Here is a 55103-nt window from a genome sequence, read left to right on the forward strand (position 1 = left end):
CTGTAGGAGCGAGGCTTGCCCGCGATAACGATCCCAGCTGCACCCCAGGCTTAAAGCCCCGCCGCCGCCAACTGCGGCGCCACCCATTCGCTGACCTTGAACGGCTTGCGAATCAGCCGCTGCTGCGCGGCCAGGTCCACCGCGTCCTGCAGTTTGCCGAGGAACACCGGGTCCAGGGTCGAGGGGAAGATTTCGCTGAAGCGCTGATCCTTGAGGTCCTGCTGCAGCACCGCCGGCGGGTAGCTGGCCAGCCCCGACACCAGCTCGATATAGGCGTCCTTGTTGCTGTCCTGGGTCAGCCACTGCACGGCCTGCTGCTGGGCCTTGAGCAGCTTCTCCACCACCTCGGGATGGGCGTCGACGAACGCGCCGCTGCCCACCAGCACCGCCTGCACGCTACCCGCGCCGCCCAGGTCCTTGGTGTTCAGCGGCACCTCGGCCAGGCCCTTGGCCTGCAAGGCATTCAGGTTGGAGCCGCCCCAGGTAGCATCGATTTGCTTCGCCGCCAGCGCCGCGACCGCCGCGTTGAAATCCAGGTTGATGATCTTCAGGTCCTTCTCGCTCAGCCCCTGGCTGGCCAGCGCGGCATCCAGCGACAGCTGCGTGGCGGTGCCGCGGAACACTGCGACCCGCTTGCCCTTGAGGTCCTGCAAGGTCTTGATCCCCGATCCCGGCACCACTCCCAGGTACTGCTTGACCCCACGGGCCGTGGCGCTGAGCAGGCGGGTGTCCAGGCCGTTGGACTTGCCGATGATTGCCGCCAGGTCCCCCAGGTAAGCCAGGTCCACCTGACCGTTGGCGAAGGCCTCGTTGATCACCGGGCCCGCGCCCTTGAAGTAGTTCCACTGGATGCTGATGCCCTGGTCGGCGAAGGCCTTTTCGAAGATCTGCTGCTGGCGCAGCACGTCTGTCACCCCGCCGCCGCTGTGCTGGGTGCCGGCGCTGAGGTCCGGCACGGCGATGCGGATCTGCTTGAGTTCATCGGCCTGGGCCAGCAGCGGCAGGCAGCCCAGAAGCCCCGCCAGGGCCGGCGCGGCGAACAGGCTGAGGACGCGTTTGAAGGGAAGGTTCATAAGGTGTGGCTCCTGGCTACGACGGGCATTGAGGAGCAGAAGGTAGGCCCAAGGCGGTCCAAGCTTTAAATACTATAAGTTCACATTTTAATAACCCGTTCGAATAAACCAGCCAGGACGCGGCTCTGCGCGGCGTATGCATGGACAGCATCGAAAATATTCTCCAAATGCATTGGATGCAGCGTGCCTGGAGGCCTTAAATGGCCTCTCTTATCTCCCAATAGCATCGATATAACTTTTTATATAACCAAAATAAGATTCTGTAGGAGCGAGGCTTGCCCGCGATAGGCCGCAGGCCGGTGGTGGCCCTGTTGCGACCTTGAGGTCGCCATCGCGGGCAAGCCTCGCTCCTACAGAAGAAGAAAGAACAGAAGAAAAAAGATGCAGCACAACCCGACAACGGAGATCGTCCATGGCCCGTGTTTCCCTTCTCAGCTTGCCGTTGGCCGCGCCCGCCGATAAGCCGCTGTCCTGGCCGCGCATCCACCGGCGGCTGTTGCCCTGGTTGCTGCCCCTGGGCCTGTTCGTCCTGTGGTGGCTGGCCAGCCGCAATGCCTGGATGAGCGAGCAGATCCTGCCGGCACCCGCGCTGGTCTGGAGCAGCGCGCTCGAGCTGGCCGGCGGCGAGTTGTGGAGCCATCTGGCGATCAGCCTGCAACGGCTGGCCTGGGGCCTGCTGGCAGGTATCGGCGCCGGCGCCGTGCTGGGCGCGGCACTGGGCTCCAGCCGGCGCCTGGAGCGCCTGGTGTTCCCGACCTTCGCCGCCCTGGCCCAGGTCCCGACCCTGGCCTGGATCCCGCTGTTCATGGTGTTTTTCGGCATCGGCGAACTGCTCAAGCTGGTGGTCCTGGTCAAGGCCATCGTGGTGCCCGTGACCCTGCATACCCTGGTCGGCGTGCGCGACGCCCAGCCCAGATTGCGCGAAGCCGCCGCCGTGCTGCGCCTGCCGCCGCACCTGCTGATCCGTCGGCTGATACTGCCCGCCGCCCTGCCCGCCTTCATGGCCGGCGTGCGCCTGGCCCTGGCCGCCGGCTGGACCTCGTTGCTGGCGGTGGAGCTGCTGGCCTCCAGCGAAGGCATCGGCTACCTGATGGTCTGGGCGCGCCAGCTGTTCATGCTGGATATCGTCTTCGTCTGCATCGTGGTGATCGGGGTGATTGGCGTGGCCATGGACCGCGGCATCGGCCTGCTGGACAAGGCCCTGGTGCACTGGCCGCACCCGGCCATCGCGCAGATCCGCCGCGGCCCGCGCTACCAGGGCTGGCAACGCCTGCAACCCTGGTTGCTACCGCTGTTCCTGCTGGCGCTGTGGCAAGTGGCGAACCAACTGGAATGGGTCGACGCCAACATTCTGGTGAGCCCGCTGGCGGTGCTGCAAACCACCTGGAACGGCCTGCTCGACGGCAGCCTGTCCGGCGGCCTGGGCCTGAGCCTGCGGCGCACCCTCGGCGGCCTGTTGCTGGGCGGCGGCCTGGGTTTTGCCCTGGGCCTGCTGCTGGGCTTGTCGCATCTGAGCGAACGGATTCTGGGCCCTACCCTGGCGGCGCTCCGGCAGATCGCCATTTTCGCCTGGGTGCCGCTGCTCACCGCCTGGTTCGGCCTCGGCGAGCTGGCGAAATGGGTATTTGTCGCCCTGGCTGCGTTCTTCCCGCTGTTTATCGCCACCCAGCGCAGCGTCGCCAACCTGTCGCCGCAACTGACCGAGGCGGCGCAAGTGCTGCGCCTGAACCTCTGGCAACGCCTGCGCCGCCTGGTGCTGCCGGGCGCCGCGCCGGGGATCTTCGCCGGGCTGCGCCTGAGCCTGATCTACGCCTGGCTGGGGACCATCGGCGCGGAATATTTCATGCCGTCCAACGGCGGCATCGGCAGCCAGATGATCGGCGCCCAACAGCTGCTGCGCATGGACCTGATCCTCGCCGGCATGCTCCTGGTGGGCCTCACCGGCGCCCTGCTCAACCTCATTGGCCAACAGCTCGAAACCCGCGCCACACGCTGGAGACACGCATGAACGCACTCGTACCTTCCCCTATCGTCAGCTTCAACCAGGTGGGCAAGACCTTCGAGGTCGCCGGCGGCGAACTGGAGGCGATCCGCGAATTCAACCTGGAAATCGCCGAGGGCGAATTCGTCGCCATCGTCGGCTCCAGCGGCTGCGGCAAATCCACCCTGCTGCGCCTGCTGATCGGCCTGGACACACAGTTTCGCGGCGAGATCCGCGTCGACGGCAAGGCCGTCAACGGCATCGGCGGCGAACGCGGCATCGTGTTCCAGGAACACCGCCTGTTCCCCTGGCTGACGGTCGAGGAAAACATCGACCTGGGCCTGGTCAACGAAGCCCTGAGCGCCAGCGAACGGCAAACCCGCATCGCCGATTTCATCGAACTGGTGGGCCTCACCGATTTCACCCGCGCCTACCCGCACCAGCTCTCCGGCGGCATGGCGCAACGGGTGGCCATCGCTCGCGGCCTGGTGGCCAGCCCGCGCATCCTGCTGCTGGACGAACCCTTCGGCGCCCTCGATGCGCTGACCCGCCAGCAGATGCAGGACGAACTGCTGGCGATCCGCGAGCGGGCCAGGATCACCACGGTGCTGGTCACCCATGACGTCGAGGAAGCGATCTTCCTCGCCGACCGCGTGGTGGTGATGGAACCGCGCCCCGGCCGGATCAAGCGGGTGGTGGACATCGCCCTGCCCCATCCGCGCCAGCGCAGCAGTTTCGACTTCCACCAGCTGCGCGAAGAACTGCTCCACGAACTGACCAGCGACGATCACTACCAGGTGCCTTTGCCCGCCCAGATCCGTGACCTGCCACTGGCCTTTATTGCTTGCTGATAAGGAGTGAATAGATGCCGCAACGTCCCAACTTCCTGGTGATCCTGGCCGACGACCTGGGCTTTTCCGATCTCGGTGCCTTCGGCGGTGAAATCGCCACGCCGAACCTCGATGCCCTGGCTTTCAACGGCCTGCGCCTGACCGACTTCCACACCGCGCCGACCTGCTCGCCGACCCGCTCCATGCTGCTCACCGGCACCGACCACCATATCGCCGGCATCGGCACCATGGCCGAGGCCCTGACCCCGGAACTGATCGGCAAGCCGGGCTACGAGGGCCACCTCAACGACCGCGTGGTGGCCCTGCCCGAGCTGCTGCGCGACGCTGGCTACCAGACCCTGATGAGCGGCAAATGGCACCTGGGCCTGACCGCCGAACTGGCGCCCCACGCCCGTGGTTTCGAGCGTTCGTTCTCGCTGCTGCCCGGCGCCGCCAACCACTACGGTTTCGAGCCGACCTACGACGAAAACACCCCGGGCCTGCTCAAATCCACCCCGGCGCTGTACATCGAGGACGACCGCTTCATCGACGAGTTGCCCAAGGATTTCTATTCCTCCGACGCCTTCGGCGACAAGCTACTGCAGTACCTCAAGGAGCGCGACCAGACCCGGCCGTTCTTCGCCTACCTGCCGTTTTCCGCGCCGCACTGGCCGCTGCAGGCCCCCGAGGAAGTGGTGGCCAAGTACCGTGGCCGTTATGACGCCGGCCCCGAGGTGCTGCGCCTGGAGCGCCTGGAAAAGCTCAAGCAACTGGGGCTGATCGAGGCCGATGTGGAACCGCATCCGCTGCTGGGCCTGAGCGCCGAATGGGCGGCCCTGAGCGAGCAGCAACGGCAGGTTTCCGCGCGGGCCATGGAGGTCTACGCGGCGATGGTCGAGCGCATGGACTGGAACATCGGCCGGGTGGTGGACTACCTGCGCAAGCAGGGCCAGCTGGACAACACCTTTATCCTGTTCATGTCCGACAACGGCGCCGAAGGCGCGCTGCTGGAGGCCTTCCCCAAGTTCGGCCCGCAGCTTTTGACCTACCTCAACCAGCACTACGACAACAGCCTGGACAACATCGGCCGCGCCAACTCCTACGTCTGGTACGGCCCGGCCTGGGCGCAGGTCGCCACCGCCCCGTCGCGCCTGTTCAAGGCCTTCACCACCGAAGGCGGGATCCGCGTGCCGGCGCTGGTGCATTACCCGCAGCTGTCGCTCAAGGGCCGGATCAGCCATGGCTTCGGCACGGTGATGGACATCACCCCGACCATTCTCGACCTGGCCGGGGTGCGCCATCCGGGCAAGCGCTGGCGCGGCAAGGAGGTGGCGCCGTTGCGGGGCAAGTCGTGGCTGGGCTTCCTGTCCGGCGAGACCGCGCAGGTGCACGACGAACACACGGTCACCGGCTGGGAGCTGTTCGGCCGCCGGGCGATTCGCCAGGGCCAGTGGAAAGCGGTGTACATCCCCGGCCCCGTGGGCCCGGCGACCTGGCAGCTGTACGACCTGAGCCAGGACCCGGGGGAGATCCACGACCTGGCACAGAGCAATCCGGACAAGCTCAGTGCGCTGATAGGCCATTGGCAGCAATACGTGGACGAAACCGGGGTGATCCTCAGCGCCTCGCCGTTCCAGCCGGATTGATCCCGTAGCCGCTGCCGAAGGCTGCGATAGGTCCGCAGGACCTCCTAGGACCTTGAGATCGCTGCGGCCGTACCGGCCGATCGCAGCCTGCGGCAGCGGCTAAAGGGTTGTGCAAGGCGCCGGGGATTGCGGCGTCCGGGTAATCGTTATCGCGGGCAAGCCTCGCTCCTACGGATGGGCGTCGTTCATAAATGTCGCGAACGACACAGCTCTGTAGGAGCGAGGCTTGCCCGCGATTGGCCCTCAACGCCGATCCATCACGCCCTGACGCCCCGCACCACCTGCGCCGCCGCCTGTTCCTTGCGGGTAAAGCGATTGGCCCGGCCGAAGGTGCCGAAATCGTTGAAGCGCACGCCCATCTCGGCCATCACCTTGTGCGCTACCGGCGCGGTCAGCTGGCGGATATAGAAGGGTTCCTTGACCACGAAATGGTGGATGCCGTGGGTGCTGCCGAAGTTGAAGCAGAACGCCTGTAACGGCCACAGCCACCAGGGGTTGAGCACCTGGGTCTGCTGGATCACGTTGCCCGCTTCGATGTCGCCGTAGTAGTGCATGTTCGAGCTGACGAAATGCAGGCAGAAGGTGCGCAGCACATTGGGGCCGATGATCACCACCACGGCAATATCGATCACCTGCATCACCGCCAGGGTGTCGGCCGACCAATCGATGGGCGCACCCAGCAGCGCGGCGACGCCATTGGCGGCGTGGAAGCCGAGAAACACATACCAGGCCCCCCAATGCAGTAACGCCAGCGGTGCGTACACCTTCAGGGTGCGCTTGAGGATATTGCGCTTGTGCGCCCAGGTCCTGGCCCGCAGGGTGCGGATCAACGACGACATGAGGTTGTCGCCAACCATCAGCAGCCGGGCGAAACCCCAGGGCTCGCCGTTGGTGATGGCGCGCTCCTCCATGTCGGCCTCGGTGCCGGACACCTTGTGGTGATTGAGGTGCAAATGACGGCGGATCCAGGGATTGATGGTGCTCGGCCGCGCCAGCCAGACCAGCGCCAGCATCAGGTTGTGGGGGATGCGCTGCTTGCGGAAATACATGCTGTGGATCAGGTCGTGTTCCAGCTCGTGGGTCAAGGAGGCGAAAAATGCGTTGAGCAGCAGGCAGGCCCACCAGGCCATGTACCCGCCGATATAGAGCGCCGCCGTGCCGATCATCCCGGCCAGGGCCAAGGCCAGGATGCCCGCGCCCAACGCGTCCTGATGCTTGAGCAGCGGGTAGCGCTCGCGCAACTCGACGCCCCTGGCCAGCACCACCTCACGAATATGCGCCGATCGTTGCTGAGCATTCAGCCGGTCGGGACTTGCAGAAGTACCGTGCATGCTTCCATCCTCTGGTTATTGATGTTCGCATCCTGCCCTGCGCCCGCGCGCCGGGCGCTAGCCGCGGACGCCAACCTGTTGACCGGACGCGCCAACCGCCATGACCGAACCCACTTCCCTCGCCAGCTGGACCCGCGCCCTGCGCAAGCAGCTCGATGCCCTGGGCCTCGACAGTACCGCCCTGTGCCACCAGGCCGGGCTCGACCCGCAACTGATGGACGACCCCAACGCCCGCTACCCGCTGTCGGGCACTACCCGCCTGTGGCAGCTGGCGGTGCAGGCCAGCGGCGACCCGGCCATCGGCCTGCGGGTCTCGCGCTTCGTCAGCCCGACCACCTTCCATGCCCTGGGTTATGCGCTGGTGGCCAGCGGCAGCCTGCGGGAAGTGTTCGAGCGCATCGTGCGTTATCACCAGGTGGTCAGCGATGCCCTGGAGCTGGAGCTGACCCGCACCGAGGACCGTTATCGCTTTCGCCTGAAGGTCCCCGAGGGCAACCCGGAACCGGCGTTCGAGGCCATCGACGCCTTTGTCGCGATCTACGTGCGCACCTGCCGCAACCGCCTGGGCCGCGACTATGCGCCGCTGGCGGTGTACCTGCGGCGCCCCGAACCGGTGGACCCCAAGCAATGGCACACAGTGTTTCGCGCGCCGGTGTTTTTCAGCGCCGACGAGGACCGCCTGGAGTTCGGCCTGCACGACTTCGACAGCCACCTGGACGACGCCAACCCGGAACTGGCCGAACACAACGAGGCCGTGCTCAAGCGCACCCTGATGCAACTGCAACCCTTGACCTGGGAGCGCAAGGTGCGCGGGGTCATTGAGTCCCAGTTGCCGGAAGGCGAACCCTCGGCCGAACGGGTCGCCCAGGCCCTGCACCTGAGCCTGCGCAGCCTGCAACGCCACCTGGCGGACGAGGGGTGTCGCTTCGACACTCTGCTCAACGAATGCCGGGAGAACCTGGCCCTGCTGCACCTGCGCGACCCGCAGTGTTCCCTGAGCGAGATCAGTTACCTGCTGGGGTTCGCCGATGCCAGCAGCTTCAGCCGCGCGTTCAAGCGCTGGACCGGGATGACGCCGGGGCAGTTTCGCGATGGGTTGCGTTAACTGGGAGACTGGCGGTGCTAGTGCCGGCCTCATCGCGAGCAAGCTCGCTCCTACATGAACAACGCAGGCCCCTGTAGGAGCGAGCTTGCTCGCGATAGCGATCTGACGGTCAAACCCCGGCCAATATCCGCAACCGGTCTTCGTCGAGGATCTCGATCTCGCCATACCCCAGCTTGAGAATCCCCTGCCCCTGCAAATCCTTGAGGATCTGGTTGGTGGTCTGGCGCGACAGCGATAGCAGCAGCGCCAGTTGCTCCTGGGGCAGGTGCAGGACCCGGCGCAGGGTGTCGGTCTCGCCGTAGCCGCGGGCGATCATCAACAGGCGGTTGGCCACCCGCGCCGGGGCCGGCATCAGGCTCAGCTGTTCGAGGTTGATAAAGGTCAGGCGCAGCTTATGGCTCATCAACAGCGCCAGCTGCCGCCAGTATTGCGGGTGCTCGTCCAACAGTTCGAGCAGCGCCGCCTGGGGCACATTGAGCAGGCTGCACGGGCCCACGGCATAGGCGTCATGGGTGCGCGGCTGGCCGTCGAACAGGCAGATCTCGCCGAACCAGTGCGGCGCCTCCACCAGGCTCAGCAGCGCCTCCTTGCCTTGCTCGCTGACCGCGCCGACGCGCACCGTGCCTTCCAGCACCGCGTACAGGCCGCAGGGCGGATCGCCGCGCTGGAACAGGCGCTGGCCCGGCGCCAGCGAGCGCAAACGGGCATTGGCCAGCAGACTATTCTGTAATTCAACGGGCAAGCGGCTGAACCACTGGCCGCTCATCAGGCGCTCACGCCAGACCTGCATCTTCATCGATAGCGTTATCCACACGGGCAGCGAGCCGATTGTCGCCTAGCTGACAGAGCCGGCAACCGGCGCAGGGCATGATTCGATCACCCTACAGGAGGAACAACAATGAAAAGCCTCGTCGACCATCTCAGTCAATACGCCGCCTACCACCGTGATCCGCGCAACATCGCCAGCCACTTTATCGGCATTCCGCTGATTGTGCTGGCCGTCGCGGTCCTGCTGTCGCGCCCCGCCTGGCCGGTCGCCGGGCTGTGGTTGTCGCCGGCGCTGTTGCTGGCGCTGGCGTCATGCGGGTTCTACCTGCGCCTGGAGTTGCGCCTGGGCCTGCTGATGACGCTGCTGATGGGGCTGTCGGTGTGGGCCGGCCATGCACTGGCGCAACAAAGCACCCTGGTCTGGCTGGCCAGCGGGGTGGGCATGTTCGTGATCGGCTGGGTGATCCAGTTCGTCGGCCATTACTACGAAGGGCGCAAGCCGGCCTTTGTCGACGATGTCTCGGGGCTGATCGTCGGGCCGTTGTTCGTGGTGGCGGAGCTGGCGTTTCTGCTGGGGCTGCGCCAGGCGCTCAAGCATGAGATCGAGGCGCGGGCGGGAGGGGTGCGGGTCAATCCGAAGCGCGCGGCGGTGTAGATCGCAATCGCGGGCAAGTCGGATCGCCGCCCGCTCGCTCCTACAGATCGGCGTCGTTCGTAAATGTCGCGAACGACACGAACCTGTAGGAGCGGAGCTTGCTCGCGATGCTTTTGACGTTTAGATATTGGCGACTTTCTGCCAGACCTTGGGCTTGAAGAACAGCGTCTCGCCCTTGGCCAGCCCGACCAGGCTGTCATGGTCTTTTACCACTTCGGCCTCGATCAGTTCGCTCTGCCCTTCGACCTTCAAGGTCACCCGGGTGGTGGCGCCCAACGGACGGATATCGCGCACTTCGGCGGCATGGTGATCGGCCAGTTCGGAGCGCGACAACGACACTTCGTGCGGGCGGAACAGCACATGGTGGTCCTCGCCCAGGTGCAGGCGGTTGGAGTCGCCGAGGAAGTGGTAGACGAAGTCGCTGGCCGGGTTCTCGTACACCTCGCCCGGCGAGCCGATCTGTTCGATCACGCCCTTGTTCATCACCACGATGCGGTCCGCCACTTCCATGGCTTCTTCCTGGTCGTGGGTAACGAATACCGAGGTCAGGTTGATGTCTTCGTGCAGGCGCGCCAGCCAGCGGCGCAGCTCCTTGCGCACCTTGGCGTCCAGGGCGCCGAAGGGTTCGTCCAGCAGCAGCACTTTCGGCTCCACCGCCAGGGCGCGAGCCAGGGCGATCCGCTGGCGCTGGCCGCCGGACAACTGCTCCGGATAGCGGTCGGCGAGCCAGTCCAGCTGCACCATGTTCAACAGCTCATGGACCTTCTCGGCGATCCTGCTTTCGCTCGGGCGCTGGTTCTTCGGCTTCATGCGCAGGCCGAAGGCGACGTTGTCGAACACGCTCATGTGGCGAAACAGCGCGTAGTGCTGGAACACGAAACCGACGTTGCGATCGCGCACGTCGTGGCCGGAGACGTCCTCGCCGTGGAACACGATACTGCCGGCGTCCGGGGTTTCCAGGCCGGCGATGATCCGCAGCAGGGTGGTCTTGCCGCAGCCGGACGGGCCCAGCAGCGCCACCAGCTCGCCGCTCTGGATGTCCAGGTTGATGCTGTTCAGGGCCTTGAAGGCGTTGAAGTTCTTGCTGACGTTACGGACTTCGATCGACATGATTCATTCCTCCGCGGCGCTGGCGCGCAGGCGGTTGATTCGGTTTTCGCTCCACTGCTTGAGCAGCAGGATGAAGAGCGCCAGGATCAGCAACAGGCTCGCGACGGCGAACGCGGCGACGTGGTTGTATTCGTTGTAGAGGATCTCGACGTGCAGCGGCAGGGTGTTGGTCACCCCGCGAATGTGCCCGGAAACCACCGACACCGCACCGAACTCACCCATGGCCCGCGCGGTACAGAGCACCACGCCGTAGATCAGGCCCCACTTGATGTTCGGCACGGTCACATGCCAGAACATCTGCCAGCCGTTGGCCCCCAGCAGCCGCGCGGCTTCCTCTTCCTGGGTGCCCTGCTCCTGCATCAGCGGGATCAGTTCGCGGGCGACAAAGGGCACGGTGACGAAGATGGTCGCCAGGACGATGCCCGGCAGGGCGAACACGATCTGGATATCGTGATCCTGCAGCCACGGCCCGAACAGACCCTGGGCGCCGAACATCAGCACATAGACCAGGCCGGCGATCACCGGCGACACCGAGAACGGCAGGTCGATCAGGGTCACCAGGATGCTCTTGCCGCGGAAGGTGTATTTGCTCACGCACCAGGCAGCGCTGACGCCGAACACCAGGTTCAGCGGCACCGAGATCAGCACGGCGATCACCGTCAGCTTCAGGGCCGACAATGCGTCCGGCTCGAAGATCGCGGCGAAGAACGCGCCGAGGCCGAGCTTGAGCCCCTGGGACACCACGATGAACAGCGGCAGCAGCAGGAACAGGGCGAAGATCAGCCAGCCAAGGCCGATCAGGATGCGCCGCGAAGTGGCGCTGCCACGACGGTCGGCGTTGGCCGAAGAGGCTGCGGAAATGGACGATTGGGACATGGTTCGCGCCTCCTTAAGGTCGTTCGATGCGCCGTTGCAGCAGGTTGATCAGCAGCAACAGGACAAAGGAAACCACCAGCATCAACACGCCGATGGAGGTCGCGCCGGTGTAATCGTACTGGTCGAGCTTGACCATGATCAGCAGCGGCAGAATTTCGGTTTTCATCGGCATGTTGCCGGCGATAAAGATCACCGAGCCGTACTCGCCGACGCCCCGGGCAAAGGCCAGGGCGAAACCGGTCAGCCAGGCCGGCAGCAGCGCCGGCACCAGGATGTGGCGGAACACTTGCCAGGGTTTGGCGCCGAGGCAGGCGGCGGCTTCTTCGACTTCCCGGGGAATGTCGGCCAGCACCGGCTGTACGGTGCGCACCACGAACGGCAGGGTGACGAAAGTCAGCGCCAGAGTGATACCCAGCGGGGTGTAGGCGATCTTGAACCCCAGGTCGGTGGCGAACTGGCCGACCAGGCCGGTCGGTGCGTACAGCGCGGTCAGCGCGATACCCGCCACGGCGGTGGGCAGGGCGAACGGCAGGTCGATCATCGCGTCGATGATCTTGCGCCCGGGAAAGCTGTAGCGCACCAGCACCCAGGCCAGCAGCGTGCCGATCACGCCGTTGATGATCGCCGCGTACAGCGCCGTGCCGAAGCTCAGCTTGAGCGCGGCGAGCACCCGCGGTGCCGAGACGATGGCCCAGAACTGATCCCAGGTGAGTTGGGCGGCATGCACGAACATCGCCGCCAGGGGTATGAGCACAATCAGGCTGAGGTACACCAAGGTGTAGCCCAGCGTCAGCCCGAAGCCGGGTATGACGGGGGAGATACGACGCGACATAAAAGTCCTTGGTTAGCGGGTAGATACCATTGTAGGAGCGAGCTCGCTCGCGAAGAACTCAAGGGCACCGCGCTCATTCAGAATGTACGCGTCATCGTTGACGATCTTCGCGAGCAAGCTCGCTCCTACAGGTAGTGTTGCTTATTGCGCCTGGTAGATCTGGTCGAACACCCCGCCATCATTGAAGAATTTCGGTTGGGCAGTTTTCCAGCCGCCGAAGTCCTTGTCGATGGTCACCAGGTCCAGTTTCGGGAACTGCTGAGCGTATTTGGCCGCCACATCCTTGTCCCGCGGACGATAGAAGTTCTTCGCCGCGATCTCCTGGCCGGCCGGGCTGTACAGGTGCTTGAGGTAGGCCTCGGCGATCTCGGTGTTGCCCTTTTTCTCGGCGTTCTTGTCCACCACCGCCACTGGCGGCTCGGCGAGGATCGACAGCGAAGGCACGACGATGTCGAACTTGTCGGCGCCACCGTCTTCCTTCAATGCCAGGAAGGCTTCGTTTTCCCAGGCCAGCAACACATCACCCTGACCGTTGTTGACGAAGGTGATGGTCGAGCCGCGGGCGCCGGTATCCAGCACCGGTACGTGCTTGAACAACTCCTTCACGTATTCCTGGGCCTTGGCTTCGCTGCCACCGGCTTTCAGGCCATAGGCCCAGGCGGCGAGGAAGTTCCAGCGGGCACCACCGGAGGTTTTCGGGTTCGGCGTGATCACCGACACGTCTTTCTTGATCAGGTCGCCCCAGTCCTTGATGCCCTTGGGGTTGCCCTTGCGCACCAGGAACACGATGGTCGAGGTGTAGGGCGTGCTCGCATCCGGCAGGCGCTTTTGCCAGTCGGCCGGCAGGCTCTTGCCGAGTTTGGCGATTTCATCGATGTCGCCGGCCAGCGCCAGGGTCACCACGTCGGCGCGCAGGCCGTCGATCACCGCGCGGCCCTGCTTGCCCGAGCCACCGTGGGATTGCTGGATCTTGACGTTGTCGCCCGGGTGTTCCTTTTTCCAGAAGCTTGTGAATTCGGTGTTGTAGTCCTGGTACAGCTCGCGGGTCGGGTCGTACGACACGTTGAGCAATTCGTAATCCTTGGCAACGGCGGAACCGGCAAAAACGGCGCTGGCGAGGGCGGCCAGGGCATAACGGCGAATCGACGACATGATGGAGCTCCCGAATTTTTTAATGTGCTGGCATTTTTCTTATGGCGAATCAGGCCCGCATTCGTGGGCGAACGCTGGGGTTCAGGTTGGGGGTCATGGATGACGCCCTCCGGTGGTCCAGTCGGGCCTCTCGCGGCGAGAGGTAGTGCGAAATTCAGCTTGGTTTATTGCCAGGGTTTTGCAGGCGGAATTTTTCCTTGCGTTCGATCTGCACGACCTGGGCGTTGTGCACGGTGATTTCCACCGCGCCGAAACGCAGGTCGCGCAACGCGCTTTGAATCTCGCGCAAGATGGTTTGTTCGTCCTGGCCGTCAACGCTACGAAGAGATGCGCTCATGGTGTTGCTCCTGAATGAGATGTGCCTGGCAGTGGCGGCACTGCTTGCGGCGTGAGGGCAATAGTAGATAGGCGCAGATATTCTTAAAAATACTATTTAAGAATGTTTATATAACCAGAAGAAATTATTTGAGCTGACACGGGGTTGCGTGGGAATTGGCGCTGATTGCAGCGCCAACTCGCCTCCGTAGGAGCGAAGCTTGCCCGCGATGGCGGCCTGCCTGATACACCGCGGCGCCTTGATCGCGAGCAAGCTTCGCTCCTACAGAAGCTGCCGCAGGTCCTCCTACGTCCTCACGCGCGCCACGGCCGTCCCGGCCGATCGCAGCCTGCGGCAGCGGCTACAGGTGGAATCGATGCAAGTCCGGCAATCAGTGGATCTGCGGCACCCGGCCCCATTCCAGTTGCGTGGCCGGCACCGGGCGGCCGAACCAGTAGCCCTGGCCCAGGTCGCAGCCCTGGTCGAGGAGGAACCGCGCCTGCTCCACCTGTTCGATGCCTTCGGCGTGCACCTGCATGCCCATGCTCTGGGCCAGGGCGATGATCACCCGGGAGATCGCCGCGTCGTCTTCGTCCCACGGCAGACCGGCGACAAAACCCTGGTCGATCTTCAGCTTCTGCACCGGCAGGCGCTTGAGCCGCAGCAGCGAGGAATAACCGGTGCCGAAGTCGTCGATGGCCAGGCGCAGCCCCAGTTCGCGCAGGCGATGCATCTGCTCCAGGGCGACTTCCGGGTCTTCCATCACCGCGCTTTCGGTGACTTCCAGCTCCAGATAGGCCGGGTCAAGGCCGGTGTCGTGCAGCACCTGGGCCACCTGCTGGTACAGCTCACGACGGGCAAACAGACGGCTGGAGACGTTCACCGCGACGAAGGACAACGCCATGCCCTCCGCCTGCCATTGGCACATCTGCCGACACGCCTGCTGCATGACCCAGGCATCGATCTCGGCGATCAGCCCGGTGCGTTCGGCAATCGGGATGAACTCGCCAGGCGGCACCAGGCCGCGTTGCGGATGCTCCCAGCGCACCAGCGCCTCGACCCCGACCAGGCGGCTGCTGGCGAGGTCGTGCACCGGTTGGTAGAACACCCGCAGCTCCTGCTGCTCCAGGGCGCGGCGCAATTCGAAGGCAATCTCCACCCGTTGCTGGGCGTGGGCCGTCAGTTCCTCGGTGTACAGCGCGTAGCTGTCGCGCCCGGCGCTCTTGGCCTTGAACAGCGCCGTGTCGGCGTTGCGCAACAGTTGCTCGGCGCTCAGGGCGTCGCTGGGGAACAGGCTGATGCCGATGCTGGCATTGATGAACAGCTGATTCTCGTCCATCAGGAAAGGCTGCTTCACCCCGTCGATGATGCGTTGCGCCAGCACCGCGGCCTGCCCCGGCTGCGCGCAGCTCTCGACCAGCACGGCGAACTCGTCGCCGCCCAGCCGCGCCAGGGTGATGCCCGGGCCAAACATGCCTTGCAGGCGCTGGGCCACGGCCTTGAGCAGACGGTCGCCGACATTGTGCCCAAGGCTGTCGTTGATCATCTTGAAGTGATCCAGGTCGACCATCAGCAGCGCGCAGCCGCGCTTGTGGATCTGCGCCGACGCCAGGGCCTGCTCGGCGCGGTCGGTGAACAGCAGGCGATTGGGCAGGTCGGTCAGCGGATCGTGGTGCGCCAGGTGGGCCAGTTCGTGCTCGGAATCCTTGATCGCGCTGATGTCGGAGAACACCGCGACATAGTGGCTGAGCTGACCGTCGTCATCGCGGATGGCGCGGATGGTCTGCCACTGCGGGTAGATCTCGCCGCATTTGCGTCGGTTCCAGATCTCGCCGCTCCACTCGCCCGTGGTGTTCAGCGAATCGAACATGACCTGGTAGAAATCCGCCGTGTGGTGCCCGGACTTGAACATGCTCGGCTGGCGGCCCAGCACCTCGTCGCGCTGATAGCCGGTGATCTCGATGAACGCGCGGTTCACATGGACGATCTGGCCCCGGCGATCGCTGACCAGCACCCCTTCGCGGGTGCAATCGAACACCGCGGCCGCCTGGCGCAGACGCTCGCGGTCCTCGCGCTGGTGGTGCAGCCAGGAGTCGGCGCCCAGCAAACGCAACAGGCGGCCCCGCGCGATGAAGATCAGGACCGCGCTGACCAGCGCCCAGAGATACCCGTTGATCAGTTGCCAGCGCGCCAGATCGTTCGACTCATCGAAGAAACTGCTCAATAAATGACCACTGAACTGCAGCCACAACACAGACAACAAGAGGTAGAGCAGGGCTGCGCGCAAAGCGTCGCGAGAAGAAACCGACATAAGGTCGTCAATGTCCTTACGGAAAGCTAGGGATTATAGAGGAAGAAACATCTCGCCACTCTTATCTGAAAGGGCGACTGGTTTTCTCTGTGGGCTTGGTGATAATGCGACTGCTGTTTTTTCTTTATCGAGGGCCCTACAGCCTATGTGGTACGAAGGTTTTCTTGGCTTGTCGGCCTGGCAACTGGTGGCAGTCACCCTGTTAATGACTCACGTGACCATCGTTGCGGTCACGGTTTACCTGCATCGCTATTCAGCCCACCGCTCCCTGGAGCTCAACGCCGGCCTGAAACATTTCTTCCGCTTCTGGCTGTGGCTGACCACGGCGCAGAACACCCGCGAGTGGACCGCCATCCACCGCAAGCACCACGCCAAATGCGAAACCGCGGACGACCCCCACAGCCCGGTGATCAAGGGCCTGTCCACGGTGCTGCGCAAAGGCGCCGAGCTGTACCGCGAAGAAGCGAAAAACCCGGAAACCCTGCGCATCTACGGCAAGAACTGCCCGGACGACTGGATCGAACGCAACCTCTACTCGCGCTACAAGCTGGGCGGCGTGGCGCTGATGGCGGTGATCGACCTGCTGCTGTTCGGCACCATCGGCATCACCATCTGGGCGATCCAGATGATGTGGATCCCGTTCTGGGCCGCCGGGGTGATCAACGGCCTGGGCCACGCGGTCGGGTATCGCAATTTCGAATGCCGCGACGCGGCGACCAACCTGGTGCCCTGGGGCATCCTGGTCGGCGGCGAAGAGCTGCACAACAACCATCACACCTACCCCAACTCGGCCAAGCTGTCGGTGAAGAAGTGGGAGTTCGACCTGGGCTGGGCCTGGATCAAGGTGTTCAGCTTCCTGCGCCTGGCCAAGGTGCAGCGTGTCGCGCCGATCGCCCACCGGGTCGAAGGCAAGGGCCACCTGGACATGGACACGGCGATGGCGATCCTCAACAACCGTTTCCAGATCATGGCGCAGTACCGCAAGCTGGTGATCGCACCGCTGGTCAAGCAGGAGCTGGACAAGGTCGATCACTCGGTGCGCCATCAGTTCCACCGCGCCAAGCGCCTGCTGTCGCGGGAAACCAGCCTGCTGGAAGAGCGTCACCATGCGCGCATCCAGAACATGCTGGAGCACAGCCAGGCCCTGAAAGTGATCTACGAAAAACGCCTGGCGCTGCAGCAGATCTGGGCCAAGACCAGCTCCAACGGCCACGACATGCTGGCGGCGATCAAGGACTGGGTCCACGAAGCCGAGGCCAGCGGGATCCAATCGCTGCGCGACTTCGCCAGCCAGTTGAAAACCTACTCGCTGCGCCCCGCCACCGCCTGACGCTGGCCCGTTCACCCGCCACGGCAAGCTCAGCTGCCGTGGCCGGTGGGCTTCGCTACCCTCGCCGCCCCCTGAGTTCCAGCCCGTCATCCGCGGCACCGTGACCGCCCAGCGGCTGCCGGCTCCCAGACCACGGAAACCGGGAACTTCGTCGCCAATCCCCTATCTCAAGCAACACTTCGCCATCCAGGCGGGCTTTCTGTGGCCGCTTCGTTTCCCGAGCGGCATGCGCTTTGAGATCGGTGCCGATGGTCAACAAGAACCCACAACTCCCATCCGCTTTGCCCCAGTGGCCCGAGGCCGCGCAAACCCTGATGGCGCTGATGCACGCCCAGGGCGAGGTTGCCCGGCTGACGGAACGCGAACAGCTGTTCAGCTCGTTGCTGGTCAGCGTCAATGCCGTGCTCTGGGCCTTCGACTGGGAAGCCCGCCAGGTGCTGTATGTCAGCCCGGCGTATGAACGCATCTTCGGCCGCTCCGCCGGCCTGCTGCTGGCCGACGCCAACGAATGGCGCGACAGCGTCTACCCCGACGACCTCGAATACGCCGAGCGGACCCTGGCCCAGGTGCTGGAAAAAGAAGCGGTGGAAGACCGCGAATACCGCATCATCGATGCCCAGGGCCAGGTCCGCTGGCTCAGCGACAAGTGCTTCATCAATCGCAATGCCGCCCCCGGGGACCGGGTGATCATCGTCGGCCTCGCCGAGGACATCACCGAGAAAAAGCACCTGGAAACCGAGCTGCAACGCCTGGCCACCACCGACGTGCTGACCCAGAGCAGCAACCGCCGGCACTTCTTCGAATGCGCCAACCGCGAATTCGAGCAGGCGCGCCAGCAAGGCACGCCGCTGGCCTTCCTGTTGCTGGATATCGATGATTTCAAGGTGGTCAACGACACCTACGGCCACCCCGAGGGCGACAACGTCCTGCAACGCATCGCCGAGACCGGCCGCGCCACCCTGCGCCGTGGCGATCTGTTCGGGCGTATCGGCGGCGAGGAGTTCGCCGCCCTCTTCCCCGGCTGCGCCCCGGACATGGCACGCCAGGTTGCCGAACGCCTGCAGCGGGAAATCCAGCGCCTGACCTTCAGCCATGCCGAGGGACAGTTCAGCATCACCGTCAGCCAGGGCCTGACCAGCCTCACCGCCGACGACGAAAAACTCGACAGCCTCTTCGCCCGCGCCGACGCGGCGATGTACGAGGCCAAGCGCCAGGGCAAGAACCGGATCGTTTCGGGGTAGACGACCTCACGGGAACTCCGTAGCCGCTGCCGAGCATCAGCGAGGCTGCGATCGAGGTGGGCGGCATTCCGACGAAGTCCTCGCAAAACCTGAACTCACGTTTTGTCAGGAAGAACTTTACGGCTGCTTCGCAGCCGATCGCAGCCTCGCGGGGCTCGGCAGCGGCTACAGATGTGCTGCGCCAGCCGCTGGTCGAGGTATCAGCTTTTACGCAGCCGGGTCAGCTCCGGCAGGCCAATCTTGAGCAGGCGTGCGGTCTTGCTGTTGGCCAGCTCTTCGAGGCCCTCGGATGGCTGCAGGCGCGCGAGCTGGGCGGAGAGGTTCATCACCAGGGCCTCGCGGGAATAAACCCCGCCACCGAGCTGGTAGGCCGAGGCAATCAGCTCGCGCAGCTCCAGCGGCAGGCGCCAGCGGGTGCGCAGGGCCGAACCGTAGGCCGCGCCGAACTGTTCCAGGGCATCGCCGATCTCTTCCATGTCGTCCAGCGCGCCACCGGCCTGTTTCCACTCTTGCAGGCAACGCAGCAGCGCCAGGTCACCCAGGCGATGCAGCATGCCGGCGCAATAGCAGCGCTCCTGGTCCAGGTCCAGCAAGCGGGCCAGGGTCCGGCCGTATTCCGCGGTGTGCAACGACAGCTCCCAGTAACGCTCGGCGTAATCGCCCAGGGCCGGGTCGCTCAGGCGCGCGCTGCGCTTGAGCGCCAGACCGAGAATCAGGTTCATGCTCTGCCCGGTACCCAATCGATGCAGGGCCTGGGCCAGGGTCTGCACGGCGCTGCCATGGTGCTGGGCGGCGCTGTTGGCCGCGGCGATCAGCACCGCGGTGATCTGCGGGTCGGTACGCACCTCTTCTTCCAGCAGCTTGAGGTCGAGGCCGTTGGGGTTGAGGCTGCGTTTCACCGCCAGCTGCACATCGGCGAGCAACGGCGCGCCGTCGGCCAGCTCGCGGCGGCGCTCGAGAAAGGTCCACAGGGTCATGCCCGGCGCCAGGGTCGGAACCTCGCACGAGACTTCCTGGCCAGCGTCCAGCAGCAGGTCCTGCAGGCGCTGGGTCAGGCCTTCCATGTTCAGCGGCTTGGTCAGGTAGGCCGTCGGCGCCAGCGGCAGGGCTTCGCGCACGCTGGCACTGTCGTTGCGGGTGCTCATGAGGATAAAAGGCAGCACCGGGTTGCGCTTGCGCTGGCGCACGCTGCGCAGCAGGCCGAGGCCGTCGACGCCGGGCAACTCCCAGTCGGCGATCACCAGGTCATAGGGGTTTTCGGCCAGCAATTGCAGGGCTTCCTGACCGTCGGCGCACACATCCAGCCGCGCGTCGCAACGTACACTCAACAACACTTGCTTGAGCAAATCGCGAGACCAAGGGTCCGCCTCGGCAATCAACACTCGCGGTACAGCGGGTAAATCCACAGCAGTCATGCAGCACGCTCCCTGGGCAATCCCTTGCACCTTAGTCAATGCCAAGGCTTCCATACAACGCAAATGCACCGCGCAGCCGCGATCGGCACAAAAAAACCCGCCGAAGCGGGTCTTTTTGTCGATCGGGTCACAGGCGGGATCAGAGCTCTGAGAAGCACTCTTCGATGATCGCCAGGCCCTTGTCCAGTTGCTCGTCCGGCGAGGTCAGCGGAACCAGCACGCGCAGGACGTTGCCGTAGGTGCCGCAGGACAGCAGGATCAGGCCCTTGTCGCGCGCCTTGGCAACAACCTGTGCCACGGCGGCAGCGTTCGGCTTGTGGCTGTCGCCGTTCTCGAACAGCTCGACCGCGATCATCGCGCCCAGGGCACGCACGTCGCCGATCACCGGGTACTTGGCCTGGATGGCCTTGAGGCCGGTCACCAGACGCTCGCCGACCGCCTTGCAACGGTCCAGCAGGTGCTCTTCCTCGAACACTTCCATCACGGCCAGGGCCGCGGCGCAAGCGATCGGGCTACCGGCGTAGGTGCCGCCCAGGCCGCCTGGTGCGATGGCGTCCATGTATTCGGCCTTGCCGCAGACACCGGCCAGCGGGAAGCCGCCGGCGATGGACTTGGCGAAGGTGGTCAGGTCGGCGGCAACGCCCATCTGCTCCATGGCGAAGAAGGTGCCGGTACGGCCAGCGCCGGTCTGCACTTCGTCGGCGATCAGCAGGATGCCGTGCTGGTCGCACAGGGCACGCAGACGCTTCATGAACTCTTTAGGCGCGACGTAGAAACCGCCTTCGCCCTGTACCGGCTCGATGATGATCGCGGCGATGTCACGTGGCTCGGCATCGTTCTTGAAGATGCGCTCGATGCTGGCGATCGAATCGTCGATGCTCACACCGTGCAGCTCGTTCGGGTACAGCGCGCGGAAGATGCCGCCTGGCATCAGGCCCATGCCGGCCGAGTAAGGCACGACCTTGCCGGTCAGGCCCAGGGTCATCATGGTGCGGCCATGGTAGGCGCCGGTGAAGGCGATCACGCCGGCGCGGCCAGTGGCGGCACGGGCGATCTTCACCGAGTTTTCCACGGCTTCGGAACCGGTGGTCACCAGCAGGGTTTTCTTGGCGAAATCGCCCGGCACCTTGGCGTTCACTTTTTCGCACAGTTCCACGTAAGGCTCGTAGGCCAGGACCTGGAAGCAGGTGTGGGTCAGCTTGTTCAGCTGCTCGGTCACCGCGGCGACGACTTTCGGGTGCAGGTGGCCGGTGTTGAGCACGGCGATACCGCCGGCGAAGTCGATGAACTCGCGACCTTCAACGTCGGTTACCGTGGCGTTCTTCGCGGAATCGGCGAAGATCGGGTGAATCTGGCCAACACCGCGCGGTACGGCGGCTTCACGGCGTTTCATCAGGGATGCGTTGGTCTTGCTCATAGTGTCCTCATTCGCCGCTCATCGGTCGGCGTGGTTCAAGGATGACGTGGCGGGGAGGCAACCGCGGCAGCATGCGATGATCGACTGCCCCGGCTATCCCGGCCACTACTGAAATATCGTTTACAGCACGCCAGGGGACAGCGCTCTCGTGCCCCTGGCGTTTAAAACCATGCCTTGGCGCGGGTATCAGATACCCAGGCAGAGGTATTTGATTTCCAGGTAATCCTCGATGCCGTACTTGGAGCCTTCACGGCCCAGGCCCGAAGCCTTGATGCCGCCGAACGGCGCGACTTCGTTGGAGATCAACCCGGTGTTGACGCCGACCATGCCGTATTCCAGGGCTTCGGCCACACGGAACACACGGCCCAGGTCGCGAGCGTAGAAGTACGAGGCCAGGCCGAACTCGGTGTCGTTGGACATCGCGATCACTTCGGCTTCGTCCTTGAAACGGAACAGCGGCGCCAGCGGACCGAAGGTTTCTTCCTTGGCCACGGCCGCGTCTTTCGACACGTTGACCAGGATGGTCGGCTCGAAGAAGTTGCCTTCCATCGGCTTGCCGCCGGCCAGCAGGGTCGCGCCTTTGCCCAGGGCGTCGGCGATGTGTTCCTGGACCTTGGCCACGGCTTTTTCGTCGATCAAAGGACCGGTGGTGGTGCCGTCTTCCAGACCGTTGCCGATCTTCAGCTTGGCCACCGCGGCCTTGAGCTTCTCGGCGAAGGCGTCGTAGACCGAATCCTGGATGTACAGGCGGTTGGCGCAGACGCAGGTCTGGCCGTTGTTGCGGTACTTGGAAATGATCGCGCCTTCGACGGCCTTATCCAGGTCCGCGTCGTCGAACACGATGAACGGAGCGTTGCCGCCCAGCTCCAGGGAGACTTTCTTGATGTCCTTGGCGCATTCGGCCATCAGCTGGCGACCGATTTCGGTCGAGCCGGTGAAGGACAGCTTGCGCACGATCGGGTTGCTGGTCAGCTCGCCGCCGATGTCGCCGGCGCTGCCGGTGACCACACTGAGCACGCCTTTCGGGATGCCGGCGCGGTGCGCCAGCTCGACCAGGGCCAGGGCGGAGAACGGGGTCTGCGAAGCCGGCTTGATCACCATGGTGCAGCCAGCGGCCAGGGCCGGGCCGGCTTTACGGGTGATCATCGCCGCCGGGAAGTTCCACGGGGTGATGGCCGCGGTCACACCGATCGGCTGCTTGATCACGATCAGGCGCTTGTCCGGCTGGTGGCCGGGAATCACGTCGCCGTAGATGCGCTTGGCTTCTTCGGCGAACCATTCGATGAAGGAGGCGGCGTAGGCGATTTCGCCCTTGGCTTCGGCCAGTGGCTTGCCCTGCTCCAGGGTCATCAGGCGACCGAGGTCGTCCTGGTTTTCGATCAGCAGCTCATACCAGCGACGCAGCTTGGTCGCCCGCTCCTTGGCGGTCAGCGCGCGCCAGGCCGGCAGGGCCTTGTCGGCGGCTTCGATGGCACGGCGGGTTTCAGCCGCGCCCATCTTCGGCACGGTGCCGAGGATTTCGCCCGTTGCCGGGTTGTTCACTTTGATGGTCTGGCCGTTATCCGCGTCGACCCAAGCCCCATCGATGAAGGCTTGCTGGCGGAACAACTGGGCGTCTTTAAGCTGCATGTCGGTTTCCTTAACAGCACCGCGCGGGGCGGAGCGAATTGTGATTGTTGAAAGGCGCCTTGACAGGCTGCCGTCAGGAAAAACTGTTACCGGGCTCAAGCACAGAAATAGCGCCTATCAGAATAGACGGGCGGGTCGGCTCTCAGACAAGAGCGTTTGAAATCTCAAACGAATCCTAGGGTCAACCGGGGGACAGGGCAATAGGCTGTTCGAAAAAAAGAACGAAAACGCCGCTTTGGCAGAATCTTTCGGATCAACGACACCGCCCCGGCGGTTGGGGGCAGACGCCCTCCCTGTAGGAGCGAGCTTGCTCGCGATGGCGGCCTGACGGTCGACATGGGTGTCGAATGGGCGTCCTTTATCGCGAGCAAGCTCGCTCCTACAGGGGATTGGGGTTGGGCTGGCGTTGCGCAAACGCAAAAAACCCCGCAGCCGGAAGGCTGCGGGGTTTTCTCAGGGCCAGGTCTTAAGTGAACGACTTGAGCACTGTCAGCAGGCTGGTGAGGTTGTCGCCCACACCGCCCTGGGCCACTTTTTCGGTGGCCGAGGCGCCGGCGGTGGTGTCGACACTGTAGATCTGCATCACGCCCTGGTTGGTGGCCGCCTGGGCCAGGGTGTTTTGCTGTTGCTGGGCCGAGACCGAGTTCTGGAACAGGATCGCTACGGATTGCCCCATTGACTGGTAGATGGTGCCCATCGACATGGCCGGCGCTTCGGCCACGACCTTGACGTTGGTCTGGGTGACGGCATCGGTGATTTGCGGACTGACTGTACTCATAGATGAAACTCCTTATTAAGAAAGAACAACTTCCGTTAGCGTTCGCCCGATCAAGGGTTGAACGACTTGAGGATCGTCAGCAGGCTGGTCAGGTTATCGGCCACGCCGCCCTGGGCGACTTTTTCGGTCGCCGCCGCGCCGGCGGTGGTATCGACGCTGTAGATCTGCATCACGCCCTGGTTGGTGGCCGCCTGGGCCAGGGTGTTTTGCTGCTGCTGCGCAGAAACGGAGTTCTGGAACAGGATCGCCGTGGCCTGGGCCATGGACTGGTAGATGGTGCTCATGGCCATCGCTGGCGCTTCAGCCACCACTTTGACGTTGGTCTGGGTGACCGCGTCGGTAATTTGCTCGTTGACTAATGGCATGGTTCAACTTCCTTTGTTAGTACACGGCGGGTTCCGTGTTAATCAATGAACGTGGCAAAACACAGGCTGTGAATACGCAAACGCTCAATGCTCCGCCGGGGCGCCGGCTGGCTGGCCGAGACGGGAAATCACCGCCTCGACCTGCTCGACCAGCCCCTGCATCCGCGCCTGGACGGCCGCATTGACAGCCTGCTGGATCAGCTCGGTCTGCTCGGGCGTCAGCGCCTGCGCGGGCTTGGCGCCCGCCTCGGCGGCAGCCGCCTGTTGCTTGGCCGCCAGCCACTGGCGAATCACCGCTTCGCGCTGCTGGGCGCTCTGCTGCAGCGCGCCTTCGCTGGCCTTGGCCTGCGCCATCAACTCGCTGGTGCGCTGTTTCTCGTTGTCGATCAGGTGCTGGGTCTGGGTGAGCACCTGGTCGATGACACCCGTCTGCGGCTGACTGCGCATCCAGGCTTCGAGAATCTGCTTTTCACCCGCGGACAGGCTCAGGTTGAGCGCGTCGGCCAATTGGTAGAGACCCGCGAGCGAGTCCTGGTTTTCCTGGGGCATCTGGATGTCCTCCTTCAGACACGGAGCCGCGCCGCTAAAGCCGCACCTCGATGCCGTCCTGCCAGAAACCGGCGAAGTAGAACTTGCCGTCGCTGTCGCAGGACGAGGCCAGGTCCCAGGGGGTCATGGCGGTGGGACGGGTATCGAAGACCGCGGGCGGCGGTGGCAGCAGGTTGGCGTTGTTGTAGAGGTTGCCGACCTCGTAGCTGTTGGCGACGAATTGCGAACAGAACGAGACGTTGCCGATCGCCACCGACTCGTTGATCCGCGCCTGCAGCTCGGGGGTGAACGGGGTGCGCTTGAATACCGACAACGCCGCGTTCCATACGCTGTAGCGGCCACTGATCTGGGTACTGCCGACGTCGCCGTTGAATTGCTCGGCGGCCACCACCGCGGCCCGGGCGAGATCGTCGTCACCGCAGGAATAGACCATCGCCGAGCGCTTGACCGCCTCGCTCGACAGATCGGTCATCTGGATGCCACTGCCGACGCTTTCGATCACACAGGTATCGCTGATCGCGATGGCCGCGTGCACCACGGGCACATTCGGCGAACCGTCGCCGAACATCTTGGCCTTGATCCACTGCCCCGCGCGAATGAACGCGCGGGGAATGCTGGTGGACAGCTTGTCGTCCACTTGGGCTACTGAAAAAACAATATCTCCAGGCTGCATGATGTCGCTCCTCATTGAAGAAAAGTGCGTGTTGAACGTGCTGCTGCACAGTCCCGGAGGGGCTCCGGGACTGGGTGCTCATGACGCCGGGACGGCGTGAATCAGGACGGCGGCGCGCCGCGATTGGCCAGGGTGTTGCTGTACTTGGCGATGCTCTCGTCGATCTTGTCGATGGCGATGCCCGCCGCTGTCGCCTCCAGGGCGCCAGCCGCCGCGGCGACCGCGGCCGCCGCCCCCACCAGCAGGTCGGTGGCCAGGGCACCCAAGGCGTCCTCGGCGGCTTTTTCGGGGTGGTTCTCGACGATGTTTTTCGTCATCTGCTCGAGCAATACCGCCTGGGCCGCCAGCGCCAGCTTGCTGACCCCGTCGAAATAGCCCGCCGCCGATTGCGCGACCAGGCCGGCGGCCTGACTGATCATCATGTCCGGGGCAATGGCGATCTGCGCCGGGGCATAGCTGAAGGTCTGCGCGTTGGTGAACTCCACTGCCTCGACGATCTGGCTGTTCAGCGCATCGGTGCTGCCGGTCGGGGGTGCCGCGACCTGGACCATCATGTAGTCGTTCATGCGGTCCATCACCGTGCGCGGCGACTTGGCAGGAGTGTTGGGCGGCGGGGACTCGCCCGCGGTAGTGGGATCAGCAACCTGCGGGCCCGCAGCCGTAGGCTCGGCGGCTTCGGGATTGCTCGGCTTGAGATCGCTCGGCTCGGGATCGCTTGGCTTGGGATCGGTCACCTCGGGGTCGGTCGCCAGTATGGCGTCAGTTTCCGGCTCGGCGGCGGCGGCAGGTTTTTTCTTGAACCAGAACATGAGGTATCTCCCCAGGCGTCAGGCCTTCTCGCCGATCTGCATGATCAGCGACACAGCCTTGGAGATCACCGCGTTGGAGATCTGATTCAACGCCTGCTGGCTGTTGACCGCGTTCTGCAGGGACAGCCCCGCCGAATGACTGGCCACCTGGTACAGCGAGGCAATGGCCTGGGCCGGCGCCTCGGCCACCACCTTGACGTTGGTTTGTGTTACCGCGTCGGTAATCTGGCTGTTGACCTCTGGCATACATCTCTCCTTGATGGAAGACGCCAGCGCAGGCGCACTGGCGGTGAACTCGTCGACGGTTTCAGGTGCTCATGAAACAAGAACGCCCGACATCCGCGGCTGTGAATGCAAAAGTGCTGTCAGCGCAGCGCCTCGCGCAGCAACTGCACGCGCTTGCGCGCCAGGGGCTGGGCGATGCCCAACTCGGCGGCGATCTGCGGGTACGGCAGTTCCTCGACAAAACGCATTTCAAACAACCGCCGCTGGAGCACTGGCAACTGCGCCACGCGACTGCCCAGCTGCGTCAGTCGCTCGAACTGCTCGACGTACTCGAGCACCGACAGGCAAGGCGCGGCGAGCAAGACCTGGTGATCGTGCTCAAGGTCGACCGAATGATCGAACACCTGCCCTTCGCGCTTGCTGCGCCGCAGGCTGTCGAGAAAGACGTGGTCCAGCACCAGAAACAGAAAACCCTGCGGCTCTCGGATGCGTTCCGGGGAACGCCTGAAGAACAGCAGGGCTTTGACGGCCGTGTTGGACAGCCATTCCTGGGCCAATGCCAGGTTGCCCCTGGCTCGCCGGTTGGCCCGGCGCATCAGCTCGGGGTAGACCGCTCGCCAGCTTGCCTCGAACAACCGATCGACCGCCGCCACTTCACGAAAAGATCCCATCGCCAGCACTCCCTGTGCATTCCTTGATGAGCCGACAGTCTCTGATCGCGCAACAGGCGTTCGCTGTTACCTGGGGAACAGTTGAACAATTAATTCAGCGAGCAAGCCTTGCGCCGCAGATGCTCGACATCGTTGATCACCAGCCGGCCGCTCTGGCAACTGATCACCCCCGAACGCCGCCACAGCTGCAACTGGACATTCAGCTTGGGCCGGCTGGTGTTGAGCATCGCGGCCAGGATGCCCTGGTTGCGCGGCACCGCTGCACAGGTCAGCGGGGCCAGCTCGAAGTCATCGATACTGGCCAGCAGGAACCGCGCCAACCGCGACTCCAGGCGGTGCAGGCAAACCAGTTCGAGCAACTCGAGGACCTTCATCAGGCGCGTCATCAGCAGCATCAGGACCCGCTGCCAGAACAGCGGCTCGTCATACAGCACCCGGAAATGTCGCCGCCCCAACAACAGCACCCGGGTCGGGCCACAGGCGAAGGCCGAGGTTTCCCGGGCGTGGCCCTCGATCAGCGCCGACTCGCCCACCACCTGGCCGACGCCGGCGCTGCCGACAATCTGCTCGCGCCCGTCCGGGCCATGAATCACCGAATACACCTGCCCTTCGGCGACCAGCGCGATGAAATCCAGCGCCTCGCTCTTGAGATAGAGCACCTCCCGGTCACTCAGCGAGCGCTCCACGGAATGGGTGGCCACATAATGGATCAATGTGTCCGGCATCCCCCTGAACAGATCGGAGCGTGCCAGCAGAGTCTGACGCAACGAAAAATCGAGCATTACCGCGCCTTTTGAATGCATGCGTTCGCCTTGACTGGTAGGAAATCGCTGCGCCAGCACGCAGCGGTTAGAGCGCTTGAAGCCATAGAGCAAAGCAAACAAAGGGACGTCCGACGGGAGGACTTGTGAATAGGGCGAAGGGGCTTTCGGGTATCGCGAAGGACAAGACAAACAACGAGGCGACGACCAATCATCACGCGAGAAAAAACCGCATGGACGCCCCAAGCCGACATGGGTATGATGTCGCCCGCACTGCACTCGTAGCTCAGCTGGATAGAGTACTGCCCTCCGAAGGCAGGGGTCGTGGGTTCGAATCCCGCCGAGTGCGCCAGCCAGAAACGCAAAAGCCCCAGGTCGCATGGCCTGGGGCTTTTTCGTTTGCATCCGTTGAGTCGATCGAAGAATCACCGAGGTGTGTGCCGACCCACGCCTCGCGGACAGGAGGTCCCGATGCTGCGCCATCCTTTGCTCAACCAGCCTTATCAGCCGGACCTGCGTTCCTGGATCGGCTGTTTCATCGGCTATGACATGCCCCCGGCCCTGGATGCCGAGCTGAGCCGCTACGACCCCAACGACCCCGATGATCGCGAACACCTGATCCGCCATTACTGCCTGGCGCACTTCAACGACCGGGAGAATTTCCGTCACCGGCAGCGGTTGGTGGAGGTCCTGCAAGGGGCCCTGGACGATCCGGACTTCGACTTCGAGGAGGTTTGGGAACCCGTTGAAGACGACTACGACTACGATCAATGGCCCACCGGCTGGCCGGCGCAGATCGACGACAGCCGGGACTTCTTCCAGCGCCTGCTCCTGGCGGCCCGGCAGCTGTGGCACGACGACCTGATCCGCGCCCGATTGCCGTCCCTGGCCGAATGCCGGGCGATCCCGGCGCGGGATCGCGGCTCCCGCGACTGGCTGTTCAGCGTCGACAATCCCCAAGCCTGGAAAGCCGTATGCGATGTGGCGGCCACGCCCTACGACCTGCACACCCCGGGCCCACAGTTCCAGGGCGAGCAACTGAGCCTGCAGTTGGCAGGCCCGATGCTGCGCCAGTCCCTGCCATCCACCTGGCCGGCCAGCCAGGCGCTGACCCACTGCCGCCTGGACCTGAAGATCCAGGGCATCAGCGAACTGCACGTCAGCGGCACGCGTTTCGACGGGCGTATGCGTACCCTGCTCACACGCTTGCAGCCTGGTTATTACCTGCGCCTGGACATCGGCTTCGACTGCGTCATCGAATGCGTAGCGCAGTCCGTCAGCATCGCCAACGTCCAGGGCTCACGAGAGGAAGAGCGGCATGAGCAGCAACTTTGAACGGGCCCTGGCGCGCCAGGAAATACCGCAGTTCTTTCGCGGCCAGGGTGAGTACCTGACCCGGGACGGCGATTGGGACGAGCACCTGTTCTGCATCAACTGGCCGGGGATATTCGCCTACCTGCGCAATAACGCCGACGGCGAACAGCAGTTGAGCGCCGGCTTCGAGCGGTATGTGTACAGCATCGAGGAAAGCTTCGAGGACTGCTTCGGCCTGCGGGAAAACCTGTTCGGCTACTACTCGACCCGGGCCCGCTGGGCGCCCGACAGCGCCGACCTGCTGGCGCAACTGCCAGCCCCTTGCCGACGACGGATAGTCCAGCGCCTGAGCTGGTATCGCTGGCAGCTGGAAAACCACGCCCGGCTGCTGCCGGAGCGAGCCCGGCGCATGGCCGAGGACGGTGCCGCCGCCGAGTTCATCGACCTGCCCGCTTCGCCTTACACTTGAATGCGCCTGCTGCCGGTTTAGGTATCTCCGCTCTTTTTTGCGATGATGCCTCTCCCCGATGCCGTTCGCGCACTCTGCCCATTACCGAGCAGATACCCACCTTTTCTCGGCCAGACTCATGGAAGACCCCACACGATGAATATCTCGAACCTTTCCGCTAATACCGCGCCATCGCACCAGGCGCGTTATTACTACGGGCCCAACTACAAGAAAATGACCCTGGCGGGCCTGGTCTTCGGTGGGCTTTCGCTGTTCGCGGTGTTCGGCACACCCAGCGAGAACAACGGCGTGATTCGGCTGCTAGAGGCCCTGGGGCTCAATGGTCATCTGGTCATGCAACTGCTTGGCGTCGTGGGCGTGGCCATGACCGTCGCCGTCGCCGGTGCGCTGATCTTCCTGCGCGGTGCCGGCAATCGTTATGTGGTGCTGACGGACAAGAAGCTGGTGGCCCCGGTCAGCAACTTCAGTTCGAAGATCCGCGAGATTCGCCTGATCAATATCGCGGACGTCGAGCTGGTGGAAGTCTTCAACCAGCGTTTCATCCGCGTCCAGCACAGCGACGGCAAGATGGAACTGGTGGAAAACATGTTCAAGAACCAGGAACTGTTCTACGACTGCTACAAGGCGATTGCCCTGGCCATCGAGGCCAAGGGCCAGAACGTGAAGCGCGCGCCCGCCCGCAAGTAAAGGCTCCGGGTTTCAGTCTGGCGTCTGCCGCTTCTGCGTCGACTCATCCTGATCCGCGGCAGGCTGGGCCTGCTGCGGGTCTTCATCTTCTTCCTCGGCCTCGAGCAGAAAGTCCTTGCGACTCTCCTTGATGGCCTGGCGGATATCCGCGCCCTTGGTCGGGCAATTCAGCAGTGCAGCGATACGGTCGATGCGTGGCGCCATGGCCAGCCTCTCACTTTCAGGAAACTGGCTCGATAGTGCGCGTTTTCCGGGTGCCAGGCCATTACTTGCGCGCGTTTTACCCTCAGGGTTTCTGCAAAGCCTCCAGTCGATCGGCAATCTCCTCGTCGGGGAAGCGCTGTTTCAAGGCAATGATGTACTGGTCGGCGATCTTGTCCTGGCCGGTCTGGCGCAGCCGCAACACCTCACGCAGGGCGTCGTCGAGAATCGACTCCGGCGCCTCGCGCTCGCCCTGCTCCTTGCCCGGAAACGACGCCAGGTGCCCCAGGGACTCATAAGGTTTGCCGGCGAAAGCTTCGGTGTCCCGGGTCAGCGGCAGGCCCGCCACGGGGGCGGCGGGAGCCGGTGCCGACAAGGCGCCGCTGGCATGCGGTGTGGTAGCCAACTCGAAGTGGTCCGATGCATCCATGCGTGATTCGGCACGGGCCGACTCTGCGGAGGCTGCAGTGGATTCGGCCTGACGGCGCGCCAGCTGGGGGGCCGCGGCCTTGGCCATGGGCGCCGGGGCGAGCACCTGGCGGGGCGCAGGCTCTGGAGTGCGCTGCAACACGCCCAGCAACAGGGTCACGCCAAACAGGCCGGCGAACGCCACTTGCCAGCGCGGCTGGCGGCACAGATCGAACCAGCGTTGCCACAGGGAAGGCTTGGGGGTCGGGGCTTCGCGACGCGCCGTGGCCATGATCAGGGCGTCGAGGCTGGCCGGCGGTTCGCCGTGGCTGTGCTGGCGAATGTGCTCGAGCATGCGCTCTTCTTCGGTGGGCGGAAGCTGTCGGGCGTCAGTCATGTCAGTACCTCCTCGGCCAGGAGCCGACGCAGTTTTTTCAGCGCATAACGGAAGCGGCTTTTCACCGTTTCCAGCGGCGTATCGGTAAGGCTGGCGATCTGCGGCAATTCCAGTTCGCCGTGGGCGCGTAGCAGGAACACTTCGCGCTGGTCGGCGGGCAGGTCCTGCAAGGCGGCGTCGATGCGTTGCCGTTCACGGCTCAGGCTCAGGTGCTGTTCCGGGCCGCTGGCGTCATCGGCCAGCTCATGCAACTGCTCGTCGTTGCTATCGTGCAGCGGGTTGCGCAGGCCGTGCTTGCGCCAGTGGTCGATCAGGCGGTTGCGGGCGATCTGGTACAGCCAGGTGCGAAAACTGGCCCGGCCCTGTGGCGCGCTGCTGGTGCGGATCAGGCTGAGCCAGGTGTCCTGGTAGACCTCGTCGGCCAGCTCGGCCTTGTCGCACAGGCTCAGCAGAAACCGGTACAACCCCTGCCGATGGCGTTGGTAGAGGACCTCGAAGGCAGCGCTGTCACCCGCGCGATAACGCGCCAGCAGCGTTTCGTCGCTGCTGGCGGGTCCTGACCGGTTCACCGCAGGCATGGTCGTGCTGAACTCCTTCTGGTGGTGGGTCATGACGTTACTCACGGCGGCTCAAGGCCTCCCCGGAGCGTCCCGGTTGATCCGCCGGAGCGGCAGTCTGCAGGCTCTGCGCCAGTTCCACCAGTTGCACGAACTCGCCACGCAGGCCGAAACGGTCTTCGCCCTTGGCGCCGCGGGCCAGGGCGACGGTGTCCTTGAGGCCGAAGTCGCCGGTGTAGCGACCGTCCTTGAGCTGCTGGGCGAACGCCGCCACGGCTGCGGCAAATCTTAGATCATCGCTGGCCTGGGCAAGTTTGCCATGCTGCTGCGAAGCCAGGATCGGCCGCTCGATCAGCCGGCTGCTGCCGCCTTGCGGTGCCTGGTAGCGCACCCGCAGCATGGCCAGCTCGTCGCCCTTGCTGTTCGACTCCGACGACGCCTGGGCCTGGCCATAACGCAGCGGCTCCAGCCAGCCCTGTTCGCCCTTGGGCACGATTTCATACAGCGCGGTGACCGTATGCCCGGCCCCGATCTCGCCAGCATCGACCTTGTCGTTGTTGAAGTCCTCGCGTTTCAGCGCGCGGTTCTCGTAGCCCAGCAGGCGGTATTCGCTGACCTGGGCCGGGTTGAATTCCACCTGCAGCTTCACGTCCTTGGCCACCACCGCCAGGGTCGAGCCGAGCTGGTCCACCAGGACCTTGCGCGCCTCGCGCAGGTTGTCGATGTAGGCGTAGTTGCCATCGCCGGCGTCGGCCAGTTGCTCCATCAGGTGCTCGTTGTAGTTGTCCACGCCAAAGCCGAGGGTGGTCAGCGACACACCGCTTTTACGCTGCTCGACGGCCATCTGCTTGAGGCGGTCGAAGTCGCTGATGCCAACGTTGAAGTCACCGTCGGTGGCCAGCAGGATGCGGTTGATGCCGTTCTTGATGAAGCCCTGGCGGGCCATCTGGTACGCCAGCTGGATGCCCGAGGCGCCGGCGGTGGAACCGCCCGCCGTCAGTTGCTCGATGGCGTTGCGGATCTTCGCCTTGTCGCGCCCGGAAGTGGGCTCCAGCACCACCCGCGATTCACCGGCATACACCACCAGCGACACCCGGTCCTGCTCGCGCAACTGGTCGACCAGCAGCTTGAGGGTGCTTTGCACCAGCGGCAGGCCCTCGCGGCGATCCATGGAGCCGGAGACGTCCACCAGGAACACCAGGTTGGCCGGCGCCAACTCGGCAACGGTGCGATCCGAAGCCTTGATGCCGATGCGCAGCAGGCGGGTGTGGGGGTTCCAGGGCGACGGCGCGATCTCGGTGGTCATGCCAAACGGCGAACCATCGCCGGGCAGGGCGTAATCGTAGGGGAAGTAATTGACCAGCTCCTCCAGGCGCACCGCGCCTTGCGGCGGCAGGCTGCCCTGGTTGAGCAGGCGCCGGACGTTGGCGTAGGCGCCGGTATCGACGTCGACGCTGAAGGTCGAGACCGGGGCCTGCGCCACGCTCTGGATCGGGTTGTCCGGCAGGTTCTGGTACTGCTCCCGCGGCTCGGCGCGATAGCCGGCGGGCAGCGATTCGCGCGTCATCATCGAGGTGTGCAGGGGCGTCGGGGCGAGCGCCTTGGCGTTGTTGGATCCGGCCAGGATCACATCGGCGCGCTGGGCCTCGCTCGGCGAGGGCGCGGCGGCCTGGGGTGCGACCGCGTCCTCGACGGGCAAGGCTGCGCCCCGGGTATCCGGCGCGGACGGGCCGCAACCGGCCATGGCCAACAGCAACCCGGCGGCGCACCCTTGAACGGCGGGGCGAAGGTAGTACGGAGGAAGGAACATGGGGGCTGACCTCGGGAGAAATTGATCCATTCCCCCCTTCAGACGAAGCCCCTGGGCGATTCGGGTTAAGCCCCGGAAATTTTTTCTTAGCGCAGGTAGCGCCGCACCACGCTGCTGTTACGCAGCACGTGGCCGTTGATCTTCTCCAGCAGCTGGGCACGGGTCAGGCCGGCCGGCAAGGCGTCGGGCGCCAGCTCCAGGGCGTAGATCTGGATGATGTAGTGGTGCGCACTGTCGCCCACCGGCGGGCACGGGCCGACGTAGGTGGTGGTGCCTTTGCTGTTGGTGCCGCCCAGCCCTTCCAGGGTGCCCTTGGCCCCCGCGCCCGCGGCGATCTGCCGGGTCGTGGCCTTGATCCCGTAATGCACCCAGTGATCGATACCCTGGCCTTTGGCGCCGTCCGGGTCGTGCATCACGATGGCGTAGCTGCGGGTGCCTTCGGGGCCGGCGGTCCAGGCCAGGGCCGGCGACAGGTTATGCCCGCCACAGCCCTTGGCATCGCTGGCGCTGGCCGGGGTGAACAGGCGGTTGTCCGAGACACCGGGCACGTTCAGGGTGAAACGCTCCTGGGCCTGGGCCGGCAACTGCAGGCACAGCAGGACGGCGCTGGCGGCCAGCCAGGTATTGAGAGAAGCAAAACGGGACATACGCGAGCACCTTCTGCGAATGGGTTCATCGGAGCCTGGAAACAGGAGCCTGGAGACTATAGCTGCGCGACGAAGCGTCGCGCTTGAGCGATATTGCCGCTGATTGAGCTTGAGCCGCAGCCGCTTGTAAACGAAAAAACCCCGGTTTTTTTCAGCTCCGGGGCTTTTTTCGACGGCAACCGGGATTGTTACCCGGTCGCCCTGACCCTGCCACCTTCAATCAGCGGCTGAATCAGCGTTGCACGGCATCCGCCAGCAACGGCGCATGCGGTGCACGTTCGGCGTTGAGGCGCATGAAGCCGGTGGTGACAAGGCTGATGCCGCCCTCCTCGTCGTTGTGCACCGTCATGGTTCCGGGCTGGCGCATGCGCGCAAAGTTGGCGGCGCTGAGCTTGAAGCTTTCGCTCAGGCGCCGGTCGTCCACCGCCGGCGACGGCAGGCGGCGCCGGGCAAAGCTTTTGCTCTTGCGCTGCTGGTAACGCGCCCAGAGGATCAGCACGGCGGCGTTGAGCAGGGCCACCCACAGGTAGATCTGCAAGGTGCCGAGCGCCTCGAGCACGCCGATTTCGATGCGCGGGCCGTCGTGGGTGTCGATCAGCGGCCACAGGCCGCGTACCAGCAGGTACACCAGGCCGATCCAGGCCAGCACGGTGAACGCCGCATCGACGAGCACCAGCACTGGGCGTTGACGGGTTCTGATGATCTTCATCAGCGAGCCTCCTCTTCATCATCTATGGGCTTGATGCCACGGTCGGGGCTGACCCAGCGCGCACGCTTCTGGTGTTGGCTGAACAGCACCTTGGGGAAACTGACAAGGGTGGTGAACAGGCTGACGAGCCAGAACACCAGGGGGTACCAGACCACCCAGAACATGGTCTTGCCCAAGCCCTTTTCATACCGGCGATCGATCAGGATGCTGACCGCGAACTGCAGCAGGCAGACCATCGCCAGCACCAGCCCGGTGAAGGCCGGAGGCATCAGGCGGTCGACGGCGATGGCCTCGGGCATGACGATGAACTTGCCGACGCCCCAGAAGATCACCGACAGCAGGAAGGTGAAGGCCCAGCCGGTGGACAGGCAGTATTCGAACAGCAGCGGCCACAGGTAACGGTGGCGCCATTGCCAGATCCCGCGGATGTTCTTGAACAGCACCTCGGCGCCGCCCTGGGCCCAGCGCAGGCGCTGCTTCCACAGGCCGTGCAGGGTTTCCGGCATGAGGATCCAGCACAGCGCCCGTGGCTCGTAGAAGATGCTCCAGTGATCGAGCTGCAGCTTCCAGCTGATGTCGATGTCTTCGGTGATCATGTCCGGGCTCCAGTAGCCGACCCGGTGCAGGGCCGAGCGGCGGAAGGCGACAATCACCCCGGAGACTGTGAAGATCCGCCCGAACACCCGCTGGGTGCGCTTGATCAGGCCGATGATCGAGGAGAACTCGCCCACCTGGACCCGGCCCACCAGGGTCGAGCGGGTGCGGATCCGTGGGTTGCCGGTCACCGCGCCCAGGCGCGCATTCTCCAGCAGCGGCGCCACCAGGTAGGCCGCGGTGTTCGGCGCCAGCAGCGCGTCACCGTCAATGCACACCAGGTATTCGCTGCGCGCCGCCACGGCACCCATGCGCAGGGCCACGGCCTTGCCCTGGTTTTGGGCCAGGTGCACCACCCGCAGCCGTGGATCCTCCAGCGCCAGGGCGTCCAGCACTTGCGCGGTGTTGTCCTTGGAGCCGTCGTTGATCGCGATGACTTCGATGTTCGGGTAGTGCTGGGCCAGCGCCGCGTGGATGGTGTCCGCCGCGTTGTCGCCCTCGTTGTAGCAAGGGATCAGGATGCTGATCAGCGGCTCGCCCGCCAGCGCCGGCGGCAAGGTGTCGTCCTTCCAGGGCCAGTGGCGTTCCCAGTGCAGCCAGAAGTACAGGCCGCCGGCGATCCACAGGCCGGACATGAACAGCGGGTAGAAGAACACGAAGTCCATCAGGAACTGGCCGGTCACCAGGAAGATCAGGCCCAGCGGCACACCGAGGACAATCGCCAGAACGAGCAGGGCTAGCAGTCGATCCAACATGATTTAAGGATTCCACTTGGTGGAGAGCGCAGGACGGATGGTCTTCAGGTCCGGCGAGTTCTCGAGAAAGTTATCCGGGTAGTAGCCGAAACTGGTCGCGCCCTGGCGCTTGAGTCGGCCCATCCAGTCGGCCATCTGCGCGGCGTCGATATCGCTCGCCGGTTTCTGTGTCCAGTCCCGGGCCTGCAGCTCGAAGACAGTACGGTTGAGCGCGCCGGGGCGTGCCTTGACCGTGGCCACCAGTTGCTCCAGCCAGGCGCCGGAAGCCTTGCGCTGCTGGCCCTCCATCAACGGCATGGCCATCGGCGCGGTCCAGTCGTAGTTGGCGAGGAAGTCGTCGAGGTTCTGGGCGAACCAGGCTTCGCTCTGCGGGTTGAGCATCGGCTCGGCGAACAGGTTGCGCGCGGTCAGCACCTGCGGCCCGCGGATCGCCTTGACCTTGGCGGTCAGCTCATGGGTGAAGTCGATCAGGTAACGGCTCTTGAAGCGGGTCCAGCGCTGCAGGGTCGCCGGATCGGCGCGCAAGGCGGCGATCGAGCCGGGCAGGCCGTTGGCGGCGTAGGTGCGCAGCGCTTCGGGGCTGGCGTCTTCGAAGTCGGAGAGCACCGCGTCGTCGTGGTAGAGAATGCCGTCCACCGAGGTCAGGCGCGCCACGTCTTCGTAGATCTCACCGATAATGCGCCGCACTTTCGGGTCGAACGGCGACAGGCGCCGGTACTGGTCGGGGTCGGCCGCGACCTGACCGGTTTCCGGATCCCAGCGGGTCACGCGCGGCAGGCTCGGGTCGAGGGCGAAACTCAGCACCGGCATCCAGGCGAAGACCTTGACGTTGGCCCGGGTGCGCAGTTGCCAGGCGACCCGATCGAAGATGTCGGCGCGCACCGGCAGGTGGCGGTTGGCGAAGTACAGCGAGTGCACCAGGCCATCGCCCTTGGGATCGGCGAAGGCTTGCAGGAACACGGTATTCACGCCCAGGTCGGCCATGCGCTGGACCAGCTTGCCGAGGTTGATTTCCTGCTGCTGCGGGTCCGGGTCGTAGACGTTGTCCAGGTCGACATGGGCCACGCGCATCGGGTTGCTGGCTTCGACGCCGACGATACTGTTGGAGAAGTGGATGCCATCCGGGTCCGAGGACACCAGGAACCGCGGGCTGCTCATCAGGTTGTCGAGGGCATCGAGGCCGTCGTCGAGGGTCAGGGCCATGTCGTAGCCCTGCTCGCCCACCACCCGCAGCGCGGTGCCGTCGGCGGCGCCGTAGGGCCAGACCCAGACGCGCGGGCTGTAGCCGGTGGCGGCGCGGATTTTTTTCGAAATGGCCGCCACGTCGCTGCGCAGGCGCGCCTCGAACTCGGCCTCGCTTTCATAGCGCCCGCTGCTGGCGTCATAACGCCGGGTGGCGGCGGCCGGTTGCAGGTTGCCCTGGGGGTTGGCCAACACGCCCTTGTGGTTGGCATCGGTGTGGGCGGCGATTTCCACCAGGCCGGAACGGGAAATCTCGCGGACCTGCTGCCAGGTCAGGAAGTCCGAGCGCTTGCGCGGGGTGCCGGCAAAGTCCACCGGCTGATTCAGCGGGGTATCGACCCATGCCCCCACCGGCGCCAGCAGGGCATGCCAGTTGTAGCTGCGCAGCACCGGCAGCACACGGGTGTAGAAGCTCGCATAACCGTCATCGAAGCTCAGCAGAACGGCCTTGGCCGGCAGTTCGGGGCCGCCTTTGCGCGCCGCCATGATCTGGTCCACGGTGACCGGCTGGTAGCCGTTCTCGCGCAGCCAGGCCAGCTGTTCGATCAAGCGTTCGGTGCGCACGGCCACCACCGCCTGGTCGGGGTCGCGGTCTTCGACGTCGTGGTAGGCAATGCCCAGCACGTGGTTTTTCGGCCACGGGGTTTCGCTGGCGGGCACGGGGCGCTGCGCCGGCGGCAGGAAATCCGCGGCGGGCTGGGCGCAGGCGCTGAGAATCAGGGCTCCCAGCAGGAGGATGCAACGGGTCATCGGAGGCATCTTCGGACTCTTCTAGAAGCGATAGGTAAGGTCGAGGAGCAGGCGCAGGTCGGTTTCCCGGTCGCCGTCGTAAGGCCGGTTGAGCACGCTCAGGGCGGCCCCGGCTTCGAACACGTCATTCCAGGTCACGCGCTGGCCATAGCTGAGCAGGCCGATCGCCCCGGTGGAGTAATCGCGCTGGCTGTAGGTACCGGCGCCCACCTGGAACTGCTGGCTCCAGGAGGTTTCGTAGCGGTGATAGAGCACGTGGTTGACGTTCACCGTCGGCAGCACCGTGAAGTCCGACCTGGGGTTGAAGTAGGGCGTGTCTTCCTTGGTGTTGCGGCTGGCGCCGAGTTCCAGGCCCAGGTCGACCTGCACGTGCGGCGTGGCATAGACACTCTCGCGACCGGTGAGCAGGGCCTCGAAACGGTTGTTGCCGTCGCTGAAATGCGAGGGGCTCAGGGCCAGCCGCCATTCACGGCTCTCGTTGGCCCGCCAGCGCAGGAACGCGCTGCCGCCATTGGCGTAGATGTTGCTGTTGAGCGCCCGCAGCGGGGTATTGGCCGAGAGGTATTCCAGGCTGCCGCCGTACTGCCAGTGATCGTCGATGTCACGGGCCAGGGACAGCCGTGCGCCCTGCTTGTCATCGAAGCCGTAGGAGTGGTTGGAGACTTCCGCTTCCAGGGTCATGTCGCGGGTCCGGCGTTCCACGCCGATCCGCTGCCAGCGGTGGTGCCCGGTGCCTTCCTGGAAGTCGCCGGTGGCATAGCCGAGGCCGCCGAACAGCCGCCAGTCTTCATCGATCGGCGGGCTGTAGAGCACTGTCTCGATGCCGAAATCCTTGCTGCCGGAAACCGCGCCGGCGCCGCTGTTGCCGCCGCCGTAGCTCTTGCCGCCATAGGTCTCGACCCGCAGCTCGGCCATGTCGTGCACTTGGCGCTGGCGGGCCAGGCGCTGCACCTGACGGTTGTCGGGATAACGCTGCACCACGTCGTCGGTCAGGGCATCGAGCTGACGCCATTCCTGCAGGTCCTGGGCGGTGTGGCCCTGGGCGACCTCGAGGCCGACATCGCGCGGCGCCATGCTCTCGGTTTCCTTGAGCAGGCCCTCGGCGCGGCGCGGCCAGTCCCGGGCCTGGTACAGGTTGGCCTGGGCCACGCGCAGGCCGATATTGCCCGGCGCCTGGTCCACCAGGCTGGCCAGGCGCTGCTCGCTGCCCGGCAGGTCGGCGCTGTAGGTGCCGGACTGCGCGGCGAGTTGCTGGGCGTCCATCCATTCATCGTTGGGGTTGCCCACCGGCAAGCCCTTGAGCTCGACCCGCGGCTTCTGGTTCCTGGCCAGGTCGTCGGCGACCTGTTGCGCCTCCTGTGGGCGGTCGCTTTCCAGCAAGGCGTAATACAGCGCGGTGCTGTCTTCGACGCGGTCGCTGACATCGGCATCCGGCGCCGCCAGCACCTGGCGATAGAGGTCGCTGGCGATCTCCGGCTGGCGCTGGTCCAGGTAGGAGGCCGCCACCCAGCGCAGGGCGTAGGTGGGGATGGCCACGTCTTCGGCGGTCAGCTTGTGGTATTGGTCGATCACCTGGGCGGTACGCGCCCGGGCCTTGAGCGCGCCCATGCGGTCGATGCGCCAGCGGGTCACGTCGTCCTTGGCCGCCGGGTCCGGGGTCCAGGTGGCGAGCAACTGGTCGTAATCGGCCAGGGCGCGGTCGGCGATGACATAACGCTCTTTCTCGCTGCGGGTGGCCAGCTCGGCCAGGCGCACGCGCTCGGCGGCCAGGTCGCCTTGCAGGCGACGTTCTATGACGGGATCGATCAGCCCCGGGCGCTGGCGGGCCAGGCGCAAGGCCGGTTCCGGCAGGCGTGCCCGTTGCAGGGCGAACACGTATTCGCGGGCGACTTCCGGCCGGGTGCCGGCGCGGATGAACGCCTGGTCGAACTCGAACAGCGCGTCATACGGCGAACCGGCGCGGGTCAGGGCGTAGCCCAGGGCCAGGCGGCGGGTGGCATCGTCAGGCTTGGCCGCCACCAGCTCGCGGGCGCGACGCACGGCTTCCTCGGGCTTGCCGGCGTCGGCCTGGGTCAGGGCCAGGCCCAGTTGCAGGTCGGGATTGCGCGGGTCGCGTTCGAGGGCCAGGCGGTACACCTGGATCGCCGAGTCCCAGCGCTGCAGATTGCGGTAGGCACGGGCGGTGGCGGTCAGCGCCTGGATCGGCAGCACCCGGCCACGGGCCTGGGTTTCATAGACATTCACCACCTCGGCGTCGAGGCCGGCCCAGCTGGCGATCTGCAGGTGGTCGCTGACCAGCCCGGTGTTCAGGCGCTCGGCCGGCACCTGGCGCAAATGGCTCAGGGCTGGCGCATAGCTGCCGGCGCGGGCGTCGAGAATCAGGCGGTCGTACGCCGGGTCGGCAAGGGCCAGGGTCGGCCACAGCAATTGGCTGCATAACGCCAGGCGAAACAGCGGTCGCAAACCATAAAGGCGAACGGGGTGAACAATGGGCGGCATTTTCTTCAGCGTCCTTACATGGCTAGCCGGGGTCTTGTGTCCCCCCGCCTGATACGTGCCAGGAAGCCGAATCAGATGACTCGGCCAGATTGGGGCGGAGTCTTCCACGCAAGGCTGATGCAGATGCGCAAATGTAATATTTCTTCAGATTCGTTTCTGCCCGAATCCGCGAACGACGTGGCCTGTAGCCATGTTCAGGGAGGCTCTGGGTGGGGGTTCTGCCGTCGGATGCAGGCAAAAAAACGCCCGGCAGATCCGTGCTACGGAGGCCGGGCGTTTCTGGCTGAAAACCCCGCGAAGAGGGTTTTCGAGGCTTACTGGATGGTGACGGGCCCCAGTTTGCTCATGACAAAACCGACGAACTGCTCAGGCGTCATTTTCTGGCCGTTGAAGTCCACTTCGTTATTGGCGTAGCGCACCTTGGAGACGATGTCGTTGCCTTCCAGCTTGGCCAGCTGGGTACCCAGCGCCATGCCGCTGACCATGTCGGCGGCCATGCTGCCCTGGTCGGCGATCGCCTTGGCGTCGGTCACACCGTCCAGTTGCGCCTGCAACGCCGCCACGTCGGCGATCATCGGCTTGGACAGCAGCAGGTTCAGGTTCAGCTGGGTGAGCAGTTGCTTGCTCAGTTCGGCCGGCGGCAGATCCATGGATTGCGGCTTGTTCAGGTCCACCACCAGGCTCAGGCGGCTTTCGCCGTTGGCGGTCTTGAACGAGAGGTTTTCCAGGGCGATGTGCGGCTGGGCAGCCAGCAGCTTGTCCAGGTCAGCCTTGACCTGGGCCTGCTCGGCCTCGCTCAGGTTCAGCTCGGGCGCTGGTTCCCCGGCGGCTTCGGCCGCGGCGACGGCGTCTTCGTAGGGTTGCAGCTTGTTCTGGTAGACCTGCATCAGCGACATGCCGGAGGCGATGTCGAGGTTCTTCATGCTCCAGGCCATTTGCGCCGAACCGACGGCTTTGCCGTTGAGGGCGACTTCGCTGATCTTGTAGTCGGCACGACCGGCCAGGTGGGCGCCCTTCTCGTCGGTGGCGCTCTTGATCTGCGAATTCTTGAAGCTGAGCACCGACTGTTTCTCGCCGAACGTGGCCTTGGTGCTGGTCAGCTCCAGGGTGTTGTCGCCGACGTAGAAGCCATAGTTGCTCTTGGTCAGGTTGCTGGCCAGGGTCAGGCCGTTGAGCTCGACCTGCACAGGGGTCTGGTCTTCGGCGACGCTGTTGAGCTTGAGGCTGTCCATGTAGCCTTCGGCCTTGACCTTCTGCGCTTGGGCGCTGGTCGAGAGGTCCAGCTTCAGGCCGGAGAACTTGAGGGTCGACTTGTCGTCCAGGGCCGTGTCCAGCGGCAGCAACTCCAGGTTGCCGGTGGCGGAACGGTCGTAACCCAGGTTGACCACGCCCTTGAGCGGGGAAACATCCTTGGTGGCGGCGAACCATTTTTCGGTCAGGGCGTTCTTTTCCAGCTCGTAGTGACTGGTGGCCATGACCGGCAGCCATTTCAGGGTCATCAGGCGCGAGAACGGCAGCGGGCCGTGTTCGATACGGTCGACGAACACCAGTTCGACGCCCTCGGCACTGTCGCCGAACATCTCGCCCTGGCCCTTGAGGCGGTAGCGCGCGGTGCTGCTGAACAGATTGCGCTCCAGCGATACCAGCTCCAGGCTGGCGGTACCGTTGGAACCGACCATGGCCGCCTGGAGTTCCTTGTTGGCATCAGCGATAGAGGTTTGCAGCACCCCTTCCAGCTTGGTCCCGGTATACCAGGCGCCGCCGGCGCTGATAGCGCCCACTGCGACGACGATTCCTAACAGTACGCCTGCTGATTTATTCATTATTTGACCCGATCGATCCGTTGTTGAATGTGTGGTCGTCTTCCCTGAACCCGGTACGGGTTGTGGCTCGACTGTGCGTAAAACTGCCGAAGATTAGCACCGGCCAGGCCGGGCGGCCCAACCTTTCCATGTGAAAAGTAGTGAACGTGCGGGACGGTTCCTGTAGCCGCTGGCGCAGCCTGCGATCGACCTGGGCGGCATTCCGACGTAGCGGTCGCCAGGCCAGGCGACGCGTTTTTCCAGGTGGACCGCGGATTCAGATTTTGCGGTTGCTGCGCAACCGGTCGCAGCCTCGCGGGCTCGGCAGCGGCTACACAGGCGCCGCGGTTCTTGTAGCCGCTGGCGCAGCCTGCGATCGACTGCGTAGCAGTCGCCAGGCCAGGCGACGCGTTTTTCCAGGTGGATCGCAGGTTCAGGTTTTGCGGTTGCTGCGCAACCGGTCGCAGCCTCGCGGGCTCGGCAGCGGCTACAGGGTTTGCGTGCCTCCCTTCGGCCGCTACGCATGTTCGGAGTATTCGACTTCCAGTGCGTCGAGCTGATGATCGAAGCTTTTCAGGCGGGCGGTCCAGGTGTAGACCAGCACTTCGAAATCGCGGTTGATCACCGCACCGCCCGGCGTTTCCGAACGCGGGTCGCAGAAATCCAGTTGATAACGCTCGCGGGCCATGGCGGCGGCGACATCGGACAGTTCGCGGGCATTGTTCAGCCAGTGGCGACCGTCGGCGGCCTGCTTATCCAGCAGTACGCACTGTTTTTTCAGGGCTTCGAGGCTTTTCTCCAGGGGGGTGCCGGTCAACTCGCCCATGACCTCCTGAAAGGTCCGCCCCGGCTGCCAGTAACTGCCCCAGAAGTAACGGTCGAACACGGTTTCGACCCGGCGCAGGGCGACTTTGGTGTCCCAGATCGCCACCAGGGTCTTGCCCTGCTCCAGCTGTTTTTTCTTGATTTTCTGGGTCTGGAACGACGTCCAGGCCACGAAGACAATGGCGCTCACCGCAATCAGCGCGCTGGCGCTGTCGAGAAAGATCATTGCCTTGTCGATCTGGTGCGCCAGCATGACACCGTAGAAATAAGTCGCAGAAAGCAGCACCAGTGCAACGATGGCGCACCAGAAGCCGAGAGCATAAGGGTTTTTCATTATTCGAATCCCCATGACCATCACGTGCCTGACCGCTGGCCGAGCACTGGACGCAAGGTGCTCACCCAACTGATCAAAGCATAGCAACGGCCTCAGGGTTTGCCGGGGTTCGAGGCTTGCGTTCGTCCGCTTTCCCAGCCACCGCCCAGGGCCAGGAACAGGTCGATCTGACTCATCGCCACCTGGGTGTTGGCCGCCGCCAGCTGGGCCCGTACGTCGGTGTAAGTGCGGGTCGCCTGCAGGTCGGCGAGGAACGACTCGCGGCCGGCCTGGAAGAAGCGGTGGGTCTGGTCGGCGGCCTGCCGCGCCGACTGCTCGGCATCGGCCAGGGCGTCGCGACGTTGCAACTGGGCGCTGTATTGGGCCAGGCCGGTCTGGGTTTCGCGGATGGCGTTGAGCACCACCCCGTCGAAATGCGCCAGGGCGCCCTGGCTGGCGGCTTCGGCCTGATGAATGCGTTCGCGGGCGCCGTTGGCCGGCACCGTCCAGCTGATCAGCGGGCCAAAGCCCCAGCGGTTGGTGGAGGGCTTGCCGAGGTTGTCGACGATGCCCACGGTGCCAACGGTCGCGCCGATGCTGATGTCCGGGTACAGGGCGCCGGTGGCCACGCCGATTTCCGCGGTGGCGGCGGCCAGCCGGCGCTCGGCCTGGCGGACATCCGGACGGCGCTTGAGCAGCGCCGCGCCGTCACCCACCGGCAACAATTGCGCAATGTGCGGCAACTCGGCGCAACTGCCGGTGCCGGCGGGCAGTTGCTCCACCGGTTTGGCCAGCAGCATCGACAGGCGGAACAGCGCCGACTGGCGCGCCGCCTCATAGCGCGGCAGCTCGGCGCGCAGGGATTTGAACTGGGTCTGGGAGCGGGTGACCTGGGTTTCGTCGCCGCGCCCGGCGTCGCGCAGGCGCTGGGTGAGTTCGGTGCTCTGGGCTTGCAGGTCCAGGGAATGCTCGGCGATCTCGCGCTCTTCGTTGGCCGCGCAGACCTGCGTGTAGGCCCGCACCACATCCGCCACCAGGGTGATGCGCGCGGTATCGGCCGCCGCCTGGGTCGCGTCGGCGTTGGCCTTGGCCGCCTCGATGCCGCGCTGCAGGGTACCGAACAGGTCGAACTGATAAGAGGTGCTGACGGACAGGTTGCCGACGTTGGCCACCGGCACTTTTTCCGGCAGCAGGAAGGCCTCGCCGGACTCCTGCAAACGCTCGACCCCGGCCTTGGCCCCACCACTCCAGCCGCCGGCCGCCTGGGCCTCGTCGACCTGGGCGCGGGCCCGCGCCAGGTTGGCCGCCGCGACCCGCAGGTCGGTGTTGGAGGCCATGGCCTGCTGCACCAACTGGTCCAGGCGCGGGTCCTGGTACAAGCGCCACCAGTCTGCCGGGACCGGCGCCGAGACCACGCTGTCGCTCGAACCGGCCAACTCGCCCTGCAAATCGCTGCGATGCACCGCCGCGTCGGCCGGCAGCCGGTAGTCCGGGCCGACCATCTGGCAGGCCGACAGCAACAAACCGAGCCCGGCCGTGGCCAAACGCAGGGCGCTGTTCATTGCGCCGGCTCCGACCGGGTTGGCGCCTGATCGTCGATGATCGACACGGTGGCGGTGCGTCCGGCGATCATGCGGAAGTCTTCCGGCACCTCGTCGAAGGCAATGCGCACCGGAATCCGCTGGGCCAGGCGCACCCAGCTGAAGGCCGGGTTGACGTTGGGCAGCAGGTTGGAGCCGCTGCTGCGGTCGCGGTCCTCGATGCCGGCGACGATGCTTTCGACATGCCCGCGCAGCCGCGCGCGATCGCCGATCACCCGGATATCGACGCTCTGGCCGATATGAATGCCGTCGAGCTTGGTTTCCTCGAAGTAGCCGTCGATGTGGAAGGAGTTGCTGTCCACCACCGACAACACCGGGCGACCGGCGGTGACGAATTCCTGGGTGCGCGGCGCGCGGTCGTTGACGTAGCCATCCACCGGGCTGCGGATCACCGAACGGTCGAGGTTCAGCTGGGCGCTGTCCACCGCCACCTGGGCTTCGGCCAGGGCCGACTGGGCACGGGCCACGCGGGACTGGCTTTCCTCCAGTTGCTCGCGCGGCACCAGGTTGCCCAGGCCGAGGTTGCGCCTGGCCTCGCGCTGGGCCTGGGCCAGGGTTTCCTGGCGGTCGGCCAGGGACGCCTTGGCCTGGCGCAGGGCCAGGCTGAAACGGTCCTGGTCGATGCTGAACAGCACCTGGCCGCGCTTGACCAGCTGGTTGTCCCGCACCTGCACCTGCTGGATCAGCCCGGAGACGTCCGGAGCGATCTGCACGATGTCGGCACGGATATGCCCGTCCCGGGTCCAGGGCGCGAACATGTAGTACATCACCATGCGCCAGACCACCACGACCGCGAAGCTCACCACCAGCAAGGTCAGGACCACACGGCCGATGGTCAATAAAGGTTTTTTCATGTCATCAGGTATCGACTGAGTGAGTCCACGGCGCCGAGCAGCAAAGCGTACAGACCAACGTTGAACAAAGCCCGGTGCCAGACCAGGCGATAAAAATGCAGGCGCGTCAGCAGCCCGTGGACCACCAGGTACAAGCCATAGGTAAGGCCCATCAGCACCAGCAGCGTGGGCAAAAACACCCCGCTGATATCCAGGTCACCGATCATAAAGGCGCTCCATCGATGCCATGGGGCAGCGGTTCTTCAAGCTCGCCACCGCCGACGAACTCCACGCCGGGCAGCAAGGCCAGGCGCAGGCCACTGAGGGCGTGCAGCAGGTGCAAACGGGTTTCGCGGTCGTCCTGGCTGCGGGCATCCAGGGTGCGGCGGGCGCGGTCCAGGGTCATCAGCAGGCCGCTCGGCGCCGGCAGGCGTTCGCCGGCCTTGAGGCAGGCCTTGAAGTAGGCGCCGACCTCGGCCACCACCTGGCGCAACAGCGCCTGCGCGTTGCCTTGGGCCCGCGGGGCGTAGGCCAGCAGGTCCAGCAGGTTCAAACCGACGCGCACTTCGCGCAGGGCCGCGCCGGTGTCCTGGCCGGTCATGGCCAGCCGCGGCAGGTGCTGCATCAGGCGGTCGAGCATCTGCACGCCCAGATGGCGGTGTTCGGCCAGGTTGGCCGGTTCGGTCATGCCGACGATGTCCTGCCAGCTGAAACGGGTCAGGCGCTTGGCCGCCAGCTCCGAACCGAACGGCCGCGCGACCAGGGTCCAGACAAAGGCGAACAGCAGGCCCATGGGCCCGGCCAGGTTGGAATTGGCGAAGCTCATGAAGTCGGCGTCGTAGGCGCCCTGGATGCTGATGAAGGACGAGGTGTTGACGATGGTCAGCAGCATGCCCAGGTAAAAACGCGGCTGTACCGTCAGGGTGCCGACGCAGATGAACGGCACGGCGAAGGCCAATACCAGCATCGGGAAATCGTGCAGGTTGGGCAGGATCAGGAACAGGTAGAGGCTGGCGAACAGCACCGACATCGCGGTCCAGAAGAAGAACCGGTAGATCTGCGGCGCCGGGTCGTCCATCGAGGCGAAGAAGCTGCAGGCCACCGCCGCGAGGATCACCGCGCTGCCGCCGTCGGTCCAGCCCAGGAGGATCCACAGCACCGAGGCGACGATGATCGCCAGGACAGTGGAGGCCACCGAATACAGCATCAGCCCGCGGTCGAGGAACGGCGTCAGACGGCCCAGGCGCCAGTGGCGATAGACCGCGCGCCAGATGTCCTGGCTTTCGCACTGGATGGCGTGTTGCAGGCTGCGGCAGTCCTGCCACAGGTCGATCCACTCGCCGAGGCGGTACAGGGCGTTGGAAAACAGCAACTGGCGCCGGTCGTCGAGGGCTTCGGCATCGGGTTGCAGCGCTTCGAGCTGGCCACGCAGAGCCTGCCAGCGCTCGACCGAAGCGCCCTGGGCGGTGCTTTCCAGCCATTGCCCGGCCTGGGCCAGCAGCGGCGCGAACTTATCCACCAGCTCCGGGGTACGTCGCTCCAGGGCGTACAGGGCATCGTCCAGGGCATCGACCACGGGCAGCAGGTGGATCATGCGCCCACGCAGTTCCTTGGTATTGCGCACGGTCTGCGGGCGCGCGCCTTCGTGGGGCAACTGGCCGATCATCAGCTCCAGGCTGTTGAAGGTGGCGACCATGGATGCGCGCAAGGCACTGACTTCTTCGGGCCGCACGTCGCGGCTGAGAAAACGCTGGCTGTAGGTGGACGCATCGGCGAACCATTTGCCCGCCGAATCGACGAACACCGGCGCCAGCCGCCGTGGCCAGAACATGCTGCCGATCACGGCCGCGCAGACGATACCGAGGAATATCTCCTCGGTGCGCGCCTCCGCCACGTCCCACACCCCCAGCGGGTTATCCACCACCGGCAGGGCGATCAGCGGCAGGCTGTAGCCGGCCAGCATCAGCGCATAGCTGTTGGCGGTGCGCAGGTGCAGGGAGAGGAACAGCAGGATTCCGGTCCACAGGGCGATGATCACCACCAGCAGATAAGGGCTCTGCACGAACATCGGCACGAACAGCACCGCCGCCGAAGCGCCGAGCAAGGTGCCGATCGCACGGTACAGCGCCTTGGAGCTGGTGGGCCCGACGAACGGGCTGGAGACGATGTACACCGTGGCCATCGCCCAGTACGGACGCGGCATCTGCATGAGCATGGCGATGTACAGCGCGATCATCGACGCGGCAAAGGTGCGCACGCCGTAGAACCAGTCGCGCGCGGGGGGGACGCCGGTGAAGAATCCGCTCAAGACGGCACCACCGGCAGCTGGGCAGCCGACTCGAAGGCGCGGATCACCTTCAACGCGGCCTCCAGGTCCGCTGCTGTGATGCCTTCCAGCACCTCGCGGCGCAGGCGCACCAATTCGGCTTCCACCGACTGCACCAGTTCGCGGCCGGTGTCGGTCAGGCTCAGGCACTTGGCCCGGCGATCGTGGGGATCTTCAGAGCGTATGGCGTAACCGGCGCTGCACAGCTGGTCCAGCAGACGCACCAGGGACGGGCTTTCCATCCCCGCCGCCTGCGCCACCGTCACCTGGCGCACGCCCTCGCCCAGGCGCCCGATCATCAGCAGGGGCACGGCACAGGCTTCGGAGATTCCATAGTTGACCAGCGTACTCTGGCAGATCCGCCGCCAATGCCGGGCGGCGACCACCATGCCACTGCTGATATTCATCTGGAGTGATTCAAGAGAGTCGGGCAAAGGAAAGTTCGCACACAGTTAGTTTGCTAACTATCAATGGTGCATGGGGAGGATAATCTCAGTCAAGTTTTGAAACAATTGAACGACCATTGACCCGAAAACGCCTCAGCGCTTTCGGGCCCGCTCATACACGGCACTGCGTTCACGTTTGCCCACGGCCACCACCGAAACCACGACCTGATCCTCGATCACTTGGTAAACCAGGCGATAGCCAGAGGCCTTGAGCTTGATCTTGTAGCAGTCCGCCATACCGTGAAGGGCGTCCGCGGGCACCCGCGGCATTTCCAGGCGCTCGGCCAGCTTCTTCTTGAATTGCTCGCGCAGGGTATGACCGAGCTTGTCCCATTCCTTGCGCGCCGAAGGCAGGAACTGGAGCTTATAAGTCATCCAGATTTACCGGGACCGGGGTCTCGTGACGACGGGCACGGACAATCTCCGCCAGTTCAAGATCGTCAAGACGCTCCATCATGGCTTCAAACACGTCGGCCGGGACCATATAGCCCATGACCCGGTTGTGATTGAGCACCGCAACCGCACCACCCTGTGCGCCGTTCAGGACAGCCGAAGGATTTTTTTTCAGTTCAGACACGCTGACAGCTTTATCAGCCAATACGCTTTGCATAATTAAGACCTCTAATTTGGTCTTAATTCTGGTCTATTTACATGACGACATCAATCCACTTGCCTCAACCCCCCCGCCCCTTCCTCAACAACACATCCAGCTGATCCACCACTTCCGCCCAGTCGGCGTCGTCGAGGATCTCGTCGCGCAGGAAATCCGCCTGGCTGGGGGTCCAGAAGAAGGCATCCGCCAGGTGCAGTTCCGGCTTGAGCGGTGAATGGGTGGCGATGAAACGGTCGATGTCCACGGGGTCGTCGGACAGGCCGAGTTGTTTGAACAGGGCAGGCAGGCTGTGGGATGGGGATTCCATGGGGGGCTCCTGAATGGGTCGGGAATGTCGGACGACTGCCGCGCAGTCGATCGCGTGCAGCCGCGCTCCTGCAGAAACAGCCTGCAGGAGCGGGCCAACCAGCAAAGGGTCGCTACAGGCACCGACGGCGCTAGTAGCTGACCTCGCACACCTCGGCATGAGGCACCATTTTCAGGTACTCGTCCATGCTCAGATGCACCAGGTTGTTGTGGTTGCCGGCTTCCAGGTAGATGTCTTTCTGCCGGGTCAGCATCGGATCGATCACCACGTCCAGCCCATAGGATTCGCCCAGGGCCGGTACCGCGCCGCGTTCGCAATCGTTGAACAGATGCGCCAGGGTGCTTTCCCGGGTGATCTGCCATTCGTTGCTGCCGCGCACCTTGCTCAGATCCAGGTGGCGGCTGGCCGGCAGCACGGCCATCAGGTAGTGGCCGTGACTGTCGTCGAGGATCACCGACTTGGCCACGCGTTCGGCGGGAACTCCCGCGACCCGGGCGGTCTCCAGGCTGCTCGAGGAATGTGGATGAGCCACCACGTCAAAATCGCAATGCGCCTGTTCCAGGCTGCGTTGCACGGTTTTTGCCATACGCATGATGCACCTCGGTGTCCTGAACGGCTTTGCAGGACGATGGGTTAACGACTGTCACTCCCTCCCCAAAGTCTAGGCCGCGCCGCCCTCGCCCACTGACGAACTTCCGAACGGCACGCGAGCATGAGGTTGTTCAAAATTTGCTCAATCCCACGCTCTACTAGACTCAAGGACAAAGCCAGCGAACGGCTGGCAACCGAGGCACATGACTCTCCAGGAGGGTCGGATGAACGAGCGTGGGTGGCGGGCGACACTGAAGGGGCTGCTGCTGGGTGTGCTGATCGGCCTGCCGACCGGGCACGCCCAGGCCGTGAAGCCAGTGGTGGTGCTCACCGTCAACGATGTGATCAGCCCCGCCAGCGCCGACTACGTGGTGCGCGGCCTGGACAAGGCTGCCGACGAACAGGCCCAACTGGTGGTGCTGGGCATCGACACCCCCGGCGGTCTCGACACCTCGATGCGCTCGATCATCAAGGCGATCCTCGCCAGCCCGGTGCCGGTGGCCAGTTACGTCGCCCCCAGTGGCGCCCGCGCCGCCAGCGCCGGCACCTACATCCTGTATGCCAGCCATATCGCCGCCATGGCCCCGGGCACCAACCTCGGGGCCGCCACCCCGGTGCGGGTCGGCATGCCGGGGCAGCCCGACCCGGGCGGCAACCCGCCCGCCGCGCCACGCTCGGACAAGAACCCGGAACCGGAACCCGACACCCTCAGCCAGAAACAGATCAACGACGCCGCGGCCTATATCCGCGGCCTGGCGCAATTGCGCGGGCGCAACGCCGAATGGGCGGAACAGGCCGTGCGCGAGGCCGTCAGCCTGCCGGCCCAGGAAGCCTTGAAGCTGAAGGTAGTCGACTATGTCGCGGATGACCTGAACGGCCTGCTCAGGCAACTCGACGGCAAGTTCCTCATCGCCGCCGGCCAGGCGGTGCAGCTGCATACCCTGGGCGCGGCGGTGATCCATCACGACCCGGACTGGCGCACGCAGCTGCTGTCGGTCATCACCCACCCCAGCGTCGCGCTGATCCTGATGATGATCGGCATCTACGGGCTGTTCTTCGAGTTCGTCAACCCGGGCACCGCGGTGCCCGGCGTGCTCGGCGGCATCTGCCTGCTGCTCGGTCTGTATGCCTTGCAGTTGCTGCCGGTGAACTACGCCGGCGTGGCCCTGATCCTGCTGGGCATCGCCTTCATGGTCGCCGAAGCTTTTCTACCGACCTTCGGCGTCATCGGCTTCGGCGGCATCGTCTCCTTTGTGGTCGGCGCGGTGATCCTGATGGACACCGATGTCCCGGGCTACGGCATTCCCCTGCCGCTCATCGTCAGCCTGGCGGTAATCAGTGCGCTGCTCCTGGCGACGCTGGCGAGCATGGCGGTGCGTGCGCGACAACGCCAGCAGGTGGCTGGCGACGCTGGGCTGGTGGGCAGCATAACGGCGATCACCGCGGTGCAAACGGGCAACCCTTACAACGGCTGGGTGCTGTTGCAGGGCGAACACTGGCAGGTCCTGAGCGCGACACCGCTGCAAACCGGGCAACGGGTTCGGGTGGTGGCGCGCAAGGGGCTGCTTCTGGAAGTGACGACGGCCGAGGCCGCGCCGCGAGGAGGATGAAATGGGTCTGGAATTGGGTTTTGGCGCGCTGCTGGCGCTGCTGTTGGCGCTGGCGGTCTCGACGTTTCGCATCCTGCGCGAATACGAGCGCGGGGTGGTGTTCCAGCTGGGGCGCTTCTGGCGGGTCAAGGGGCCCGGGCTGGTCCTGCTGATTCCGGTCGTCCAGCAGATGGTCCGCGTCGACTTGCGCACCGTGGTGCTCGACGTGCCGCCCCAGGATGTGATCACCCGCGACAACGTCTCGGTCAAGGTCAACGCCGTGCTGTACTTCCGTGTGCTGGACTCGCAGAAGGCGATTATCCAGGTCGAGGACTTCCTCATGGCCACCAGCCAACTGGCCCAGACCACCCTGCGCGCGGTGCTGGGCAAGCACGAGCTGGACGAGCTGCTGGCCGAGCGCGAACGCCTGAACGCCGATATCCAGCAGGTGCTGGACGCCCAGACCGACGCCTGGGGCATCAAGGTGGCGAACGTCGAGATCAAGCACGTCGACCTCAACGAATCGATGATCCGCGCCATTGCCAAACAGGCCGAAGCCGAGCGGGAACGCCGGGCCAAGGTGATCCACGCCGAAGGCGAATTGCAGGCCTCGGAAAAGCTCATGCAGGCCGCCGAAATGCTCGGCCGCCAGCCCGGCGCCATGCAGCTGCGTTACATGCAGACCCTGAGCGCGATTGCCGGCGATAAAAGCTCGACCATCGTTTTCCCGCTGCCCATCGAATTCCTCAAGGGCATGGCGGAGTTGTCGCCGAAGAACTGAGCCGGGGTTGCGGGACCGCGCAGCTGCGCCACTGCTCCAGCGCTGCGTAAGGCGCCTGCGCCCACTGCTCCAGCTGCTCCCGCAGCCGGGCTGAGGCCTGTTGCTGCTTGCCCTGGCGGTCATCGACAAAGGCCTGGGCCGGCTGCTTGGCATGCTGGCCGACACAGGCGAATGCCGTCCGGCGTTGCTCGGCGCTCAGGCCGAAAAAATCGCCCAGATGGCCGTCCATGGCGGCGGGCAATTCGCTGTAGTTCAGCACCAGGCCATGGTGTTCGCGGCAGTGCTCCAGCCCCAGTTGCAACAAGCGCCCCAGACGCCGGGCGATCCAGCTTTCCCGGTCCTGGAAAGGCTCGCCGTCGTCCAAGGCGCTAGGCCCGATCAGGCCCGGCGTCATGTGCATGCCGGCGCGGCGCAGATGCGATACGGCGATTTCCAGCGGCTCTCGATACAGAAACAACCACGGCGTATCGACGAAGCACTGGCGCAGCAGCGGCAGCTCGCCGATGTTCCAGGCATCGAGCTTGATCACCAGCCGCTGCTCAGTGCCGCGGCGCACCTGCCCATAGGCCGACAGCAATCCCACCAGCGCGGCAGCCCTCTCCCGTGGCGCCAGCGAGCTGCGCAGCAAGGCATCCAGCGGCGGCGGTTCGGACACCACGATGTGATCGTCCAGATGAGCCAGCATCTGGCTGGCCAGGGTCGAGCCGCAGCGCGAGGCATGGAAGATAAAGGCGCTGGGAGCCAGGCCCGGGCTACGCTGGCGCCATTCGGTCAGGGCAGACAACGGCGTCTGGCGCCGGAACGCCTGATTGAACGGCAGGCGCAGGGCCTCTTCGACCGCCTCGCGGAAAAACGGCTGCGACAGCGGCCTGTCGCCGAACCAGCACCAGTCGACCCGCCACTCGTCACGCGGCTGCCAAATGCGGATCGGCAACCAGCCGTGCAGGTTCAGGCCGTCCATTGTTCATTCCACAGACGCCGCCCCTGGCGCATGGCCGAACGCAGGTCTTCGCGGGTGAACGCCAGGCCACGCTCGGCCGCCAGGGTCAGGGTGTGCTCGATGAAGGCTTCGCTGTCGGTCAGCGCCTGCAAGGCCTGGCACAGCGAGGGGTCCTCTTCGAGCAACCGACAGAACCGGGCGAAGTCCACGGCAGCACGGCCCAGGCCAGGTGCCGGCGTGGTCGGCGCGCCGTCGGCAATCATCTGCTCCAGCCAGGAGTCGGGGCGACAATCGATCACCAGGTGAATGCGTTCCTGGCTGTCGTGATTGTCCACACGGTGCGGGCGCGACAGGTCGAGAAACCAGCACTCCCCCGCCAGCATCGGCATGCGCCGCCCGTCGAGCAGGAAGTCCACCCGCGGCGGGCTGAGCAAGGGGATATGCAAGCGCAGGTCGGCGTCCTGGCCGCCCAGGTCGTAGTCGCGGTGTTCATGAATGCGCGCCCCCGGGCCCAGCCGCAGCAGGCGCGCCGAAACGATCTGCAAGGGCAGGTGGCGCAATGCCTGTTGCCAGTCCGGGTCCTGCCGCCAGGGCTCGCGCTGTACCGGCCGGCCCTTGCCCGGCGCCAGTTCGGAGGGCGCATCCACCGCCGAGATCAAGGCCACGCCGCTCCAGTCGCCTTCGTAATAGCCGCCGTTGAAGTGGCCCTGCCAGGCACTCGCGTCGATGCGCGCCAGGGCGCGCAACAGCCGTGGCAGATCCACGCTGACCGGCAGCCGGGCGAACGCCGGACGGCTCATGAGGCAGGCAGCACCTTGCGCTCGACCAGCCAGCCGAGCAATTGCCGCTGGCAGTCGTCGATCGACTGGGTGCCGGTGTCCAGCTCCAGCGCGGCCCGTGGTGGCTCATAGGGTGCCGAGATACCGGTGAACCCCGGCAACTCGCCGCTGCGGGCGCGGGCGTAGTGGCCCTTGGGGTCGCGCTGTTCACAGACCGCCAGCGAGGCGCTGCACCAGACCTCCAGATAGTCCTCGCACAGGCGTCGGGCGAACAGTTCACGTTGCTCGATCAGCGGGGCGATCATCGCCAGGATCACGATCTGCCCGTTGTCCACCAGCAAGGCCGCCAGCTCGCTGGCGCGGCGGATGTTTTCCCGGCGGTCGGCCTCGGCGAACCCCAGGTCGCGGTTCAGGCCGCCGCGCAAGGCGTCGCCGTCCAGCACCAGGCTCTGCCGGCCGTGCTGGAACA

At 64.9% G+C, this 55103-nt stretch carries 56 protein-coding genes and 1 tRNA gene (1 of these 57 running past the window's edge); 13 read left to right on the top strand and 44 right to left on the bottom strand.

The window, feature by feature from the left end; all coding sequences use genetic code 11:
- Window positions 1–50: 50 nt before the first annotated feature.
- Together PVZ80_RS27280 and PVZ80_RS27285 are read right to left on the bottom strand one after the other, a co-directional pair.
- The gene (locus tag PVZ80_RS27280) at window positions 51–1073 is read right to left on the bottom strand and encodes an ABC transporter substrate-binding protein (protein WP_273864827.1); all 1023 of its coding nucleotides are present in this window, start codon (window positions 1071–1073) and stop codon (window positions 51–53) included.
- 210 nt (window positions 1074–1283) lie between these two features.
- Window positions 1284–1487 carry a hypothetical protein gene (locus tag PVZ80_RS27285; RefSeq protein ID WP_124314652.1) on the bottom strand — a complete coding sequence of 68 codons (204 nt, stop codon included), beginning with the start codon at window positions 1485–1487 and terminating at the stop codon, window positions 1284–1286.
- On the opposite strand from PVZ80_RS27285, the gene PVZ80_RS27290 reads away from it, so the two are divergent.
- From PVZ80_RS27290 to PVZ80_RS27300, 3 genes are read left to right on the top strand one after another with little or no spacing between them, the layout of a single operon-like run.
- Window positions 1486–3081, top strand: coding sequence for an ABC transporter permease (locus PVZ80_RS27290; protein WP_124354478.1), 1596 nt, complete (start codon window positions 1486–1488; stop codon window positions 3079–3081). The two genes, PVZ80_RS27285 and PVZ80_RS27290, sit on opposite strands and share 2 nt — an antisense overlap.
- The gene (locus PVZ80_RS27295; protein ID WP_273864828.1) at window positions 3078–3905 is read left to right on the top strand and encodes an ABC transporter ATP-binding protein; all 828 of its coding nucleotides are present in this window, start codon (window positions 3078–3080) and stop codon (window positions 3903–3905) included. Before PVZ80_RS27290 ends, PVZ80_RS27295 begins: the two co-directional genes overlap by 4 nt.
- A gap of 14 nt (window positions 3906–3919) precedes the next feature.
- Window positions 3920–5530 carry an arylsulfatase gene (locus tag PVZ80_RS27300; protein WP_053267991.1) on the top strand — a complete coding sequence of 537 codons (1611 nt, stop codon included), beginning with the start codon at window positions 3920–3922 and terminating at the stop codon, window positions 5528–5530.
- Window positions 5531–5787: 257 nt separating this feature from the next.
- Here PVZ80_RS27300 and PVZ80_RS27305 read toward each other — a convergent pair whose 3' ends face one another.
- Entirely contained in the window at window positions 5788–6861 is a 1074-nt protein-coding gene (locus tag PVZ80_RS27305; RefSeq protein WP_273864829.1) for a fatty acid desaturase, read from the bottom strand.
- Between the two features lie 100 nt (window positions 6862–6961).
- Between PVZ80_RS27305 and PVZ80_RS27310 the strand changes: the two genes are divergently transcribed.
- Complete coding sequence (locus tag PVZ80_RS27310) at window positions 6962–7966, top strand: AraC family transcriptional regulator (RefSeq protein WP_009046392.1); 1005 nt, start codon at window positions 6962–6964, stop codon at window positions 7964–7966.
- Window positions 7967–8075: 109 nt separating this feature from the next.
- On the opposite strand, the gene PVZ80_RS27315 is transcribed toward PVZ80_RS27310, so the two are convergent.
- On the bottom strand, window positions 8076–8762 hold the full coding sequence (locus tag PVZ80_RS27315; protein WP_053267990.1) for a Crp/Fnr family transcriptional regulator: 687 nt from the start codon (window positions 8760–8762) through the stop codon (window positions 8076–8078).
- 102 nt (window positions 8763–8864) lie between these two features.
- Here PVZ80_RS27315 and PVZ80_RS27320 point away from each other — a divergent pair, with 102 nt between their 5' ends.
- Window positions 8865–9389, top strand: coding sequence for an Mpo1 family 2-hydroxy fatty acid dioxygenase (locus tag PVZ80_RS27320; protein WP_009046390.1), 525 nt, complete (start codon window positions 8865–8867; stop codon window positions 9387–9389).
- A 120-nt stretch (window positions 9390–9509) separates the two neighbouring features.
- Here PVZ80_RS27320 and PVZ80_RS27325 read toward each other — a convergent pair whose 3' ends face one another.
- From PVZ80_RS27325 to dibA, 6 genes are all read right to left on the bottom strand, one after another.
- Complete coding sequence (locus PVZ80_RS27325) at window positions 9510–10499, bottom strand: sulfate/molybdate ABC transporter ATP-binding protein (RefSeq protein ID WP_009041631.1); 990 nt, start codon at window positions 10497–10499, stop codon at window positions 9510–9512.
- Between the two features lie 3 nt (window positions 10500–10502).
- Window positions 10503–11375: a sulfate ABC transporter permease subunit CysW gene (gene cysW / locus PVZ80_RS27330; protein ID WP_007921522.1), complete on the bottom strand. Its 873-nt coding sequence runs from the start codon at window positions 11373–11375 to the stop codon at window positions 10503–10505.
- Window positions 11376–11388: 13 nt separating this feature from the next.
- Complete coding sequence (gene cysT, locus PVZ80_RS27335; RefSeq protein ID WP_007921521.1) at window positions 11389–12207, bottom strand: sulfate ABC transporter permease subunit CysT; 819 nt, start codon at window positions 12205–12207, stop codon at window positions 11389–11391.
- Window positions 12208–12348: 141 nt separating this feature from the next.
- Window positions 12349–13359: a sulfate ABC transporter substrate-binding protein gene (locus PVZ80_RS27340; protein WP_016705023.1), complete on the bottom strand. Its 1011-nt coding sequence runs from the start codon at window positions 13357–13359 to the stop codon at window positions 12349–12351.
- A 154-nt stretch (window positions 13360–13513) separates the two neighbouring features.
- Entirely contained in the window at window positions 13514–13696 is a 183-nt protein-coding gene (gene oscA / locus PVZ80_RS27345) for a sulfur starvation response protein OscA (protein WP_009041629.1), read from the bottom strand.
- Between the two features lie 370 nt (window positions 13697–14066).
- Window positions 14067–15986, bottom strand: a complete 1920-nt coding sequence (gene dibA, locus PVZ80_RS27350; protein ID WP_028683885.1) for a phosphodiesterase DibA — start codon at window positions 15984–15986, stop codon at window positions 14067–14069.
- A 145-nt stretch (window positions 15987–16131) separates the two neighbouring features.
- Here dibA and desA point away from each other — a divergent pair, with 145 nt between their 5' ends.
- A complete protein-coding gene (gene desA / locus PVZ80_RS27355) occupies window positions 16132–17316 on the top strand; it encodes a delta-9 fatty acid desaturase DesA (protein WP_009046387.1) in 1185 nt (394 codons plus the stop codon).
- A gap of 248 nt (window positions 17317–17564) precedes the next feature.
- A complete protein-coding gene (locus PVZ80_RS27360) occupies window positions 17565–18557 on the top strand; it encodes a GGDEF domain-containing protein (protein WP_273864830.1) in 993 nt (330 codons plus the stop codon).
- A gap of 200 nt (window positions 18558–18757) precedes the next feature.
- Here the strand turns inward: PVZ80_RS27360 and PVZ80_RS27365 are convergent, their stop codons facing one another.
- From PVZ80_RS27365 to PVZ80_RS27415, 11 genes are all read right to left on the bottom strand, one after another.
- A complete protein-coding gene (locus PVZ80_RS27365; protein ID WP_009046385.1) occupies window positions 18758–19972 on the bottom strand; it encodes a response regulator in 1215 nt (404 codons plus the stop codon).
- A gap of 139 nt (window positions 19973–20111) precedes the next feature.
- Window positions 20112–21389: a 4-aminobutyrate--2-oxoglutarate transaminase gene (gabT, locus tag PVZ80_RS27370; protein WP_009041624.1), complete on the bottom strand. Its 1278-nt coding sequence runs from the start codon at window positions 21387–21389 to the stop codon at window positions 20112–20114.
- Between the two features lie 186 nt (window positions 21390–21575).
- Entirely contained in the window at window positions 21576–23018 is a 1443-nt protein-coding gene (gene gabD / locus PVZ80_RS27375) for an NADP-dependent succinate-semialdehyde dehydrogenase (RefSeq protein ID WP_007930336.1), read from the bottom strand.
- 466 nt (window positions 23019–23484) lie between these two features.
- Complete coding sequence (locus PVZ80_RS27380) at window positions 23485–23796, bottom strand: RebB family R body protein (RefSeq protein WP_009046382.1); 312 nt, start codon at window positions 23794–23796, stop codon at window positions 23485–23487.
- 50 nt (window positions 23797–23846) lie between these two features.
- Window positions 23847–24161 (bottom strand): RebB family R body protein, encoded by a 315-nt coding sequence (locus PVZ80_RS27385; RefSeq protein WP_009046381.1) that lies wholly within the window; start codon window positions 24159–24161, stop codon window positions 23847–23849.
- Between the two features lie 84 nt (window positions 24162–24245).
- Window positions 24246–24710 (bottom strand): hypothetical protein, encoded by a 465-nt coding sequence (locus tag PVZ80_RS27390; RefSeq protein ID WP_009046380.1) that lies wholly within the window; start codon window positions 24708–24710, stop codon window positions 24246–24248.
- A gap of 34 nt (window positions 24711–24744) precedes the next feature.
- Window positions 24745–25383 (bottom strand): hypothetical protein, encoded by a 639-nt coding sequence (locus tag PVZ80_RS27395; protein ID WP_009046379.1) that lies wholly within the window; start codon window positions 25381–25383, stop codon window positions 24745–24747.
- Window positions 25384–25484: 101 nt separating this feature from the next.
- On the bottom strand, window positions 25485–26192 hold the full coding sequence (locus PVZ80_RS27400) for a hypothetical protein (RefSeq protein ID WP_273864831.1): 708 nt from the start codon (window positions 26190–26192) through the stop codon (window positions 25485–25487).
- Between the two features lie 18 nt (window positions 26193–26210).
- Window positions 26211–26438 (bottom strand): RebB family R body protein, encoded by a 228-nt coding sequence (locus tag PVZ80_RS27405; RefSeq protein WP_023969933.1) that lies wholly within the window; start codon window positions 26436–26438, stop codon window positions 26211–26213.
- Window positions 26439–26557: 119 nt separating this feature from the next.
- Window positions 26558–27088, bottom strand: a complete 531-nt coding sequence (locus PVZ80_RS27410; protein WP_273864832.1) for an RNA polymerase sigma factor — start codon at window positions 27086–27088, stop codon at window positions 26558–26560.
- Window positions 27089–27177: 89 nt separating this feature from the next.
- Window positions 27178–27870, bottom strand: coding sequence for a Crp/Fnr family transcriptional regulator (locus tag PVZ80_RS27415; protein WP_016705018.1), 693 nt, complete (start codon window positions 27868–27870; stop codon window positions 27178–27180).
- Window positions 27871–28124: 254 nt separating this feature from the next.
- Here PVZ80_RS27415 and PVZ80_RS27420 point away from each other — a divergent pair.
- The 4 genes from PVZ80_RS27420 (at window position 28125) to PVZ80_RS27435 (ending at window position 30319) form a co-directional block, all read left to right on the top strand.
- Window positions 28125–28201, top strand: a tRNA-Arg gene (locus PVZ80_RS27420).
- Between the two features lie 119 nt (window positions 28202–28320).
- Window positions 28321–29184 (top strand): hypothetical protein, encoded by an 864-nt coding sequence (locus PVZ80_RS27425; RefSeq protein ID WP_273864833.1) that lies wholly within the window; start codon window positions 28321–28323, stop codon window positions 29182–29184.
- Window positions 29168–29632, top strand: coding sequence for a hypothetical protein (locus PVZ80_RS27430; RefSeq protein WP_028681520.1), 465 nt, complete (start codon window positions 29168–29170; stop codon window positions 29630–29632). Before PVZ80_RS27425 ends, PVZ80_RS27430 begins: the two co-directional genes overlap by 17 nt.
- 135 nt (window positions 29633–29767) lie before the next feature.
- A complete protein-coding gene (locus PVZ80_RS27435; protein WP_009046373.1) occupies window positions 29768–30319 on the top strand; it encodes a hypothetical protein in 552 nt (183 codons plus the stop codon).
- A 12-nt stretch (window positions 30320–30331) separates the two neighbouring features.
- On the opposite strand, the gene PVZ80_RS27440 is transcribed toward PVZ80_RS27435, so the two are convergent.
- The 20 genes from PVZ80_RS27440 to PVZ80_RS27535 form a co-directional block, all read right to left on the bottom strand.
- Complete coding sequence (locus PVZ80_RS27440; protein ID WP_009046372.1) at window positions 30332–30523, bottom strand: hypothetical protein; 192 nt, start codon at window positions 30521–30523, stop codon at window positions 30332–30334.
- Window positions 30524–30605: 82 nt separating this feature from the next.
- Complete coding sequence (locus PVZ80_RS27445; RefSeq protein ID WP_257371548.1) at window positions 30606–31325, bottom strand: hypothetical protein; 720 nt, start codon at window positions 31323–31325, stop codon at window positions 30606–30608.
- Window positions 31322–31903, bottom strand: a complete 582-nt coding sequence (locus PVZ80_RS27450; RefSeq protein WP_053268005.1) for an RNA polymerase sigma factor — start codon at window positions 31901–31903, stop codon at window positions 31322–31324. The genes PVZ80_RS27445 and PVZ80_RS27450 overlap by 4 nt, the downstream gene beginning before the upstream one ends.
- 37 nt (window positions 31904–31940) lie before the next feature.
- A complete protein-coding gene (locus PVZ80_RS27455; protein WP_273864834.1) occupies window positions 31941–33692 on the bottom strand; it encodes a vWA domain-containing protein in 1752 nt (583 codons plus the stop codon).
- 86 nt (window positions 33693–33778) lie between these two features.
- A complete protein-coding gene (locus tag PVZ80_RS27460; protein WP_009046368.1) occupies window positions 33779–34339 on the bottom strand; it encodes a YbhB/YbcL family Raf kinase inhibitor-like protein in 561 nt (186 codons plus the stop codon).
- 232 nt (window positions 34340–34571) lie between these two features.
- A complete protein-coding gene (pgaD, locus tag PVZ80_RS27465; RefSeq protein WP_028681516.1) occupies window positions 34572–35048 on the bottom strand; it encodes a poly-beta-1,6-N-acetyl-D-glucosamine biosynthesis protein PgaD in 477 nt (158 codons plus the stop codon).
- Window positions 35048–36397: a poly-beta-1,6-N-acetyl-D-glucosamine synthase gene (gene pgaC / locus PVZ80_RS27470; protein WP_009046366.1), complete on the bottom strand. Its 1350-nt coding sequence runs from the start codon at window positions 36395–36397 to the stop codon at window positions 35048–35050. Before pgaC ends, pgaD begins: the two co-directional genes overlap by 1 nt.
- Before the next feature lie 3 nt (window positions 36398–36400).
- Window positions 36401–38398: a poly-beta-1,6-N-acetyl-D-glucosamine N-deacetylase PgaB gene (gene pgaB, locus PVZ80_RS27475; RefSeq protein ID WP_150084958.1), complete on the bottom strand. Its 1998-nt coding sequence runs from the start codon at window positions 38396–38398 to the stop codon at window positions 36401–36403.
- 12 nt (window positions 38399–38410) lie between these two features.
- A complete protein-coding gene (gene pgaA / locus PVZ80_RS27480; protein ID WP_273864835.1) occupies window positions 38411–40888 on the bottom strand; it encodes a poly-beta-1,6 N-acetyl-D-glucosamine export porin PgaA in 2478 nt (825 codons plus the stop codon).
- Window positions 40889–41202: 314 nt separating this feature from the next.
- The gene (locus tag PVZ80_RS27485) at window positions 41203–42711 is read right to left on the bottom strand and encodes a YdgA family protein (RefSeq protein ID WP_009046363.1); all 1509 of its coding nucleotides are present in this window, start codon (window positions 42709–42711) and stop codon (window positions 41203–41205) included.
- Window positions 42712–43207: 496 nt separating this feature from the next.
- Window positions 43208–43849: a hypothetical protein gene (locus PVZ80_RS27490; protein WP_016705008.1), complete on the bottom strand. Its 642-nt coding sequence runs from the start codon at window positions 43847–43849 to the stop codon at window positions 43208–43210.
- Between the two features lie 92 nt (window positions 43850–43941).
- A complete protein-coding gene (locus tag PVZ80_RS27495; RefSeq protein ID WP_273864836.1) occupies window positions 43942–45390 on the bottom strand; it encodes an efflux transporter outer membrane subunit in 1449 nt (482 codons plus the stop codon).
- Window positions 45387–46283, bottom strand: a complete 897-nt coding sequence (locus PVZ80_RS27500) for an efflux RND transporter periplasmic adaptor subunit (RefSeq protein WP_038630331.1) — start codon at window positions 46281–46283, stop codon at window positions 45387–45389. Before PVZ80_RS27500 ends, PVZ80_RS27495 begins: the two co-directional genes overlap by 4 nt.
- Complete coding sequence (locus tag PVZ80_RS27505) at window positions 46280–46489, bottom strand: DUF1656 domain-containing protein (RefSeq protein WP_007932080.1); 210 nt, start codon at window positions 46487–46489, stop codon at window positions 46280–46282. Before PVZ80_RS27505 ends, PVZ80_RS27500 begins: the two co-directional genes overlap by 4 nt.
- Window positions 46486–48570, bottom strand: a complete 2085-nt coding sequence (locus PVZ80_RS27510; protein WP_016705005.1) for an FUSC family protein — start codon at window positions 48568–48570, stop codon at window positions 46486–46488. The genes PVZ80_RS27505 and PVZ80_RS27510 overlap by 4 nt, the downstream gene beginning before the upstream one ends.
- The gene (locus tag PVZ80_RS27515) at window positions 48567–48995 is read right to left on the bottom strand and encodes a MarR family winged helix-turn-helix transcriptional regulator (protein WP_009046358.1); all 429 of its coding nucleotides are present in this window, start codon (window positions 48993–48995) and stop codon (window positions 48567–48569) included. Before PVZ80_RS27515 ends, PVZ80_RS27510 begins: the two co-directional genes overlap by 4 nt.
- A 132-nt stretch (window positions 48996–49127) precedes the next feature.
- A complete protein-coding gene (locus PVZ80_RS27520) occupies window positions 49128–49409 on the bottom strand; it encodes a type II toxin-antitoxin system RelE family toxin (protein ID WP_009041601.1) in 282 nt (93 codons plus the stop codon).
- Window positions 49399–49644: a type II toxin-antitoxin system Phd/YefM family antitoxin gene (locus PVZ80_RS27525; protein WP_009046356.1), complete on the bottom strand. Its 246-nt coding sequence runs from the start codon at window positions 49642–49644 to the stop codon at window positions 49399–49401. The genes PVZ80_RS27520 and PVZ80_RS27525 overlap by 11 nt, the downstream gene beginning before the upstream one ends.
- A 64-nt stretch (window positions 49645–49708) precedes the next feature.
- Window positions 49709–49954, bottom strand: coding sequence for a DUF2789 domain-containing protein (locus PVZ80_RS27530; RefSeq protein ID WP_009046355.1), 246 nt, complete (start codon window positions 49952–49954; stop codon window positions 49709–49711).
- 130 nt (window positions 49955–50084) lie between these two features.
- Window positions 50085–50546: an aminoacyl-tRNA deacylase gene (locus tag PVZ80_RS27535; RefSeq protein WP_016705004.1), complete on the bottom strand. Its 462-nt coding sequence runs from the start codon at window positions 50544–50546 to the stop codon at window positions 50085–50087.
- Window positions 50547–50769: 223 nt separating this feature from the next.
- Here PVZ80_RS27535 and PVZ80_RS27540 point away from each other — a divergent pair, with 223 nt between their 5' ends.
- Together PVZ80_RS27540 and PVZ80_RS27545 are read left to right on the top strand one after the other, a co-directional pair.
- Window positions 50770–52155 carry an NfeD family protein gene (locus PVZ80_RS27540; protein WP_009046353.1) on the top strand — a complete coding sequence of 462 codons (1386 nt, stop codon included), beginning with the start codon at window positions 50770–50772 and terminating at the stop codon, window positions 52153–52155.
- Between the two features lies 1 nt (window position 52156).
- Entirely contained in the window at window positions 52157–52915 is a 759-nt protein-coding gene (locus tag PVZ80_RS27545) for a slipin family protein (protein WP_009046352.1), read from the top strand.
- On the opposite strand, the gene PVZ80_RS27550 is transcribed toward PVZ80_RS27545, so the two are convergent.
- The 3 genes in view from PVZ80_RS27550 to cysC are tightly spaced (each overlapping or abutting the next) and all read right to left on the bottom strand, a layout consistent with a single transcriptional unit that may run on beyond the window.
- On the bottom strand, window positions 52881–53876 hold the full coding sequence (locus PVZ80_RS27550) for a sulfotransferase family protein (protein ID WP_101281621.1): 996 nt from the start codon (window positions 53874–53876) through the stop codon (window positions 52881–52883). The genes PVZ80_RS27545 and PVZ80_RS27550 overlap by 35 nt on opposite strands.
- Window positions 53864–54655 carry an aspartyl/asparaginyl beta-hydroxylase domain-containing protein gene (locus PVZ80_RS27555; RefSeq protein ID WP_273864837.1) on the bottom strand — a complete coding sequence of 264 codons (792 nt, stop codon included), beginning with the start codon at window positions 54653–54655 and terminating at the stop codon, window positions 53864–53866. The genes PVZ80_RS27550 and PVZ80_RS27555 overlap by 13 nt, the downstream gene beginning before the upstream one ends.
- Window positions 54652–55103 carry the 3' portion of an adenylyl-sulfate kinase gene (gene cysC / locus PVZ80_RS27560; RefSeq protein WP_273864838.1) on the bottom strand. It continues 151 nt past the right edge of the window, so only the last 452 of its 603 coding nucleotides appear in the window; its start codon lies off the right edge, out of view; its stop codon occupies window positions 54652–54654. The genes PVZ80_RS27555 and cysC overlap by 4 nt, the downstream gene beginning before the upstream one ends.

The sequence above is a fragment of the Pseudomonas sp. B3G-3 genome (assembly GCF_028640915.1).
In the GTDB taxonomy this organism is placed as follows: Bacteria; Pseudomonadota; Gammaproteobacteria; order Pseudomonadales; family Pseudomonadaceae; genus Aquipseudomonas; species Aquipseudomonas chlororaphis_I.

Coding starts and splice junctions, on each gene's coding strand:
- PVZ80_RS27280 (WP_273864827.1), bottom strand. CDS start 1,073: ATGAACCTTCCCTTCAAACGCGTCCTCAGCCTGTTCGCCGCGCCGGCC.
- PVZ80_RS27290 (WP_124354478.1), top strand. CDS start 1,486: ATGGCCCGTGTTTCCCTTCTCAGCTTGCCGTTGGCCGCGCCCGCCGAT.
- PVZ80_RS27285 (WP_124314652.1), bottom strand. CDS start 1,487: ATGGACGATCTCCGTTGTCGGGTTGTGCTGCATCTTTTTTCTTCTGTT.
- PVZ80_RS27295 (WP_273864828.1), top strand. CDS start 3,078: ATGAACGCACTCGTACCTTCCCCTATCGTCAGCTTCAACCAGGTGGGC.
- PVZ80_RS27300 (WP_053267991.1), top strand. CDS start 3,920: ATGCCGCAACGTCCCAACTTCCTGGTGATCCTGGCCGACGACCTGGGC.
- PVZ80_RS27305 (WP_273864829.1), bottom strand. CDS start 6,861: ATGCACGGTACTTCTGCAAGTCCCGACCGGCTGAATGCTCAGCAACGA.
- PVZ80_RS27310 (WP_009046392.1), top strand. CDS start 6,962: ATGACCGAACCCACTTCCCTCGCCAGCTGGACCCGCGCCCTGCGCAAG.
- PVZ80_RS27315 (WP_053267990.1), bottom strand. CDS start 8,762: ATGAAGATGCAGGTCTGGCGTGAGCGCCTGATGAGCGGCCAGTGGTTC.
- PVZ80_RS27320 (WP_009046390.1), top strand. CDS start 8,865: ATGAAAAGCCTCGTCGACCATCTCAGTCAATACGCCGCCTACCACCGT.
- PVZ80_RS27325 (WP_009041631.1), bottom strand. CDS start 10,499: ATGTCGATCGAAGTCCGTAACGTCAGCAAGAACTTCAACGCCTTCAAG.
- cysW (WP_007921522.1), bottom strand. CDS start 11,375: ATGTCCCAATCGTCCATTTCCGCAGCCTCTTCGGCCAACGCCGACCGT.
- cysT (WP_007921521.1), bottom strand. CDS start 12,207: ATGTCGCGTCGTATCTCCCCCGTCATACCCGGCTTCGGGCTGACGCTG.
- PVZ80_RS27340 (WP_016705023.1), bottom strand. CDS start 13,359: ATGTCGTCGATTCGCCGTTATGCCCTGGCCGCCCTCGCCAGCGCCGTT.
- oscA (WP_009041629.1), bottom strand. CDS start 13,696: ATGAGCGCATCTCTTCGTAGCGTTGACGGCCAGGACGAACAAACCATC.
- dibA (WP_028683885.1), bottom strand. CDS start 15,986: ATGTCGGTTTCTTCTCGCGACGCTTTGCGCGCAGCCCTGCTCTACCTC.
- desA (WP_009046387.1), top strand. CDS start 16,132: ATGTGGTACGAAGGTTTTCTTGGCTTGTCGGCCTGGCAACTGGTGGCA.
- PVZ80_RS27360 (WP_273864830.1), top strand. CDS start 17,565: ATGGTCAACAAGAACCCACAACTCCCATCCGCTTTGCCCCAGTGGCCC.
- PVZ80_RS27365 (WP_009046385.1), bottom strand. CDS start 19,972: ATGACTGCTGTGGATTTACCCGCTGTACCGCGAGTGTTGATTGCCGAG.
- gabT (WP_009041624.1), bottom strand. CDS start 21,389: ATGAGCAAGACCAACGCATCCCTGATGAAACGCCGTGAAGCCGCCGTA.
- gabD (WP_007930336.1), bottom strand. CDS start 23,018: ATGCAGCTTAAAGACGCCCAGTTGTTCCGCCAGCAAGCCTTCATCGAT.
- PVZ80_RS27380 (WP_009046382.1), bottom strand. CDS start 23,796: ATGAGTACAGTCAGTCCGCAAATCACCGATGCCGTCACCCAGACCAAC.
- PVZ80_RS27385 (WP_009046381.1), bottom strand. CDS start 24,161: ATGCCATTAGTCAACGAGCAAATTACCGACGCGGTCACCCAGACCAAC.
- PVZ80_RS27390 (WP_009046380.1), bottom strand. CDS start 24,710: ATGCCCCAGGAAAACCAGGACTCGCTCGCGGGTCTCTACCAATTGGCC.
- PVZ80_RS27395 (WP_009046379.1), bottom strand. CDS start 25,383: ATGCAGCCTGGAGATATTGTTTTTTCAGTAGCCCAAGTGGACGACAAG.
- PVZ80_RS27400 (WP_273864831.1), bottom strand. CDS start 26,192: ATGTTCTGGTTCAAGAAAAAACCTGCCGCCGCCGCCGAGCCGGAAACT.
- PVZ80_RS27405 (WP_023969933.1), bottom strand. CDS start 26,438: ATGCCAGAGGTCAACAGCCAGATTACCGACGCGGTAACACAAACCAAC.
- PVZ80_RS27410 (WP_273864832.1), bottom strand. CDS start 27,088: ATGGGATCTTTTCGTGAAGTGGCGGCGGTCGATCGGTTGTTCGAGGCA.
- PVZ80_RS27415 (WP_016705018.1), bottom strand. CDS start 27,870: ATGCTCGATTTTTCGTTGCGTCAGACTCTGCTGGCACGCTCCGATCTG.
- PVZ80_RS27425 (WP_273864833.1), top strand. CDS start 28,321: ATGCTGCGCCATCCTTTGCTCAACCAGCCTTATCAGCCGGACCTGCGT.
- PVZ80_RS27430 (WP_028681520.1), top strand. CDS start 29,168: ATGAGCAGCAACTTTGAACGGGCCCTGGCGCGCCAGGAAATACCGCAG.
- PVZ80_RS27435 (WP_009046373.1), top strand. CDS start 29,768: ATGAATATCTCGAACCTTTCCGCTAATACCGCGCCATCGCACCAGGCG.
- PVZ80_RS27440 (WP_009046372.1), bottom strand. CDS start 30,523: ATGGCGCCACGCATCGACCGTATCGCTGCACTGCTGAATTGCCCGACC.
- PVZ80_RS27445 (WP_257371548.1), bottom strand. CDS start 31,325: ATGACTGACGCCCGACAGCTTCCGCCCACCGAAGAAGAGCGCATGCTC.
- PVZ80_RS27450 (WP_053268005.1), bottom strand. CDS start 31,903: ATGCCTGCGGTGAACCGGTCAGGACCCGCCAGCAGCGACGAAACGCTG.
- PVZ80_RS27455 (WP_273864834.1), bottom strand. CDS start 33,692: ATGTTCCTTCCTCCGTACTACCTTCGCCCCGCCGTTCAAGGGTGCGCC.
- PVZ80_RS27460 (WP_009046368.1), bottom strand. CDS start 34,339: ATGTCCCGTTTTGCTTCTCTCAATACCTGGCTGGCCGCCAGCGCCGTC.
- pgaD (WP_028681516.1), bottom strand. CDS start 35,048: ATGAAGATCATCAGAACCCGTCAACGCCCAGTGCTGGTGCTCGTCGAT.
- pgaC (WP_009046366.1), bottom strand. CDS start 36,397: ATGTTGGATCGACTGCTAGCCCTGCTCGTTCTGGCGATTGTCCTCGGT.
- pgaB (WP_150084958.1), bottom strand. CDS start 38,398: ATGCCTCCGATGACCCGTTGCATCCTCCTGCTGGGAGCCCTGATTCTC.
- pgaA (WP_273864835.1), bottom strand. CDS start 40,888: ATGCCGCCCATTGTTCACCCCGTTCGCCTTTATGGTTTGCGACCGCTG.
- PVZ80_RS27485 (WP_009046363.1), bottom strand. CDS start 42,711: ATGAATAAATCAGCAGGCGTACTGTTAGGAATCGTCGTCGCAGTGGGC.
- PVZ80_RS27490 (WP_016705008.1), bottom strand. CDS start 43,849: ATGAAAAACCCTTATGCTCTCGGCTTCTGGTGCGCCATCGTTGCACTG.
- PVZ80_RS27495 (WP_273864836.1), bottom strand. CDS start 45,390: ATGAACAGCGCCCTGCGTTTGGCCACGGCCGGGCTCGGTTTGTTGCTG.
- PVZ80_RS27500 (WP_038630331.1), bottom strand. CDS start 46,283: ATGAAAAAACCTTTATTGACCATCGGCCGTGTGGTCCTGACCTTGCTG.
- PVZ80_RS27505 (WP_007932080.1), bottom strand. CDS start 46,489: ATGATCGGTGACCTGGATATCAGCGGGGTGTTTTTGCCCACGCTGCTG.
- PVZ80_RS27515 (WP_009046358.1), bottom strand. CDS start 48,995: ATGAATATCAGCAGTGGCATGGTGGTCGCCGCCCGGCATTGGCGGCGG.
- PVZ80_RS27520 (WP_009041601.1), bottom strand. CDS start 49,409: ATGACTTATAAGCTCCAGTTCCTGCCTTCGGCGCGCAAGGAATGGGAC.
- PVZ80_RS27525 (WP_009046356.1), bottom strand. CDS start 49,644: ATGCAAAGCGTATTGGCTGATAAAGCTGTCAGCGTGTCTGAACTGAAA.
- PVZ80_RS27530 (WP_009046355.1), bottom strand. CDS start 49,954: ATGGAATCCCCATCCCACAGCCTGCCTGCCCTGTTCAAACAACTCGGC.
- PVZ80_RS27535 (WP_016705004.1), bottom strand. CDS start 50,546: ATGCGTATGGCAAAAACCGTGCAACGCAGCCTGGAACAGGCGCATTGC.
- PVZ80_RS27540 (WP_009046353.1), top strand. CDS start 50,770: ATGAACGAGCGTGGGTGGCGGGCGACACTGAAGGGGCTGCTGCTGGGT.
- PVZ80_RS27545 (WP_009046352.1), top strand. CDS start 52,157: ATGGGTCTGGAATTGGGTTTTGGCGCGCTGCTGGCGCTGCTGTTGGCG.
- PVZ80_RS27550 (WP_101281621.1), bottom strand. CDS start 53,876: ATGGACGGCCTGAACCTGCACGGCTGGTTGCCGATCCGCATTTGGCAG.
- PVZ80_RS27555 (WP_273864837.1), bottom strand. CDS start 54,655: ATGAGCCGTCCGGCGTTCGCCCGGCTGCCGGTCAGCGTGGATCTGCCA.